This window comes from Enterococcus silesiacus (assembly GCF_001886225.1).
In the GTDB taxonomy this organism is placed as follows: domain Bacteria; phylum Bacillota; class Bacilli; order Lactobacillales; family Enterococcaceae; genus Enterococcus_L; species Enterococcus_L silesiacus.
Map to the genome: position 1 here is coordinate 1 of NZ_JXLC01000020.1, position 57,671 is coordinate 57,671.

Genomic DNA, 57,671 nt, shown 5'->3' on the forward strand with positions numbered 1-57,671 from the left:
ATTTCCACCAACACAATATATTATAGAACCAAGATTTTTTAAGAAATAGTTGAGTGAACACTGGATAAACGGTGATTGCCATACACTTCGATCACATCAATTTCCAAGTGCTAAAACACTAAGATTTGAAGGCTTTGGAAATTAAAAACTTTTGCCCCAACCTCATTGTTTACTTAAAATTAGAAACAAATTGGCTGAATTTTTCTCCAGCGCCTGCTAAAAATTCTTTTGTGCCATCATTATTTGGTTCAAGATTTTCATTAAATAATTTATCAGATTGACCAATATATAACTCAGGTTGTTGCATAGTTGGCATATCTAAAAATACCAATGATTGACGTAGTACATGATTCGCTAAGACCCCTGAAATACCAGAAATCGATTGAGATGCAACTAATGCAGGTTTACCTGCCCAGACATTTTCACCCCAAGGACGAGATGCAACATCTAATGCATTTTTTAATGCTGCTGAAATGCTTCTATTGTGTTCAGGTGTAACAAAAATGAAAGCGTCTTGCTCTGCAACGGCTTTTCTAAAAGTCGTATATTCCTCTGGAGAATTCGCATCATAATCCTGATTGTACAACGGTAAATCTTTAATGTTTAAAAACGTTACATCTGAATCTGCTGGTAAACCTTTTACAATTGCTTTTGCAACCGCTTCTGAATAAGAATTTTTTCTTGTAGATCCTACAATTACACCATATTTTGTCATAAGTATATACTCCCTTCCACTTACTTTTAGTAAGTTAATATGAATTTATCTTACCACACGTAATCAGATAAAGCAACTAAAAAAATACGTGTGAACATTAAACACTATCAAATCCAGTCTATCACTTATGTAAAAATTGTATAAGTGAGCTTCTCTATTCACAAAAGTGAAGGCAATTAAAAATCCTCAGTGCAAAAAAACAACCGCTTCCCACAATTAGCATGTAGAAACCAGTTGGAAGTGAATTATTTTTTTATTATACATGATGGTGTGGCGGCACAATGACTGATTAGGTTTGCCTCCTATACTACACTTTCAAATAGCTCATAGACAGGTATACCTCGTACAGAATTAACATTAGCAACTAATTCACTAATTTTCCCTTTAAATAAGCAATTACTAGCTTCCAAATTTGCATAATCTATTGGTCGTATTAACTCTGCTGGTTTTGGTAACACAACTGCCTGGCTCTTTTCTAATATTTCTGCTACAAATTGAGAGCAAAAATAATAGTTTTCACGTTGATACTGAATGGAGAATTTACAGCAAACTAATCCGATGATATTGTATCGATACTGCTGCTTTTCCATTACCATCTGCTGCACTTCAGACATTGCTTGTGCAAAGACCGATTTCGATACTTTCAGCTCATATAAGGCACAAGGCATCTCTTTATGATAGTCAAAAAAACAATTGGTCAAGCTCTCTTGAATAAGTCCTGCTGGTAAAGGAAAATGTGGATGTTTACGTCCAAAGCTATAAAATTGTGACAACGTCCCATCAAAAGCAATGGAAACATGTGTATAATCATCTGCCGTAGCCATTTGAATCAATTTTGAAATATATGTTTTAGAACGAGTTAAAAGAATATAAATACTTTTCATTATAACTTACCTCCCTTATTAGTTAATCATTTACCTGCTGTACCACTCATCTGATACAGAGGTGATATTCTTATTTTATTAAATAGAATTGTTTTATGTTATACCATGGATATAACGTGCAGAAGCAGTAATGTGTTTACAGTGACAAATATAGTAAAGCACATGTCTCTCATAACACTCTCCTTAATAAGAACTGAATTCATATAACAGTTGATTTCTTTCTCGAATATAACGATCAACTAACTGATTAACAGCAGTTCTGACCCCTACTTGTTTTAAATTTTTTAGTTCATTCACATACGCCTTAAATTCAAATTTAGTTCGATTGGTTGCTTACAAATGAACCCTGTTCTCAGAGAATTCTTTTGTTAAAGATAAAGTAAAAAGACAGCACTTTTTTGTAGTTCATTCCCCTTTTTTTACCCCCTTTTGTATTAAAAAAAGGTTATTTTGTACTCATTGATTTTTTTTGCAAAACAAACAAAAAAATAAAACCCCTTGAAAATCAAGGGGTTCATTGTTAATCAATAACAAGTTTTTAACGACGGATTTCTTTAATACGAGCTGCTTTACCATGTAATGCACGTAAGTAATAAAGTTTCGCACGACGAACTTTACCATAGCGTACTACTTCGATTTGAGCAACACGTGGTGTGTGTAATGGGAATGTACGTTCCACACCAACACCGTTAGAAATTTTACGTACTGTATAAGTTTCGCTGATACCAGTGCCGCGGCGTCCGATAACAACTCCTTCAAATAATTGGATACGTTCGCGCGTTCCTTCAACTACTTTCGCATGAACGCGAACAGTGTCTCCAGGACGAAACGCAGGAATATCCGTACGTAATTGTTCTTGTGTTAATTCTTGAATTAATGGATTCATTCTTTTTTCTCCTCATTCCAAACATTCATATGACTTTTGTCACAGCGGAATATCGTAATAGTTGAGCGCTTTGCACTCACTGAAATAGTTTAACATAGCTCTTCTAAGCTGTAAAGGGATTTTTCTTTAAAGATCGTTCAGTTTCTATTTACTTGCGGACTTTTCTTCTTCAATAATCTCGGCCAATAATTTTTTCATTTCATCATCCAGCTCAAGAGTTTCCAGCATATCTGGACGTCTTAAATAGGTTCTACGTAGGGATTCTTTCAACTGCCATTCAGCTATCAATTTATGATTGCCATTCGTTAAGACTTCCGGTACATTCATCCCATTAAATTCAGCTGGGCGCGTATATTGCGGATGTTCCAACAACCCCGTTGAATGAGAATCCGTTTGCGCAGATAGTTTATTTCCTAACACATCAGGTAGCAGACGAACCGTGGCATCGATCATAACCATTGCACCTAATTCGCCGCCAGTCATAACGTAATCTCCTAGTGAAACTTCATCCGTAACCAAAGAGCGAATCCGCTCATCATAGCCTTCATAATGACCACAGATAAAAACTAGATGCTCTTCTGCAGAAAATTCTTCCGCCATTTTTTGATCAAACTGTTTACCAGCCGGATCTAGCAAGATCACACGTTTTTTAGTTTCCGGTGATGCTTCTTCAATTTTTCGTAAATTATCATAGATTGGCTGAACTTTTAAAAGCATCCCAGCGCCACCACCATAAGGATAATCATCAACTGACTGATGCTTATTATCTGAATGATCACGAAAATTAGAAACATTGATTTCCAGTAAATTTTTCTCTACAGCTTTTCCAATGATCGATTCTCCCATTGGCCCTTCAAACATTCTTGGGAAAAGCGTCAACACATCAATTTTCATCGTCGATCAAACCTTCTGGAATCTCTACACGAACAATGCCTGCTTCTAAATCAATCGACTTAACAACAGACTCGATATAAGGAATCAAGGCATCTTTTTTCTTAGGTCTTTGAACAACCCAGACATCATTTGCTCCTGGCGAAAGAATCTCTTTGATCTTACCAAGTTCTTCATTATTTTCATCGATGACCGTCAAGCCAATGATTTCATGATAATAAAATTCATCTCCTGGTAAATCCTTTAAGCCATCTTTTGATACTTTCAAAATGCCATCACGGTATTTTTCAACATCATTGATTGAAAAATGATCTTCAAACGTGACAATATCAAAATTTTTATGTTTGCGATGCGTTTTAATCGTTAATTCGATTGGCGTTTTTTTTTCTTGAAATAATGTCAAAACTGATCCTTTTTTATAGCGTAGCTCTGGAAAATCTGTTTGAGAAATTATTCGTACTTCGCCTTTTAAGCCTTGAGTATTGACGATTTTTCCAACATTTAAATATTCAGTCACTTAAAACCCTCATTTCAAAATTTTAGTCTTTTTCATTCTACCATTTCTATAGATTGAATTCTATATATACATAAAAAGAAAGCCATTCAATGAAGAATCGCTTTCTTTTTAACTTTCTACGCGTTAACACCAGTTAATGTGCCGTAAATCAAGAATAAATTCAACGCCGTCAAGACAATTGCGATGATCCAAGCTAGAACTTTTACCCACATTGGATTAGCAAATTTGCCCATGATTTTTTTATCACTCGTATACATCGTCAACGGAATAATTGAAATTGGCAAGGCAATACTTAAGAATACTTGCGTGTATAGTAGCAAATCTTCAACTGCTGATTCTCTGCCGCCGTAAATAATCACACAAATGATTACTGGAACGATCGCAATCAGACGCGTTACGACCCTACGCATCCATAGCGGCATTTTCAAATGAATAAACCCTTCCATAACAATTTGTCCTGAAAGTGTTCCGGTGATCGTTGAGTTCTGTCCAGAAGCAAGTAATGCAACAGCAAATAAAATACTTAGCACTGGGCTAGCAATATTTCCTACAATATCAGGATTTTTCAATGCATCAAACAAATCAACAAACTTCCCTAAATCACTATTCGTTCCATAAAATAGAGCACCACCCAAAATCAACAATAAACAATTCACGATAAAAGCCACCGTTAATTGAATATTTGAATCCCAAATTGTAAAACGAATCGCTTTAGCCTTTTCTTTGTCATCATTACGATCGAACTTTCTTGCTTGAGCAATAGAGGAATGTAAATATAAATTATGAGGCATAACAGTAGCACCCACAATCCCTAACGCTAAAAACAACATTGATTTATCGCTAGCAATCCGGGTATCTGGAATGAAGCCTCGCAATACTTCTCCAATATTTGGATCAGCAAGAGCAACCTCGTAAGCAAAAACAAAAAAGATAACAGCAATCAAACAAGCTACGATCGCTTCGATTTTCCTAAAGCCTAATTTTGTCAACAACAACAATAATAAAACATCAAATGTTGTAATCAACACACCAAGCAATAATGGAAAGCCAAACAGTAATTGCAAAGCCACGGCCCCACCAATCACTTCAGCAATATCGGTTGCCATGATCGCAAGCTCTGTAATGATCCATAAAACAAAACCCGTTTTTTTACTTGTATGCTCTCTAGTTGCTTGAGCTAAATCTCTACCTGTCACGATCCCTAATTTGGCTGCCATACTTTGAAGCAGCATTGCAATCAAGCTTGATAATAAGATGACACTCAACAATGCATACTTATATTCTGCACCACCTGCAATCGATGTAATCCAATTACCAGGATCCATATAGCCAACTGCTACAAGTGCCCCTGGTCCACTATAGGCCATCAGTGTTCGCCAGAAACTAGCATTTTTAGGGACATCAACGGTATTGTTGATTTCTTCTAAACTAGGACCATTTGCATACTCCAACAACTTTTCTGCTTCATTTTTCTCTTCTTTCATGTTTATCCTTCTTCCAACTATAAATCATCAGGTTTATATTATTATATTTTTAGGCACCCCTTAATCCTTAAAACAATTATAATCCTCTCATTGTTGCTTGTAAATAGGAAACACTCGGTTATTTTTTTCATTTAGGGCTAAAGTAGGATGTTTTTAACGATTCTTCTTTGTATAATACTTGTATCAGGTTCGTTCTTACAACTTTGTTCGTAAAAAATGATAAATAACAATGGTAAAATAATAAGAAGACTTTTATACTAAGAGTAGTTACTTTAAGGAGATGATACACATGAGCATCGCGCTTTCAAGAAAAATTATTAACTGCATTTCAATCATAGGAATTATCGCAACGATTGCTGTAACGATCTATTTTATGCGATTAGGTGTTTTTAAGGATGTAGACGCTTTGAGAGGGTTAGTCGGTGACTCGGTCATCTTAGGGCCTGTGCTGTTTATCTTAGTACAGATCGTTCAAGTTGTTATTCCAATCATTCCAGGAGGCATCAGTTGTGCTGCAGGTGTTTTGATTTTTGGACCTTTGGCTGGATTCATTTATAATTATGTTGGTATTGCGATTGGTTCTGTAATCATATTCCTGTTAGGACGTCAATATGGTAAACCATTTATCTTAAGTTTAGTCAGTGATAAGACGTATAATAAATACATTAGTTGGTTAGATAACGAAAAACGCTTTGAGCGCCTATTCGCCTTAGCAATTTTCCTTCCGATAGCACCAGACGATGCGCTATGTTTAATGGCTGGCTTAACCAAGATGTCACTAAAGAAATTTACTTTGATCATCATTTTAGCAAAACCTGCTTCAATTTTCTTATATAGTTTAGCCTTGATCTATGGCGGAACCTATTTAAACGGTTTGCTAGGATTTTAAAATAAAACATTATATAATAAAGACTTGAATAGGATGCAATCGTGTCCTATTTTCTTTTGTTAATTTACATAAGGGTGGAATAATTCATGAAATACTTGAAAAATAGTGTTAAAAATATGATTGATTTTTTTGCAGGCACCTCAGCCTATCTTCGGGATGTCTTATTGATGCATGGCTTTATGCTTTTTGTTTTGCTTCCGCTGCTAGCTAGCTCTACCCGTTTTATTTTAAAGCAGGGAAAGATCAATTATCTATCGTATGATACACTGCCAATAATTTTTGCAAAACATCCTGGAGTGCTGATTGCATTGATCATCGTTTTGGTGGCAATTGTGATCTGTGTATTCTTTGAATTTACTTTTTTATTATTAAGTATTTTTTTCATAAAAAAAAGGCAGTCTATTTCTCTAACAAATCTGCTAAGAGGAACGTTGCTTCAGCTTAAAAAAATCCGTTTTAGCACAATCTTATTCTTCTTATTTTATTTTTTCTTGGTTTTGCCACTTAGTGGTCTAGGATTTAATTCAGATTTACTTGCAAAAATAAAAATTCCAGCTTTTATTATGGATTTCATTTTTGCTAATCGCGTAACCATTATTGCTTTAGTTGCTTTAAGCTACTTGCTCTTTTTCTACCTTTCTATTCGATTAATTTTTGCATTGCCCGAAATGATTTTAAGAGATGTTCCCTTTCGCCAAGCGGTCAAAGAAAGTTGGCGCTCAACCAAAAATCACTTCTTCAGGATTCTTGGGCAGTTTATTGTGATTGGTGGCAGTATTCTTCTATTTTTTATTTTTAGCACCACGGTGATTCTTAGTGCTCAAGCAATTATTGAAACAACATTTCCTAACTATGCTCTAGCCAGTGCAGTAATCGGAATGACACTGTTACAATTTATTTTGCTTCTTAATATTGTCTTTTCCACTGTAGGGATTTTCTATATTACGATCGATTATATGGACGATGAGGGCTTTTTACCTGACTTGCCTCAATGGTTTTTCGATCAGCCTAAACAGCAGAAAAAAGAATGGACTGCTTTAAAGGTTAGCGGATTTGCTTTCGTTGCAGTGATTTTTGGAATCGGTGTCGGTACTTACAATACTGAATTTTTAAGTAAGCCTTCTGTGACAGAACCACTAACTCTGTCTCACAGAGGTGTTGATGCAAATAACGGTGTACAAAACACATTGCCAGCTCTTGTAAAAACTAGCTTAGAGCATCCTAATTATATAGAAATGGATGTTCAAGAAACCAAAGATAAGCAATTTGTAGTCATGCACGATTTTAATTTGAAAAAGCTTACTGGTGTAGATAAAAGACCTAATCAATTGACCCTAGCTGAATTGACCAAATTAACTGCCAAAGAAAATGGTATGGAGGCAAAAGTTTGCTCTTTTGATGAATATTTAGCCAAAGCCAAAGAGTTAAAGCAAAAATTATTGATTGAGATCAAAACCACGCCGCAAGATAGCCCTGATTTAGTTGATCATTTCATCGATAAATATCGTTCGATCATTTTATCTGAAAAGCATATTATTCAAACCCTAACGTTTAACACCGCGACAGAACTCAAAGAAAAAGAGCCTGACTTTTACGTCGGCTATATCCTTCCCTTTAATATTGTAGGCCCGCCTGTTTCAAATGTGGACTTCTTTACGATGGAGTATACAACTTTAAATCAAAATTTTATCAGTGCAGCACATAACGATGGTAAAAAAGTGTATGCTTGGACGATTAATGATGAGGATACAATGACACGGATGATGTTTTATGGTGTAGATGGTATTGTTACAGATGAGTTAAAATTGCTCAATGAAACAATCAAAACTGATTTAGATGAACTGATTTATTCAGATAAATTGATCCATTTTGTTATAGGGATCGGTTAAAAATAGTAATAGAGTGACGTAAACTATAAATTGTCTACGTCACTCTATTTATTTTGCATTCATTCGTGTTTTACCTTCTTGACACATATAAAGAAGTGGACAGATATCACATTTAGGACTTCGAGCTAAACAGTGATAACGCCCGAAAAAAATCATTGTATGATGAGTTTTCACCCATAATTCTTTAGGAATTTTTCGCATCAACGTTTGTTCAACTTCCATGACACTGGCATCTAATTTGCAGATTCGTAACCGTTTTGACACCCGTTCAACGTGAGTATCAACTGCAATAGCTGGTTCGCCAAAAGCATCTCCCATCACCACATTAGCCGTTTTACGACCAACACCTGGTAAAGAAACTAGTTCTTCTCGAGTTTCAGGGACTTTTCCATCAAACTGATCGATTAATTGTGCCGCACATGCTTTAATATTCTTGGCTTTATTTCGATACAAGCCAATCGTTTTGATTTTTTGAATGATATCCTCTATGGGAGCCGCCGCAAGTGCCTCAGGAGTTGAGTATGCAGCAAATAATGCAGGTGTTGCTTTGTTCACAGAAACATCCGTTGCTTGAGCACTTAAAATAACAGCAATCAATAGTTGAAATGGACTTTTATGCGTAAGTTCACATGCAGCTTCCGGGAACATATCATACATAATTTCTATCGCTTCCATTGTCTTTTCTTTGGAAAGCATTTACCTACCTCCTACTCACTATCTTCTGGATTAAGCCAATTGTGAAGAGTAACTTTGGGAATTGGCTCATTTTGGACACCTTGTTGTTCGATTTCTTTTTGGATCAGCGCCTGTTTTCGACGTTTTTGATCTTCCGCTACTTGCTCTTTTGTCGTAATATTTTTACGCTCCCAAGCAAGCAAGATTCGATCGATATATTTTAAGCTATAGGCTTGATTTAACACAGCTTCTCTTAAGGCCAATCGAATAAGTTCAGGTTGATAATGATCAGTTTCTAACCACTGACCGATCATCTCAAGCTCGATTGGAGATAATTGGCGACCAAACTCTTTTTCAAACCCTTGATAAAGCTGTTTGATTGTTTCCTCTGATGTCACTTCTTTTTGTTTTTCTGTCAGCTTTTGTTGTAACAGATCAATTTTTTCAAAAATTGGTAATAGATCATACGTATCCATCATTTGACCTTGTTCATTTTGTTTTGTTTCAATGACCAAAAAGCCACGTGAAACGAGCTGATTCATCAATTTATAGATAACATCGATTGGTTTTCCCATCATTTGGCTGATTTCAGCTAAATCTGGAAATAAATCACCTTTTGCTTGGGAACGGAACAACTGTAGCCAAAATAAAAATTCTTCGTCTGTTAACCCAATTTTTTGATAGTTCTCAATGACCAAATTGGAGACAGTCGTTTCACCAGCTTTCAGGTATTCATTGATTGATAACATAACTGCTCCCTCATTTCTGTTGCTAGATAAAAATTATTATTCTTTGATTTTGTAGACATCATAATAAATAGATTTCATATAATCAATCAAATATTGCGGATTCAACGCTTCACCTGTTGCATCTAAGATCAATTGATTTGGTTTTCTTGATGCCCCATATTGGTGGATATGATCCGTTAACCAGTTTTTGATTGAGGAATAATCATCACCTGCTAAAACTGCATCTACATCGATTTCTTTGCCCATTGCATGACGTAATTGAGCCGCATACATGTAGCCCAAAGCATAAGAAGGGAAATAACCGAAGCTTCCGCCAGACCAATGAACATCTTGGACGATTCCTTCCAAATCATTCTCTGGTCGAACCCCTAAATATTCCTCGTACTTATCATTCCAAATTTGAGGTAGTTCATCGATCGAAACGTTCTCGTTAAAAATCATTTTTTCAATCTCGTAGCGAATAATGATATGCAGTGGATACGTTAAACTATCGGCTTCAATTCGTACCAAACTCGCTTTTGTTTCTTTTAATGAATCATAAAAAGTATCAAACTCAATATCGTCAAAGGTACCTTCTGTGCATTCTTTAAAAAATGGGAATTGTTTTTGCCAAAACTGTTTATTACTGCCAATAATAATTTCATTAAATAACGACTGAGACTCATGGATCCCCATAGAAGCACCTGTTGAAAGCGGCGTATAATCATATTTAGGATCAATACTTTGCTCATAGATTCCGTGACCTGCTTCATGAATGACGCCAAACGTTGCCATCGAAAAATTCGTTTCATCCCAACGGGTTGTGATTCGTGCATCATTCCGATTTAAATCCAACATAAACGGATGAACTGTATCGTCTAAACGACCTCTGGAAAAATCATAGCCTAGTTGTTCTGCAACACCTGTTACAAATTTTCTTTGTTGCTCTTTCGTTACACGTCTAGATAAAAAGTCTGTACGAGGGACTGTCCCTTTTTCAGCAATTGTTTCTCTGATTGCCATGATTCCTGTTTTTACTTGATCAAAAATCTGATCTAATTTTTCAACCGTCAAGCCAGGTTCATATTGGTTAAGCAACACATCGTAATTTGTCGCTTCCTCTTTTTTCCAGTAAGGAATAAATTCCTTTAAGAAATCGATGATCGTTTGGATTTCGTTTTTCATTTTAGCGAAATCTTTCGCTTTTCTCGCTTGCAGCCATGCGGTATGAGCATTTGTCAATGCAGTGTTATACACCTGCATCCGCTCAGCAGGAATGCTATGATTTAACTCGTATTCTTCTTTAATTTTCTTATAAATAGCTAAACCGACTTCTGATAGCTCACTAGTATGCGTGTCAAAATAAGCAAGAGCTTCTTGAACTTTGGGTCCTACGCTACGCTCAAATGACATTCCTGACAAATAGCCAACTGCTTCGCCTCGAAATCCACTGCTGGCTTCTGGCATACCTGTTTGGCTATCCCATTCTAATAAACCTAAAGCTTGGTTTAACAACTCGATCTCTTTGATTTCTTGTAAAAATTCTTGTTCTTTCATATTTTTACACCTACTCTTCTCTTGGTTTTCTCGGCGGTCTTTCTCCCCAATATTGGAACAAGTCAGTACGTAATGCACCATTGTATAATTTTCTCTTTTTCGTAGCTCTTGCACCATAATATTGTTCAAACGTTAAATCACTCGTTAAAATATATTTGCTCCAGGTTTTCAGAGGACGGAAAACTTCGCCCATTTCTTTATATAATTTACGCACAGATTCTTCCTCACCTAAACGTTCTCCGTAAGGTGGATTTGCAACCATCACGCCATATTCCTTTTCAGTAGTAAAGTCACGCAACGCCAATTGTTTGAATGTGATAGAATCACCTAAACCAATTTCTTCTGCATTTGCTTTAGCGATTTCGATCATTTTTCCGTTGATATCAGATCCCATAATGTCTAATTTGATATCATAATCTGCTTTCTCATCTGCTTCTTTGCGAACTTTTTCAAAAACAGCTGAATCAAACCAATCCCACGTTTCACAGACAAACTCACGGTTAAAACCTGGTGCAATATTATGACCGATCAAAGCGGCTTCAATACAAATCGTTCCAGACCCACACACTGGATCATAAAACGGACGGTCTTTACGCCAATTTGTCAACGCTACTAATGCCGCTGCCATATTTTCTTTTAATGGCGCTCCACCTTTTTCAATACGATAGCCGCGTTTAAATAGACTAGGGCCAGTCGTATCGATCGTTACCGTCACATGGTCTTTTAAAAGAGCAACTTCCAATTGGAAAAATGCACCTGTTTCAGCTAGAGGCACCGTCGCTGGGCGATGATAGACTTCTCTTAAGCGGTTGACGATGGCTTTTTTAGTAATCGATTGACAGTCCGGTGTGCTGTATAATTTGGATTTGATTGATTTTCCAGCTACCGGAAATTCTGCATCCATCGGCAAATAATCTTCCCAAGGCAACGCTTTAACTTTTTCAAATAACTCGTCAAAACTAAAGGCATCAAATTCACCAACAATAATCTTGATACGATCCGCTGTACGTAACCATAAGTTGGCTGTAGCAATTGTTTCCATAGTCCCTTCAAATAATGCTTTCCCATTCTCTACTTCGCAAGAAATCCCTAAATCACGTAATTCTTTTCCCACTAATGCTTCTAAACCGCTCGCTGCGGTAGCAACAAGTTTAAATGTTTTTTCTTTTGTCATTATATCTCCTCTTGTTCTTGTTATCGTTAAGAACTGCTCATTACTCTATCTATAATAAAACTTTGTTTATCCCTTACTTTAAAAAAAGCCTTCACAACAAAGTTGGAAGGTCTTCCTGAATACTTGTAATTTTCTGTAAGCCATGTTCTGTATCGAATGCCTCTCAGGGAAAGACACTCGACGGTCATCATCTATCTGCAGAAATAATTCTGCCTCTTCTACTCGTTCATTTCCTTTAGAAGAGCGCCCCTACCATTGTTTGGGTTGCTCGCTCGAGGGGTTTACCGCGTTCCACCAATTCCGTTTCCAAAATTGCTTCGTCACTGTGGCACTTTCAAGGGTACTTTGACATAGCCGAAACCTTAGTCATTTTTCCTGCCGTTACTTTTTCAAGCACCTTAGCTTATGATTTCGCTAAGCACGAACACTACAGACATCTCAGTCTGTGCGAGCATGGACTTTCCTCAGCCTGAATAAATTCAAACCGCGATCACCCGAAAATTACAAAATAATTGTTTCGATCAATTAAAATTGACGTGTTTCTGAATTGTCTATCTCACGTTCATATGGATTGTGCAAGTTACTTTCATATGGATTAGAATGGCTCATACCTGAAATTGGATTCGAAGCAGGCGTGTCATCTAATTTTTTGCCAAAGACTTCGCGTTCTAAATTAGACAAACGTTTTAGAATATCGAAGTTTGTAACGGCTGCACTTTTAGGCATTTCTTGTCCGCCGCGTGGTGGCATTGCTTGTTGCACTTTAGAAGCTTGATCAAGTTTTGCTAACAAACGGTTATTTTCTTCTTGTAAAGTTAAAAGTTCTTTGTTGTACGCTTCATAATCTTTGATTACGTTATCTAAAAACTCATCAACTTCAACTGGATCATAACCGCGCATTTTTGTTTTAAATTCTTTTTGTAAAATATCTTTGGGACTGTATACTAAATTTGCCATACTTACACCTCATTATTTTCTTTGATTAGGATAAAAGTTCATAGTTCAACAGCATTATTGTATCGGAAAATCGACAGAAAATCAAACAGATTATCACGAATCCATCGAGTTTTGTAAATCATCCATCGTAATTAGGCGGATTTCATAAGGAAATTTTTCGGAAAAAAGCTCCGCTTCCTTTAGAAAATACTGCGTCTTTCCTGGATATTCCTTATCATAAACAAGTAAACTTGCCCCAGAATGTTCCAATAAAAAGCGCGTATGCATTTTTAATTGTGCTGGCGATTTATACGGTTGATGACTCACTGCGTCCACGAAATCTGCTAACACTTCAATTTTTTCCAAATTCCCACGATTTTTTTCATTCCAATTATTTCCAAAATCTTTAAAAGGATAAATAATTCCTAATTTCAATTCTGGATAATCATTCTTCAATTCTGCTACTACTTCTGCTGCCCAAATTTCTGTTCCAAGATTGCCTGAAACCAAAACCCACTCCAATCCGGTGTCTAAATAGCCCATAATTTCCTTTTTTAATACATTTTTAATAACTGTAATTTTAGGGTCATTGTCTTGAAAAGCCCCGATTTCAAAGCTTTTATAACCAGTCACATAAAGTGTTTTTACGTTTTCCATAGACATTCCTTTTCTTTCATAAAGATTTTTTGTTATAATGTTGGCTAGGAGTGTGATAGAAATGGCTTTTCATTATCCTAATGGTACTCCCTATAATAATCATGAAGCACCCAAATCAAAAAAACAAGTAAAAAAACAAAAATCAATTCAATTTGGTAAACGAGGCATGGATTTTGAAGAAGAAATCAACAAAAGCAATGCTTATTATCTGATGCACAGCAAAGCTGTCGTTCATAAAAAGCCCACTCCCGTTCAAATTGTCAAAGTTGATTATCCCAGCCGTAGTGCCGCTGTCATCAAAGAAGCTTACTTTAGACAAGCTTCCACTACTGATTACAATGGCGTCTATAAAGGATATTATCTGGATTTTGAAGCAAAGGAAACCAAGAACAAAACCTCTTTTCCTTTTAAAAACTTTCATCAACACCAGATCGACCATATCCAGCAATGTTTGGCGCAAAATGGAATTTGCTTTGTTCTATTGTGGTTCTCTTCATTGAATAGATGTTTCTTTTTTAGCGGAGAAGAATTAGTAACTTGTTGGTCAAAACAAGAAAAAACTGGAAAAAAATCGTTGCCTTTATCTATTATTGAAAAAAATGGAATAGAGATCCAAATTGGAATTGCACCTCGAGTTCCCTACTTGGATGCAGTTGAGCAACATATTCAATCAAACAAAGGAGTTGCGATTAATGACAACTGATGAAATAAGTTCACGTGCAGCTAGACACGGACATACTACTACTTCTAACGGTACTGTCAATATGCCGTCAAATGGTGGTAAAAAACCAAAGAAAAAACGAATCTTTCTAAAAGTATTTATAGGATTGGTTATTCTTGGAATCGTCGGTCTTCTGGCAGGTGTCGGTCTTTTCTGGTCCTATGCTAAAGATGCCCCTAAAATAGAAGACGACAAACTAAGTGCTACAGTCTCTTCAAAATTATACGATGCAAATAATGAAGTTTTTGAAGAACTTGGTGCTGAAAAACGAGAAATGATCAAACCAACTGATGTACCTCAATTGCTTAAAGATGCAGTCGTATCGGTTGAAGACAAGCGTTTTTACAAGCATAGCGGTGTTGATCCGATCCGAATATTAGGTTCTGCTTTCTCAAACTTTAGAACAGGCGGCCTACAAGGTGGTAGTACACTGACGCAACAATTGATCAAACTTTCTTATTTTTCTACCAAAGAAAAAGATCAAAACCTTAAACGAAAAGCCCAAGAAGCTTGGATGGCCATACAGCTTGAAAAAGAAAAATCAAAAGAAGAGATTCTAACGTATTATATCAATAAAGTCTATATGGCAAATGGTTTATACGGTATGGAAACTGCTGCTCAATCCTATTTTGGAAAACCATTAGCTGAGCTGTCGCTTCCTCAAACCGCGCTTTTAGCTGGAATGCCGCAAGCACCCAACGACTATGATCCATATGTAAAACCTGATATGGCGAAAGAACGTCGTGACGTTGTTTTATTCACAATGAAAGAAAATGATAAGATCACACAAAAAGAATATGATGACGCAAAAGCAACACCTATCGATGATGGTTTACAGCCGTTAAAACAGTCAAATGAAAATCGTAAAATCGTCGATAACTACATCAGAGAAGTTATCGCTGAGGTAGAAAGTATGGGTAAAAATCCTTATACAGATGGTTTGGATATTCATACAAACCTTGATATGGACGCACAAAAACGTCTATATGATATTATCAACAGCGACACCTATGTAGAATACCCTGATCCAGATTTTCAAGTTGCTTCAACTGTGATCGATGTCAAAACAGGTCAAGTCAAAGCACAAATTGGCGGTCGGCATATTCCTGATGATGTCCAATTAGGTACAAATACAGCAATCGAAACTGATCGAGATGTTGGTTCAACTATGAAACCAATCGCAGATTATGGTCCTGCTATTGAAAACTTAAACTATTCAACAGGCCGTATTATGATGGATCAACCGACCACGTATGAAGGAACCAATATTCCTGTTACGAATGCAGATATGCAATATTATGGCGCTCTTACAATGCGTAAAGCGATTATGTATTCTCGTAACACAACAGCGATTCGAACTTTTGATGCTGTGGGTAGTGATAAATCAGCTGCATTTCTTAAAGATTTGGGCATTGAGTTTAAAAATATCGTTGCTGCAAATGCAATCTCTAGTAATACTAGTGAATTAGGCGGCAACAAATACGGCGTCTCTTCCCTAAAATTAGCAGCGGCCTATGCTGCGTTTGCTAATATGGGTGTATACAATAAGCCTTACTACGTTAACAAAGTTGTCTATCAAGACGGCTCAGAAGATGTAACTGAAACTGAAAGTAAACGTGCGATGAAAGATTCAACCGCTTATATGATGACTGATATGCTTAAAGACGTTATTACTGGCGGTACAGCCTTTAATGCTGGGGTTCCTGGGTTAATTCAAGCCGGCAAAACTGGAACGGCCAATTATACTGATGATGATCTTGCTAAAATGGGTGCCTCTGAGTCGTCCAGTATTGCTCCTGACAGCACGTTTGTCGGCTATACACCTCATTATGCAGTTTCTGTATGGACGGGCTATAAACAACGTTTAACGCCTATTCCTTATGAATATTGGGGAACTGCTTCCGATGTTTATCGAGAAATGATGACTTACCTATCTGAGGGAGTGTCCAATGATGATTGGATCATGCCTGATAGTGTTATTCGTTCAGGTAGTGAACTATATGTAAAAGGTGCTTATGAAGAACAACTCTTACCTTCAAACACTGGCTATGAGTCCTCTGCTTCTTGGGAAAATCCAATTAGTTCTGAACCAGCAACAACAAGTAGTTCTACTGCTGCTTCACAAACAGAACCGTCATCAACACAAGCTAGTATTCCGGCAGTTTCTTCTACTCAACAGACAGAACAACCGACATCAACAGCTCCAACAGAGCCACCGACAAGCAGTGATCCACCAGAACAACCATCGAGCACGCCTCCTGAACAAAATAATGCAGCTGGAGGATGATCATTTTCCAGCTAATGTATCAGCTAAAAAGGTACGATGTCCTATACAGACATCGTACCTTTTTATTATTGATTATTTAAAGCTGCCTCAACAAATCCTTTAAACAAATGTTGCGGTCTATTTGGTCTAGAAATCAATTCTGGATGGAATTGGCAACCCACAAAGAATTTTTTCTCAGGTAATTCAACGATTTCAACTAAGCGATTGTCTGGTGAAACGCCAGAGAATACTAAGCCGTTTTCTTCAAATAATTGACGGTATTTATTATTGAACTCATAGCGATGACGATGACGTTCTTGAACCACTTCTTGTCCTTCATACGCTGCAGCTGTAACACTACCTTTTTTAAGTTTACATGGGTATAAACCTAACCGTAATGTTCCACCAAGATTTTCAACATTTTCTTGATCTGCCATCAAATCAATGATGTTATTAAGAATCTCTGGATTATTTTCAGCAGAACCCGCATCTTCTAATTTTACAACATTGCGAGCAAATTCAACACAGGCCATTTGCATTCCTAAACAAATCCCTAAAAACGGCACGTCCTTTTCACGGGCAAAACGAATCGCTTCGATCTTGCCTTCTACACCACGATCGCCAAATCCACCTGGTACTAAGATTCCGTCAGCATCTTTTAACGTCTCTGCAACGTTTTCTTCCGTCAGCTCTTGTGAATCGATCCAATCGATTACAATATCAGAGTCAAAAGCAAAACCAGCATGTTTTAAGGCTTCTACTACTGAAAGATAGGCATCAGGGAGTTCCACATACTTACCAACTAAAGCAATTCTAGTTGTTTTCTTTAAGCCTAATACTTTTTCTTCCAATGCACGCCATTCAGTCATGTCTGCTGCTGGCACATCTAGTTTTAAATGATCACAAACAATTTGATCCATGTTTTGAGCTTGTAGCGCTAACGGTATTGAGTATAGCGTTTCAACATCACGTGATTCGATAACAGCTTCCGGCGCTACGTCACAAAATTGAGCTAATTTATTTTTTGTTCCTTGAGAAACTGGTAATTCGGTACGAACGACTAAAATATTCGGTTGAATCCCTAAACTGCGTAATTCTTTTACACTATGTTGTGTTGGCTTAGTTTTCATTTCGCCGGCCGCTTTAAGGTATGGAATCAGCGTTGTGTGGATATACATCACATTATCGCTACCAACGTCTGCTTTCATTTGACGTAATGCTTCTAAAAACGGTAATGATTCAATATCACCAACTGTTCCGCCAACCTCTGTAATAATGATATCCGCATCGGTCATAGTGGCTGCGCGCATGATTTTATCTTTGATTTCATTTGTGATATGAGGAATAACTTGCACAGTTGCCCCTAAATATTCACCCTTACGTTCTTTTCTCAATACCTCCGAATAAATCTTACCCGTGGTCACATTTGAATATTTATTTAAGTTGATATCAATAAAACGTTCATAGTGACCTAAGTCTAAGTCTGTTTCGGCACCATCATCTGTGACAAAAACTTCTCCATGTTGGTAAGGACTCATTGTTCCTGGATCCACGTTGATATATGGATCAAATTTTTGAATCGTTACTTTCAAGCCGCGATTTTTTAATAAACGCCCTAAAGATGCTGCGACAATTCCCTTCCCAATTGAAGAAACTACGCCGCCTGTAACAAAGATATATTTTGTCATAATTATAAAAAACCCTTTCTGAAAATAGATTTGTAGAGATAAGCAAACAACAAATTACTTTTTTACTCATGATAAAAGCAAAAGCTCCCTATCCAAAATGAATAGGGAGCTGAAATTTGTTGTAAACTTCTGACCTTCTCAAAGGTGCCCAAGTAGTATATTACAAGCAAATTAGTTTGAGGTCAAGTTTTTCTATTGGATGATTTTTGTTTTTTTAGTAAAGTTTTAACGCTTTGTTCATTTATTCTTTAATGTAAGCATTTTTATATGTGCTGGTTGCGCCAAAGTTATGATATTCGATTCCTTCAACTCCTGAGCGGACTAGCTGTCCTCTAGCTTGTTGATACAACGGAATCAGCGCTACATCTTCTTCTACTAAGACTTTTTCAGCTTCAATCAATGCTTTCCAACGTTTTTCTGGTTCATTAGCATATTTATTTGATGCGTCATCGATCAGCTGATCGTATTTTTCACTGCGGTAGCTTGTTTTATTTTTCGTACTAACCGAACTTTCTAAGAAGGTCATCGGATCTTGGTAATCTGGACCCCACATACTGACAGAAAGTTCATAGTCACCTTTTTTCATTAGCTCGATCGAATTATTCAATGGAACAGTTTTGACATTGACTTTTAAACCTGGCAAGGTTTTTTCGAGTTGCCCTTGAATGAATTCAGCAACTTTTTTGTCGCCATCACCATCTTTAGAGAGTAATTCGATTGTTACATCACCGTTCAATTCTTTTTTCGCTTTGTCTAGATACTCATTTGCTCGTTTTTCATCTGTTTTAACTAAGTCCCCTGCTTCTTTTCTGAAATCTTCTCCTGTTTCAGGATTGGCAACGAAATCTTTAGGGATATAGCCATAAATGTCTTTAGAACCATCGGCTAAGATATTTTCTACTAAACTTTTCTTGTCAAGTGCGTACGCAACGGCTTTACGTACATTTTCGTTGGCAAAAATTGATGGTTTGTCATTTCTTTTTTGGTTCATTCTTAATGAATAGACTTTTGAGCGTTGAATCGCTTCGTAATCAGGATTGTCTTTATTTTGTTTTGCAAAATCTCCTGTTAAAATAGCTACATCCAGCTCACCAGATTCATAAAGATTAAACACAGTATTCGTTTCTTTTAACACTTCAAAATGGATTTTTTCTGATTTCACTTTGTCTACATCATAATAGTTTGGATTGGCAATTAAGTCCCAAGACATTGATGCCTGATCCCAATTTTCCATTAAGAATGGTCCATTAGAAACGATATTTTCACTAGATGTGCCGTATTCTTTGCCCTTTTCCGTCACAAATTTTTCATTTTGCGGGAAGAATGGTGAAAATGCCAGTAATGAGGTGAAATAAGTGACGGGTTTAGCCATTTTGATTTCCAGCGTATAATCATCCAATGCTTTTACGCCTAATTCGTCAGCTGATTTTTCTTCATTTACGATCTCTGTCCCGTTAAGAATCGTACCATCCATCAAGAAAAAGTAATTCGCTTGATTTTTAGGATCGGCCATTTTTTTCCAAGCAAAAACAAAATCATTCGCTGTTACTTTGTCTCCATTTGACCATTTTGCATCTTCTCTTAATTTTATTTTGTAGGTTTTACCATCTTCAGAGATTTCTGGCATGTCTTTGGCTACTGCTGGAACAACGTTATCTTTTTCGTCTAATTGATAAAGCCCTTCAAAAACATTTGATTGCGCATTAACGCTTGGCTCATCTTGCGTAAAAATCGTGTCCATCGAGCCCACTTCAGAGGCTTCCATTAAATTTAATACTTTCGCTGATTTTTCACCCGTTGTTGTTTTGTCTGTACTATCTGCTGATTTATCGCTCGTATTGCCCCCGCAAGCTGAAAGTAGCAGTAGAGTTGTGATCAATGTGATACTTTGTTTTAACCCCTTTTTCATACGTTCCCACCTATTCCTTCTCTTTTTTATTTATTACACAAGTTCCTCCATTGCTATCAATTCTTGTTTTACATCTAAGTATGCATAAGGAAGTCCTTGGTCTTCATATTCAAATTCTCCCCGCTGATTGTCGATCGGATCAGCTCGTAAAAACTGTTTTGGCGGATTGAAGTCTGTTTGGATCTCACTATTTGCAGGCATTCTGAAGATATCTAAATTTCCAAAATAATAATTCCAACGATCTAAATCACCATTTCTACGTGCACCACCGCCAAAAGATAGATCAGCGAATACCCAGCCATAAGGTGCTACATAAAATTGTGTCCAATCATGACAGCCAGTATAGTATTGCGACACATATAGCCCTGACTGCCATTTTGCCGGGATTTTAGCCATGCGGCACAATGTTATAAACAAGATTGCTTGGACGCCGCAGTCTCCCTTTAAATTAACTGCAGCATACTCTGAGATGTTATCGATCGTAAAATATTCCCGCATAAATGAATAGTTGACTTTTGTCGTGATAAAATCATAGATCTTTCGGGCTTTTCTAATTGGATTGGTCTCCCCAGCCAAAATCTCAGCGAGTAACAGTTCCAAATAGGGTGTAAAACGAATATGAGGTAACGCTTCATTCAAGTCAAATTCTGGTTGAAGCTCAGACGCTTTTTCTGGATCTAGCTCAACATAATCGACTTGATTGATATAACTATATTCCACTGAAAATACTTGATCTTTTTCCAAAGTCGTTTCAAAATAAACGGTACGTTGGTCTTCACTCTCAGGTGCAATAAAGGTCGCTTCAGGTATCGTCTTCAAAATCTGAATATCAGACACTTGTTTACATTCCTTAGGCAAAGGCAGATATACTTTGACTATTTCTCCTGGGCGTTCGTATTCTTTTTTCACTTGAATACTGGTTTTTAAATGGATTTTTACTTTTCTTCTCCCATGTTCTTTCATCAATTGAACATTTTGGGTCAACTCTTGTTTTCGCAAACGATCAACTTCGTTATCTTCTTTTACGATCAATCTCGCTTCATAATCTGCTTGCGTTTTAATCAAATTCAACAAAAAGCGACGTTGGAAATGACTCTTTCCGTCAATATAAAGCCAATCTACTTTCCCAGTTTCTTTCAAAATAGTTAGTTCATGCTCTTGATATTCTTTGAACGTTTCTTTCATCATTTCGTTAGCTTTAGCAAAATCAAATGGATATTCGTTAATACCGACAATCCGAATAATATCTTGTTCAATTTCTAGACGTTTTCGCAATGCTTCTGGTATATCATTAGCGAGTAGGTGTTGGATCAACTTATCTGCACCTTCAAAATCACCGTAGTTTTTTAGTTTAATCACGTCTTCTGGTAAAGGTACACTCATATAGTTTAAATCATAGTACATTTGATACTCACTCTCCTTATTTGCTCAAGCCTAAACCGGCTTTATCCGATAATGTGATCAAACTAGTCGGCACAAGTCCAACGCCCCCTGGAATTGCTACCTCATTCAGTCCGAACGTTGCATCTAAATCAGCTCTTGTGATATTTTTCGTTGCTGCAGCAAGATGGGCTGCGGCTGTCACACCAATGTTAGTCTCTTCAACCATACATCCAATCATGCATTCAACACCTGCGGCTTCACAAATATTGTTGATTTTCAGCGCTTCATGGATGCCACCGCATTTCATCAGCTTGATATTCACAAAATCAACAGCATGTGCCTTGATCAAACGTAAGGCATCTTTGGAGTCAAAACAACTTTCATCTGACATGATCGGTGTCGCCACATTTGCCGTAACGAATGCTAAACCTTCGATATCATAATAAGCCACAGGCTGTTCCACTAATTCAATACCATATTCCGCTAAGTGATTGATCGTGTTTACTGCTTCTTTAGGTTTCCAGCCTTGATTGGCATCTAAACGCAAGTTTATTTGGCTGCCAACTGCTTCTCTGATGGTTTTGATCCTAGCAACATCAGCAGCAAAACCTGTTCCAACTTTGATTTTCAAGGTATCAAATCCTTGCGAAACCGCTAGTCTTGCTTTTTCAGCCATCACCTCAGGTAGATCAATCCCAATCGTCATATCTGTTTTAACTTTTGAATCAAAACCGCCTAGAAGTTTGTAAACTGGTAAATTTGCCTTTTTTCCAAATAAATCATAGCAAGCAATATCAATCGCAGTTTTTGCTGATGGTGCTTTGGCTGCAGTAGAATTCATAATACTGTGGATTTTTTCAAGGTCTAGAGGATCAACACCCACTAGTTGTTTTTCAAATAATTGAATACATTCAGTTGTGCCTTTTAATGTTTCACCTGTGATCAAGATGCCCGGTGAGCCTTCACCATAACCAATAATTCCTTCATCAGTTTCAATTTCAACGACTGCACTCATTGAATGCTCAATTGTTCCTAATGAAATCGTGATTGGTTCTTTTAATCTAACTGCTTTTGGTGCGACATTAATTTTGGTTATTTTCACTTCATTTCCCCCAATAATCTGCGTTTTAAAAGAATCAATTCCATACTTCACACACGAATGTAAATATAGCTAAATGATACAATAAACATGCTTTTTTTAATTTTGAATTAAATTATTATATTTTTTTGAATTATTAGTTACAATTTTAAGTTTACTCTATGGAAATGTCAACATATTAATGAGATTTTGATGTGTTTTTCTTCATAAAAATTCAAGTGCTTGTAATTTTGTAACGAATTCGAGATAATATGAATGAAAAAAGGACTCTAAACAAAGGACGGCTGCAAATGGAATTTAGAAAAATCAAGACCTTAAGGAAAGAAAAGAAAATCACTTTAACTGAACTTGGAGAAAAAACTGGCTATTCTGCTAGTTTCCTATCACAAATCGAACGTGGTACTAACCGCCCTTCACTTGAGGCACTAAGAAAAATCGCTGACTCACTTGGCGTCACCGTAGCGTACTTATTAGCTAATGAAGCACCACAAGTGATACAAGATGATGAAACCACAGAAAATGGTTATAAAGTAATTCGTAACTCTTCAGGAACGGTTTATAATCCTTGGCAGACAAACTCTACCTACTATGATACGCTGTTTAATTTACCTGTACATACAAATAATATGGTGATTTCTAAAATTTATATCGATGCTCAATCTTCATCTAGCGGGCGAAAAATTGCTCATAATCTTTGTGAAATTAATTACGTTTTAAAAGGTGAAGCAACGATTGAGCTAAAAGACGAAATACTTGTCTTACAAGAAGGTGATGCGATTTTTTTAGAAGCTTTTACCCCACATAATATTCTGAATGCTACTGAAAACGAGCTGATGCTCTTTACTCTGCAGTTTTAGTTTGACCATTGAACATCGTTTTTTTCTGTTTTCAACACAGCTTCATTGAAAAAGATTCTCATTTACAAAGTATTTAAAAAAAGGTATCATATGGAAAGAACGAACTGTAAAGGAGTGGATACAATGACTGAAACAAATCAAGAATGGTCTGCTGAAGAGATTGAAGATATCAAGGAACAAATTTTAACTGCTCTAGAAACTGTGATTGATCCTGAACTTGGCATAGATATCGTAAATCTAGGATTAATCTATGAAGTTGAATTTGCACAAAATGGTGACACCGTCATCAAAATGACCCTAACAACAATGGGCTGCCCATTAGCTGATGTTTTAACTGAGCAAATCCATGAAGCCTTAAAAGAAATTCCTGAAGTAAAAAATCCAGAAGTGAAACTTGTCTGGTATCCAGCTTGGACGACTGATAAAATGTCACGGTATGCTCGAATTGCTTTAGGTATCAGATAAAACTACTGCAAGAACGATTCTACCTCTGAGTTATCATTCATATCAACAAAATCGAATAGGTCTCCTAACTGTTTCAATTATGACGGTTAGGGGGCTTTTTCTTTTGTGGATGTCTTCAATACCTGTTTTTCATCCCTATGCAGATCAAAAAACTACTATCTTCACCTATACTGCACCTAAAATATTACTATTCGCTTAAAGTTAATTATACACAACATTAAATAGTAAGTAAATTCCATTTATTAAAATTAAAATAACAGCTAGTTCTTAAGAAAAAAAAGTGTTCACTTAAAGCAAACACTTTTTTAAACCAAACAATGTAAGTATTTCAAAAAAATCAGATGTCTTTGATACTTGTCATTCACCATTTTTATCTGCTTTCGCTGATTCTACGCACCAGGTTCCATCTGTTTTAATTGCTATGAGATAGTTATCTGCGTCTTTAGGAATTTGGGCAACAACTTTTCCAGAATAGCTTCCTACTTTATCCACTAAAGTTGCTACCGTCTTGCCATCGCTATCCAGAAGTTTAACTATAAAGGCGTCATTTCCTGCATGTGTGAGTGCAATAATCACTGGACCTTTTTTAAACGCTAAATTCGTGATCACTTCATCACCAGTCCCCGTTTTTGAAAGTCGTGTACCGCTGGTTTTATCATCACCGCTACTAGCACTACTATAGCTACTACTAGCACCTACACCATAGTTATCATCTCTGGCACTTTGGGGACTATTGTATTCTATTTTACAACCTGTCAACATAAATAAGCAAAAAAGCAATAACAGTATACTTCTTTTCATATCCTTCCCTCCTCACATTCGTACAATGACACATCCTGATAAAAGTACGAGCATCAGGACCAAAAAGAACACGCATTTCACAGTTTTATTCATACTATCGCCTCCCTCATAGTTACGCTTTTTGTTTATTATATAAGATTATCTTCAATGCCAACGTTCAAAAATCACCCAACTTTCTTGTCTACGCAAAAAAAGCATTATTGTAAGTATTCATACAAGAACACTTACAATAATGCTTCATTGACTTTACTTATTTTTCTTTGCTTTCAGTACTGCATTTAGCATAATGATTCCGGTAATAATCGTTGTTACAGCCTGTATCAATTTGATTTTATCGAGCTTTTTTGATTTGTCAGACATCGTAATCCCTCCTGGTAGTTATGCCTCTATCATACAACTAGAATTAGTTCATTACCACTAACAAGCACGTGTTGTTGTCAGACTTTTTAAGACTAATTAAACTCGCCAAATATTTTACTGACTAATAATAAATACACCGACGATGATCAAGATGACTGCCAAAACTTTTCTAATGCTCAACTTTTCTTTAAAGATAAAATATGAAATAATCACTGTCCAAACATATGTTAAAGAAGTCATTGGAAATGCGATAGAATAGTCTAAAAATTTTAATAAAACAATGTTGGTTATTGCACTTAAAATATATAAAAACGAACCTAAATAAATCCAACCATTTGTCAGAACAAGCTTCAGACTTAATCGTGGAAGATCATTCATCCCTTTTTTTAATGCCAATGCTCCTGCACTTCCAGAAAACGTCGTAATGACTAGAATCGTCAAAATTGCTGCATAGTTGATCATACGGTTTCCTCATTTCCTTCGATCCCTAAAAGAATTGATCCTGCGATAATAAATCCTGTGCCTAATAGCTTATACCAGGTAATATTCTCATTTAAAAATAACGCTCCTAAAACAATCGACAATGCAAAACCTAAACTCATCATCGGCTGCAAAATAGAAACTTCTCCATAGCGAAAGGCTGCCATCATAAAAAACATCCCAGCCCCTGCCGCTATAAAACCCACTGCATATAAAATAATTGCATAACTACCGGTCCCATCTGCACCAAATTTCCATGCCAATTGGCCTAAACTACTTAGTACTGCAGCAATCAAGATCAATAAAATACCTAAGCTTAGCTTTTGTTGCTTATTTTTTGCGTCCATAGTAGTTCTCCTTTCTTAACAATAACGAGCAATGAATTCAAAAACTGTCTCAAAATAATGCGCTGGTTCATAGATAAACGAAGATAAGTGAGGTGCCTTTTCAATGATCAAACTTTCCTTCACCCCATTGGTTGCCTCCATGTTTTCATAAAGCATTTGATGGGGAACAAATTTATCACCTGTACCATGTATAAACAACGTAGGTAGTTCATTTTTGGCTAATTGAGCGACTGAAGAAGCTTCTTTAAGAGAATAACCAACTTTCTTTTTGGCCCAACGATTAGCAATAGTCAAGATGGGAAATCCTGGTAATTTGAAAGCCGAACGTAGCATTGCACCAAACTCACTGTAAACAGAGGAGTAACCACAATCAACAATCAATCCCTTCACATTCTTAGGCAATGTTTCGCCACTTACCATCATCACTGTCGCAGCTCCCATTGAGCCACCAAACAAAACAATTTCAGCTTGTGGTTCAATTGCTAGGACTTCATCGATCCATTGTAATAAATCCAAACGATCTAGCCAGCCCATGCCAATAATATTCCCAGTACTTTGACCATGGGCTCTTAGGTCAGGGATCAACATATTATACTGTTGCTCAGAAAACTTAGTGGCTACGAAAGCCATATCACGCTGACCAAATGAACGATAACCGTGAACACAGATTACCCATTTTTTACTTTCAGGATGTGGGATGATCAAACGACTATAAAGCTTTTCTCCTCCAATCTTTAGCCAATGATCTTGAGCAAACGACTCCTGCCAAAAAGCAGCCCCCAGTTTATTTTGTTCTTCTTCAACAAGATCATATTGAGATTTTCCTTTATTAAAATTATCAGGATTCATCATTTTATGACCTGTTTGGTCATACCATTTATTGTTTCTAAAAAGTGCTACATTCAAGAAAAAATTTGCTGCATAAACTGAAACAGCAATCAGTACAATAACTAAAATAACCAACACTACTACCAGCCACTTCAAAAACAACACCTCACCTCTAAGATTTAAGTCCTAATTCAAGTATACTCCTATTTAGGGAAAAAAGTATGGCTGGACTCAAACAATCAATTTTTGAAAGTAAAAGAGCATGAGTAAAACTAAAAAATAGTTTCAACTCACACTCAAATTTTAAATACATAAAAAAGTAGTTACTGCACTTTGTTACTAGTCACAATCCAATGAAATCAAATCTTCATAGGTCTCACGGCGGATTGCTAGCTTATCTTGCCCATTTTCTACAAAAACAACAGCGGGTTTAGGGTTTCGATTATAGTTATTAGCCATTGAATAACCATATGCACCTGTACTTGTAATAGCCAATAAATCTCCTGCTTCCATAGGGGGTAACTCGATATTTTTGATCAAAACATCTCCAGATTCGCAATATTTACCCACAATTCTCAGCTCTTCTGGCAATTCCGAGCTAATCCGATTAGCTAAAAAGCCATCATATACTGCATCATATAAAGCTGGACGAATATTATCTCCCATACCACCATCTACCGAAACGTAGTGACGAACTTCTGGAATCACCTTTTGTGAGCCTACCGTATAAATCGTCGTTCCGGCTTCAGCAATAATACTGCGGCCAGGTTCTATCCAAATTTCCGGAAATGCATAATCAAGCAATTCACATTGACCTTTTACACCATTTACGATTGCCTTGACAAAGGCTTCAGGTTCTAGCGGATCATCCGCTTCGGTATATTGTACGCCAAAGCCACCGCCCATATTTAAAATATCCACTGTATACCCCATTGTTTGTTTCCACTCGTTTAAAATCAACAGCATCTTCTCAACAGCCGCTAAAAAACCTTCGGCAGAAAAAATTTGTGACCCAATATGACAATGTGCTCCTTTTAAAACAAAGTGCTCATTAGCCAAAAGCTTTTCTAACGCTTGTGTCGCTTGCCCACTATTTACATCAAAGCCAAATTTAGAATCTACTTGTCCAGTTAAAATATACTCATGGGTTTCAGCGTCTACTCCTGGTGTAATTCGAAACATGACATTTTGCTTTTTGCCTTTTTCTTTTAAAACAGCACTTAATAACTCGATCTCATAAAAATTATCGATAATAATCGTGCCTACACCTTGCTCGACAGCATAGGCCAATTCTTCTTTGGTTTTATTGTTTCCATGAAATTCGATATTCTCAGGTGACATACCACCTTTGATTGCTGTATAAATTTCTCCTGCTGAAACCACGTCACAGCCTAACTCTTCTTCTTCTAAAAGCTTATACATCGCTAAACAGCAGAATGCTTTGCTCGCATAGATCACCTTATTTTTTACTCCTAAAGAGTTGAACGTTTGTTTAAATCCTCTGGCACGCTCTCGAATATGAGCAACATCATAAACAAATAATGGTGTTCCATATTTTTCAGCTAATTGCACCGTATCGCAACCACCGATCGTTAAATGCTCTTGTTCGTTAAATTCTGCAGTTCCAAATAATAGTGGCATCTCTTCACCTTCTTCAATTGATTTATTAAAAATAATAGCATAAAAATGAAAAACTTCCTATCTATTTTTCATCAGTTTCACAAACAGTCACTCAGATTTTTAGTAATTGATCATATAGTCTCTCACTCAACGCCTGCATCCCGTCATTAGTCGGTTGATTCGCAAAAAGAATCACTAAATTTTGATTATCTTGCCCACCATAAATGACAGTATCATATCCGCCTAAAGTGCCTTCTGAGTATTTCAACTCATCAAAATAAACCATTCCTGCCTGATACCCTCCCTTTTTCACATCTGCAAGTTGCTCATACTCCGCTTGCTCAAACAGCTTTCCATCAGCTAAGCTTTTAATAAACAGCCAGAAATCCTCAGTCGACATATACATATTCCCAGCGCCTAACAAACTGGAAAACAGCTTTTCACTTGCTGGAAACGGATCTGCTTGATAGTCTTCACCTATATAAAAATATGGCTTTGGAATTGTTTCACCTTTAGGTAAATCATCCCAAAAATAAGTGTTGGTCAATGCTAACTTATTGATCACTCTTTCTTTAATAACTTCTTCGTAAGGTTGACCTGTTAGCTTCGAGATAATCCCTGCTAGTAGCGTATAATTACTATTCGTATAATTAAAGTCCTTATTTGCTACAACCGCTACAGTCTTTAAGACATTATCTAGCTGGCTTTCCTGATTTGTCAAAAGCTGGTCTGGCTCTTCTTCGGCCATCAAGATACCAGAACTATGGTTAAGCAATTCTTGGATTGTAATTGTCTTGCTAAATTTGATATCTGGATAAAAAATATCTAACGTTGTGTCTGATGTCAGTTTCTTTTCTTTAATTAGTTCAAAAATAATCGCACTCGTGATCATTTTTTGTAAAGAGGCAATTGGAAAAATGCCATTTACTTTATTTAGCCGCTTGTTTTTCTCATCGGCATAACCATAACTGTGATGATAAAAAATCTGATCTGCATGAATCAACAATGCGTCTCCTTGAAAGTGACTATCTTTGATCTGCTGATCGATCGTGTCCTTCACACCTGATTCGGTACTGATCTGCTGGTTTTGTTTTTTTCCTGACACTGGTTCTATCACTAGTTCGTTTCCTTTATTGAAAAACCAATTGCTGAACAACAAAGACAGTATACAGACAGCACCTATCCAAACAAGCCATTTCCAGCGCTTATTCATTTAGTTCACTTCTTTCTTAAAATCCTTCTGTCATAGATTATACCATTTATGAAACGAAAAACAGACTACTAAGAAAAAGATAGACTAACACAGTGCCTTACAAAGGCCTGCATTAGTCTATCACTTGTTTATCCCTCTTGAGCAATTGTTAAAATTGCCGCTGGAATGCGATATGGCGAGCATGAGATGTAATCTACACCGATTTTTTTCAAGAAACGAATAGACTGTGGATCGCCTCCAACTTCACCGCATACGCCAATTTTGATCGACGGATCGAAATTTCTTATTTGATCCACAGCAATTTTCATCAAAGTACCGACCCCTTCCTCATCAATATGCTGAAATGGATCTTCTTTTAATAATTTTTTGTCCTGATAAGCTCCAATAAATTTTCCAGAATCATCTCGTGAAAAACCATACGTCAACTGCGTTAAATCGTTTGTTCCAAAACTAAAAAAGTCGGCAACTTCTGCGATTTTTTCAGCAGTCAAACAAGCTCTAGGAATTTCCAGCATTGTTCCTATTTTGTATGGGATTTCTTGGCCAGTGTTATCAAAAACTTTTTGAATTGACTGTACTAAGCGTTCTCTTAACCACTGCATCTCTTCTTGACTCCCAATCAAAGGAATCATGATTTCGGGAACATTCGTATTAGCAGTATCTTTTTGAGCAACTTCTATCGCACTTTCAATTATAGCCGCTACCTGCATTTCGTAAATTTGTGGTGTTGTAACGGCTAGTCGGCAGCCACGATGCCCAAGCATGGGGTTTTGCTCATGTAGCTCTTCAATACGATACTTGATCTCAGCAGGAGTTCGCTGTGTTTCCTTTGCAAGATGAGTGATTTCTTCTTCTGTTTGCGGTAAAAACTCATGCAGCGGCGGATCTAGCAAACGAATAGTACAAGGCTTTCCCTTTAATAAAGTAAACATCGTTCGAAAATCTTCTTTTTGAAACTCTTTTAATTTATTCAAAGGAATCATTAAGGCTTCCTCATGTTGGGCAAGAATCATTTTGCGCATTTCAACTATTCTCTCCTCACCGAAAAACATATGCTCGGTTCTAGCTAAGCCAATTCCTTGTGCACCTAGTTTCAGTGCAGTTTTAATATCTGCAGGCGTTTCAGCGTTCGCTTTAACACCAATGCTGGCTTCTTCTTTAGCCCAGTCTGTGATTGTTTCCAGTAGTTGCCATTCATCCCCTTCAACATAAGGAATACTTCCTCTATAAATGGTTCCCGTTGTCCCGTCTACAGAAATTGTTTCCCCCTGGTGTAACGTAACATTGCCCGCTGTTGCCTGCTCCAAAAATTCATCCACATAAATTTCTTCACAACCCGCAACACAACAAACGCCCATTCCTCTGGCAACAACAGCCGCATGAGAGGTCATCCCACCTCTAGATGTGACAATCGCTTCGCTTACTACCATACCTTCAATGTCTTCTGGCGAGGTTTCTTGACGAATCAAAATAACCTTTTCTCCCTGTTCGCTCGCTTTTTTTGCTCGTTCAGCCGTAAAATAGATATTTCCGTTGGCGGCACCTGGACTCGCCGGTAACCCTGTGGCAAAAACTTGAGCATTTTTTAAGTGGTCGGGTTCGAAAACCGGATGTAGCAATTGTGTCACCATTGTTGGATTGATCCGTTGAATGGCTTCTTTCTTTGAAATAATTCCTTCTTCAACCAATTGGATGCACACTTTAAAAGCAGATTTTGCTGTTCGTTTGCCATCCCTAGTTTGCAAAAGATATAGTTTGCCATTTTCTATTGTAAATTCAATATCCTGCATGTCTCGATAATGGCTTTCCAGCAGAGAACTCAGTGTCAAAAACTCCTGATAAACCTGTGGTAGTAATAACTTAAGCTCACTGATTGGTTGAGGCGTCCGAATGCCTGCGACGACATCTTCTCCCTGAGCATTCAATAAGAATTCACCGAAGATCCCCTTCTCACCTGTTGCCGGATTTCTTGTAAAGGCTACACCAGTTCCGCTAGCCGTGCCAAAGTTTCCGAAAACCATTTCTTGGATATTGACTGCCGTGCCTAATGAATCTGGAATGTCATGTAACCGACGGTAGGTAATCGCTCTACGATTATTCCATGAATGAAAGACAGCTTCCACCGCTAAGGTTAACTGTTCATAAGGGTCTTGAGGAAACGGTCGATGAGTCACTTCTAGAAAAATGTCTTTATAAACCGCTACCAATTCTTGCCAATCTTCCGCCTGCATTTCAATATCTGAACAATATTTTTTCTTTGATTTATAAAAATCCAACTGTTCTTCAAAGCGGTTCTTATCAATGCCACAAACGACGTCACCAAACATTTGCAGCAGTCTTCTATAACAATCATATGCAAACCGAGCGTCGTCCGTTTTTTGAATTAAACCAATAACAGTTTCGTCATTTAAACCTAAATTTAAAATTGTATCCATCATTCCAGGCATTGAAAATTTCGAGCCGCTTCTAACTGAAACTAAAAGTGGATCAGAAGTAGCACCAAAGCGTTTTTTTGTTCTACGTTCCATACTTTCAATATGTTGTCGAATCTCTGTGTCAAGTTCAGCAGAAATCTCATCTTTCTTTTCCAAATAGTCTAAACACGCCTCTGTTGTAATCGTAAATCCAGTAGGTACAGGTAGCTTCAATTTTGTCATTTCAGCCAAATTTGCCCCTTTTCCACCTAGTAAATCTTTCTGTTCTTTACTTCCTTTTGAAAAATCAATCACATATTTCACGAGCAAACTCTCCTTCTCTTTCGAATAGTGTATCACATTAACTCAATTACGATTATATTGTGTATCACATTGGTTGTCAACAAGAATTAGTGTATCTTATTTTTATTGTTGCTTTATTTTTATAAGAAATATATAATTATTAGTGTGTCACATTTAGAAAGTAGGTTGATAAAATGAAACTTACCTCAAGACAATTAGAAATCATCAAAATCGTCAAGGAAAATGAGCCGATCAGCGGTGAGAGTATCGCAAAAATACTTGGTTTAAGCCGCGCAACCTTGCGAAGTGATTTAGCTATTTTGACGATGACTGGTTTACTTGATGCAAGACCAAAAGTTGGCTACTTTTATACAGGTCAAACGATTGAACCTTTGCTCTATGAAAAACTGTATAAAAAAACGGTCAAAGATATCATGCTGCCGCCCATCCTTATTCATCAAAGTACGACAGTTTATGATGCTGTAACCAATTTGTTTATGTACGATGTTGGTTCTTTATATGTAAAAAATGATCATGATGAATTAAATGGTGTCTTATCTCGTAAGGATCTGTTACGGGCAGCTATTAGTAACCCAAATACTGAGAAAACGCCGGTTGCTATGATTATGAGTCGTATGCCAAACATTGTCACAATCACTAGCGATCGAACAATTTTGGAAGCTGGCGGATTATTGTTACAACATAGCATCGACACATTACCCGTTGTTGAAGTCGATCAACCGAAAAAAGTGATCGGTAAAGTAACAAAAACTCGTCTGATGGCTTATTTTATCAATGCTGGTAATGATATTGAAAAAGAAAATTACTAGACAATTAGATCCTTAAAACGATTGGCTAGCATAGTACAACAAAATTGATTCTGTGACGAGTAACCACGGAAAAAGGAGAGTATCTTCATGCAAACAGACAAAATCAAAATTTATTTAGTATCAGATTCAGTTGGGGAAACAGCCCAAAAAATCATTTCAGCCGTTTCAGCTCAATACCCAAGTATCGATATGAGCGATATTCAACGCTTCCCTTTTATTACAGATGAAGAATTACTTCAACCTATTTTAAGAGATGCTTTACATGACAAGGCGATCGTTGTGACAACATTGGTAAATAAAAAACTGGTTGCCATGGTCAAAGATTTCGCCAACCGAACTAGCTTACAGTATGTCGATTATATGAGTCCTTTAAGCGACATCATTGAGGGAACATTTGGCGTTCAGCCCTTACAGGAGCCTGGTGCGATCCATAAATTGAATGAACAATACTTTAGTCGCGTTTCTGCTATTGAATTCGCGGTTAGATATGATGATGGAAAAGATTCAAAAGGCTTCCTAGAGGCCGATTATGTATTATTAGGAGTCTCCCGCACATCAAAAACACCTTTGAGCATGTATATGGCCAATAGAAATCATAAGGTTGCTAATCTGCCTTTAATTCCAGAGGTCTCTTTACCTGCTGAATTAGATCAAATCGATCCTAAAAAAATCATTGGCCTAACAGCTAGCATTGACAGTTTAATGGATATTCGTAAATCTCGCTTACATTCTTTGGGATTGAAAGAAGATTCCGCTTATACAAATGCAGACCGTATTCAAGAAGAATTAGTTTATGCTAATAGTGTGTTTGAAAAATATAATGCACTTGTCATCAATGTAGATAAAAAATCTATTGAAGAAACCTCAACGATCATCGAAGACTTAGTTCAAAACAAACAGTAAGGGGTTCTTTAGATGAGTAACTTTCAATCCAATGAGCTGATTGCCGAAATCATAAATTTAGAAGCGATTTTAAATTTACCTAAAGGGACTGAACATTTTATCAGCGATCTCCACGGAGAATTTGATGCGTTCAACCATATTTTAAGAAACGGTTCAGGTAGCATTCGCGACAAGGTCTATACCTTATTCAACCAAGAGCTTTCTGCACAACAGATGAACGAACTTTGTTTTTTAATTTATTATCCTGAAGAAAAGCTCCATTCGTTAAAAAAACAGCAATCGTTAACTCAAAATTGGTGGTTTGAAACAATCGAACATTTATTGATCATTGTACGCTTCTCATCAAGTAAGTACACTCGCTCTAAAGTTCGTAAGGCACTGCCTAAAACTTACTCCTATATTCTAGAAGAATTGATTTATCAATATGATGAAACAACCGATAAAAAAGCCTATTACCACCAAATAATCAACGTAATTATTGAACTTGGTGAGGCAGAACGTTTTATAGAGGATCTTGCTTACTTAATCCAACGCTTTGTGATCGATCATCTACATGTAATTGGGGATATATACGATCGAGGACCACATCCTGATAAAATAATGGATTCCTTGATCAACTATCACTCCCTCGATATCCAATGGGGAAATCACGACATCATATGGTTAGGTGCTGTTAGTGGATCGAAAGCTTGCTTAGCTAATGTCTTGCGGATTTGTGCTCGTTATGGAAATCTTGACCTTTTAGAAGATGCTTATGGAATTGATTTAAGTCTACTGAAAGCATATAGCCGTAATATATATCATGATAACCAGCAATTTTTACCTAAGAAAAATCCTTATAGAAAGCTTACGCAAACAGAAATAACAGATGCTATGAAGATTCAGCAAGCTATGGCCATCATTCAAGAAAAGCTTGAAGGTCAACTCATCAAGCGTCGACCTGACTTTCAAATGGATCATCGTTTATTGTTAGATAAAATTTATGAGAATCAGCTTGTGATCAACGATCAGCCCTACAAATTGGTCAACACCTGTTTTCAAACCATTGATTGGCATGATCCTTATCGATTATCACCTGAGGAAGATTCAATCATCACTGATTTGTTGGCTCAATTTCAGCATTCGGAAAAATTGAACCAACACATGGCTTTTCTAATACAAAAAGGCTCTCTTTATCTGTCTTATAATCATAATTTATTGATTCACGGCTGCATTCCTCTTAATATGGATGGTTCTTTTCAGTCTATATCCTTTAATGGGAATACTTATGCAGGTAAAAAATTACTTGATTTCTTTGAAACAACTATTAAACAAGCCTTTGCTAAGCCCTGGCAAACTGAAGATTTTTCAACGGACATCGTCTGGTATCTTTGGTGTGGCGAAAGCTCTTCTCTTTTCGGAAAAAAAGCAATGAAAACCTTTGAACGTTACTTTATCAATGAAAGTGGCACTCATGTAGAGGAAAAAAATGCTTATTATGCGTTAAGAAATAGCGCTAGTATCTGTAAACAGATCCTAAATGCATTTGGTCTTAGTGAAGTGGATGCTCATATTATCAATGGGCACACACCTGTAAAACTGATCAAAGGAGAATCACCAATTAAAGCGGACGGTAAGATGATCGTCATTGATGGCGGTTTTTCACGCGCTTATCAAAAAGTAACTGGAATCGGTGGTTACACGCTTTTGTACAATTCTTTTGGTATGCAGTTAGCAGCACATAAACCTTTTTCCGATAAGAACACTGCAATCGAAAAAAATGATGATATTATTTCTACACGTCAAATTGTGGATCGACAAATAAAACGCTTAAAAGTCAAAGATACTACCATTGGCTCGGCGTTAATCAAAGATACAGAACAGTTAAAACAACAATTAAAGCAGAACAACTAATTTGATAATTGTAACCAACGCCAAAAAGAGGCTAAGATAAAACTCGCAGAGGGACATCTTAGCCTTTTCTTAGGTTTTATTTGATCACATCAACCATTTTTTTAATTCATAGACTTTATCGCATACATTGGCTACTTCTTGCTCATGAGTCACAACAAAAATACATTTTTACTGTTCATGCGCTACCTTCTGAAAAAGTTGAACAATTTCTTTTGAGGTATTTTCATCTAAATTTCCTGTCGGCTCATCAGCTATGATCAGTTCAGGGGCGCAACATAGTGCACTTATGAGTGTAACACGCTGCTGTCACCTCTCGAACCACCTTGCTTTTGCTCTCCCCTATCTTTTTCTGGAGATTGCTCTCGATTATTCTCTGTTTGCTGAACAATTTCGATTTGTTGATTGATCATTCTTTAAGTATCGCTTGGATTACACTTAAGCCCAGTGTTTATGAACAAGCATCACTTTAGTCCATCTACCTTAAATCGGAACCTGTGTTTTTTCTGACCTTGCAAATCCATCGGAAAAATGATTAAATAGTTGTGTTCGTATTTTTAGTTGAATTGTACTATTAATTTTTGTTATGATTGTAATAACCTATTTTTGAAAGGAACGAAAGTTGTTTGGAAAAAAAGAAAATGACTCTATATGGGATGATTTTCTCTATTTGTTTCTTTTTGATTGTGTCGTTCTTTTTTTCACCTCATACAGTAGACTACGCAAATGAAACAGAATCGAGTGAAAAAATTCGTATTCCAGTTAAAAAAACGGCTGCCTCTGTCGTTGAGAATACAAAGGCTCCTGAACAAGAATCTCCTGAAATGACAGCTTTTTACCATAAAGTCGAGCAAACGATGACCAATGGTGCTAAGAGTTTTAATGGAGACGTCGGGATGACATACGTAGATTTAGCAACAGGCAAACAAATTTCAGTCAATGGCACGACAGAATTTTACAGCGCCAGTACAATCAAGGTTCCCTTAGCTATGATGATTGCTGACAAAGTACAGTCTGGTAGTTTAAAATGGGATGATCAGCTTATTTTTAACGAAAAAGAAGACTATGAAGATGGCACTGGAATTATCATTAATGACATTCAGCCAAAGTATTCACTAAGAACATTGCAAGAATACAGCATCACTTATTCTGACAATATTGCTAAAAATATGTTGTATGATACATTTGGCGGAGATGTTGAAGCGAAAAAAGCGCTCTATGCTCATTTCTTGCAAAAAGAAACAGAGTGGGACGATGCCAAATTTACTTCTGAAGATGCAGCCAAAATCCTCAAGATCCTCTATAAAGAGAAAGCAACTAATCCAGAGTATCAAACAATTTATGACTACATGAAAAATACAGTCTTTCATGAACGAATGGATACACCAACAACTTCAGGTAAAGTTGCACACAAGATTGGTTCATATGCAGGTTTTCTACATGATATCGGCATTTTGGAAACGGAACAGCCTTTTATTTTAACCGTCTTTACCAATGGACAAACGGACGCTGGTATTCCATTTATTGCTTCAGTTACAGATCAATTGTGGAGCGTTCAAAGTAACGACTATCCAAAAAAATAAAGCTACGATATGGATCATTCCATTATCGTAGCTTTATTTTTTTATCAGGCATTGCTGCCCATATTTTTGATTTTAATCAAGCGGGTGATCTCACTACGCTCATTTTCTTCCAACTTCATTTGAATATAATAAATTGTTTCTTCTAATTGAGGAATCGTCATGTATTCTAAGGCATTTACACGTCGCCGTGTCTTCTCGATTTCTTTCGACATCAACTGACAAGTCTTCTCCACTTCAGCCAGTTCCAATAATTTCGGCAAAATAGTTGAAATTTTATCAAAAACGCCATCCAGCTCTGCATTTGAGTTTAGATAACCGTAATTCAATGGCGCTTCTGTCACCGCCTCATTATAGTGAAAGTTCATGATTGGTACGGTCACGCTCATAATATTTTTTTCAATCACATCCAGCGTGATATCATCAGCTGGTACAGCTACCAATTCTTCGATAAAGGCTTCGTTCAGTGTTGCATTAGCTAATACAAAATTAGACAAGGCTGTTGTCAATTCATGCTCTACATCGATCCGTAGCTGGTTATTTTTTTTGACGAGTAAAATAAAACGGCGCATCAATTCATCTTGTTTATCTTTTAATAGTTTGTGCCCTCGACTTGCTGTGCCAAGTTGTTTTTTTAAGCGAGAGAGTTCCATTCTTGTAGGATTCACATTTAACCGAGCCACTTTTGATCACTCTCCTTCAGTCAAATATTCGTCCAACATATCGTCTTTGATTCGTTTTAATTCGGTTCTTGGCAACATTGACAATAACTCCCAGCCCAGATCCAACGTTTCATCGATCGAGCGATTCGTATAAAACCCTTGATTTACGTATTCTTTTTCGAATCGATCCGCAAATTTTGCATAGATTTTATCAACATCAGACAAGGCAGACTCTCCAAGTACAACAGCTAACTCTTTGGCTTGTTTTCCTTGAGCATAGGCTGCAAACAGCTGATTCATGGTCGGAGCATGATCGATCCGAGTCTTCCCTTCCCCAGTTCCTTTATCTTTTAAGCGGGATAATGAAGGCAACACATCGATCGGCGGCTGGATGCCACTCTTATATAAGTCTCTAGATAAAATGATTTGCCCTTCAGTAATATAGCCAGTTAAATCAGGAATTGGATGCGTCTTATCATCTTCTGGCATCGTTAGAATCGGAATCTGAGTTACAGACCCTTTTAAGCCGCGAATACGGCCTGCACGTTCATAAAGTGTTGCTAAATTGGTGTAAAGATAGCCTGGATAGCCACGTCGACCTGGCACTTCGCGACGAGCAGCAGAGATCTCTCGTAATGCTTCACAGTAATTAGTCATGTCAGTCATGATCACAAGAACATGCATCCCTTTTTCATAGGCTAAATATTCCGCTGCGGTTAGTGCCATTCTTGGTGTAGCGATTCGTTCGATGGCAGGATCATTGGCTAGATTCATAAACATCACCGAGCGATCGATGGCTCCTGTTTGGCGAAAGTCTTCCATGAAAAATTCAGCTTCTTCAAAGGTGATTCCGATTGCCGCAAAGACAACCGCAAACTCTTCATCGCTATTTAGGACATTTGCTTGACGAGCAATTTGCGCTGCGAGTTCTTTATGTGGTAAACCTGAACCTGAAAATACTGGTAATTTTTGCCCACGAACTAGCGTATTTAAATGATCAATTGCTGAAATTCCTGTTTGAATAAACTCATCCGGGTAATCTCTGGCGACAGGATTGATGACTTCACCATTGATATCAAGCATTTTTTCAGGTAAAATTTCAGGTCCATTATCTTTGGGACGACCTAATCCGTCAAAAATTCGACCTACCATATCTTCTGAAACACCTAATTCTAGAGGATGACCTAAAAAACGAACTTTTGAATCACGAAGATTGATACCGCTGGTTCCTTCAAAAATCTGAACCATCGCTTTGTCACCATTGATCTCAAGCACTTGTCCACGTCGGATTTCGCCGTTTTGCATCCGTACCTCAATCAATTCTTCATATTTTACGCCTTCGACTTTTTCAACAATCATCAAGGGACCAACAACTTCATTAATCGTACGATATTCTTTAATCATTCGTCATCCCTCCATCTGCAACAATTTGTTTCAATCTTTGCTTAATGTCATCTACTAGTCCATCTAATTGATCAATATTTTCTTCTGGTAAGTATTTACTTCTGGCAATTTGATCTCTTATACTAACTGTTCCAGTCATGATCTCTGATAAGTAAGCACCTAAAGTCAAAGCCGTTTGCCCTTCTTTGTAGAAAGTTAAAATCAAATGCAACATTTTATATTGTTTTTCTCTTGAAGTAAATGTATCCACCTCATCAAAAGCATTTTGCTGTAAATAATCTTCACGAATCGATTTTGCAACTTCTAAAGTCAAACGATCTTTATCCGACAATGAATCGATCCCGACTAAACGAACAATTTCATCTAACTGGGATTCTTCTTGTAAAATGCGCATACCTTCTTGAACCATTTCAGACCAACCTACCTGTAACTGCTGATCCAAATATTTACCGACTTCTGAGTCATATAAAGAATAGCTTTGTAACCAATTGATCGATGGAAAATGCCGTTTTTGTGCTAGAGTAGCATCCAACCCCCAAAAAACTTTTACTACACGCAACGTATTTTGAGTAACAGGCTCAGAAATGTCCCCGCCAGAAGGAGAAACAGCACTAATTGCGGTAATGCTTCCTTCACGATGATCCTGACCTAAGGCAACAACTTGTCCAGCCCGTTCATAATATTCAGCTAAACGGCTACCTAAATACGCAGGATAGCCCTCATCACCAGGCATTTCTTCTAGGCGTCCGCTCATTTCACGTAAGGCTTCAGCCCAACGTGAAGTCGAATCTGCCATGATCGCCACAGAATAGCCCATATCACGGAAGTATTCGGCAATAGTGATTCCTGTGTAAATGGACGCTTCACGAGCCGCTACTGGCATATTAGATGTGTTTGCAATCAAGACAGTTCGCTCCATTACAGACTCGCCTGTACTTGGATCGATCAACTCAGGAAATTCGTTCAATACATCCGTCATTTCGTTACCACGTTCACCACAGCCAACATAGACAACTAAATCAACATCCGCCCATTTCGCAATTTGATGTTGAACAACTGTTTTCCCTGCACCAAATGGACCTGGGACAGCGGCTGCTCCTCCTTTAGTTACTGGAAAAAAGGTGTCGATGACCCGTTGACCTGTAAGAAGTGGTACATCTGGATTTAGCTTTTCTAAGATTGGACGACTGCGACGAACTGGCCATTTTTGCATCATTGTAAATTCTTGTTCACCAGCCACAGTTTCAATAACATAGACAGTTTCTTCGATCGTAAACTCACCTTGTCTGACTTCTTTTACGATTCCACTGATCCCAAATGGAACCATGATTTTATGCGGAATTACTTTTGTTTCTTGAACAAATCCAATAATATCTCCTGTAGTAACCTCGTCTCCTATAGAAACTGTTGGTTCAAATAACCATTTTTTGCTTCTGTCTAACGCTGGAATTTGCACACCTCTACTTAAAAAGTTACTTTTAGTTACTTCTGCAAAGGTATCCAACGGACGTTGAATCCCGTCAAACATTTCCGAAATCAAGCCTGGCGCTAGTTCAACTGACAAAGCTTCACCAGTTGTTACAACTGGTTCACCAGGCCCAATTCCTGTAGTTTCTTCATATACTTGAATAGATGCGACATCTCCCCGCATCTCAATAATTTCTCCAATAACACCCAAATCTCCTACATGACAAATATCCTGAATACTTGCATCAGACATATTCTCCGCCATGACTAAAGGTCCGGATACTTTAACAATTCTACCAGTTTGCAAAATCATTCCTCCTATTCAGTAAAGCTGAGCAGGCTCATTCAGCCTTGACAGGAAAATAGGAAAATATGACTGAGGTGCTCTTTGCCTCTTTCATATTTTATCTTTTTCCCGAAAGGCTAGCCTGTAAAGCTAGATCAAAAGTAAAGCTGAGCAAGCCGTTTAGCTTTCGAGCAAATTAGGAAAATGATTTAATGATGTTTTTTATCATTGAAGCATTTTATCTATTTGTTGAAGAAGCTGGCTTGCAAAACCGGGACACATATGGTTGAACAAAACGCTCCAACCTTCTACAAAATATTCTGACCAACAGCTCTTTCAACATTATCCTGAATTTCCTTCAAGCCAATGCCTTTGGTTCCATTGTGACTTGGAATCAGTATGATTGCCGGCGTGACCTCACTTTTATAGCGTTGAATCGTTTCAGCTGCTAATTCAGAAGCATCTTCTGTCACAAAGATCACACCAAAATTATTCTTCGCCATTGATTCGATCGTCTCCCTAACCTGATTTGATGAAACTGCATAAACAACCTCAAAGCCAAAAAGTTTAAAGGGCATTACAGAATCTCTATCACCGATTACACCGATTTTATGCACCATCTGTTACACGCATCCTTTCTCTAATGACTTCGATTGGAAAGTTACTTCGTTTACTAACTAAAATCAACCGTAGATTTTTCCATTCCACTTCCTTAGCATTTAAAAAAGCCAGCAGTGGCAACGGACCAAACGCCATGATCTTTGCTCTATCATACAAACTTGTCAAATAATTGTCTTTAACTTTTTCAAATGCAACCAAATCTAATTCTTTTGTTTCAACAGAAACAATCGGCGCTAACAAGTCGCCATAACGCGTCCCTAAAACGAATTCTGTGAACGCACTTAACGTTTGTTCTGTAAATTCTAAAAAACGCTCTTTTGGAATATTGCCTGAGCTAGATAAAACGGTCGATAAGAAATTTTCATGCTGCCCTTGAATGATCCCTCTAGCCATTGTAGAAATATTCGTCAAATCAATAAAAGCTGTAACTTCCGCAAGGATGTCTTGATCACCTATTTTTTCTGCTAATTGACGTTGAAACGTTAAAAAATTTCGATCGTAAATAATATCGATTGCCTGTAACGTAGACGATTCTTGAAAATAATCCAATACTTCAAGAATGGCGGTCATCAAAGCTTCTGGTAATTCTGTAGATAGACGTGTGCGGATTGCACTTTTTAAGGTCTCAATAGAATAACGTCCATCATCGATAAACAGGTAATCCAACTCTTTTCCCGTTAGTTCAGCTTTGGTCAAAACTTTTAAATTATGAAACGTGATTCTGGAAGTATAGATTGTTATAACCTCTGGTTCTGGCGCCATTTCGTACAGCCATTCATATAATTTGCCCTTCTCTTTTGAATAAATATATTCAAATCTTTCAGCAAAGTCAGCCGCCATGTATGCGCCATACACAGTATTTCTTAAAACATCCTTTAGTTCTTCTGTATTTTTGGCATTCAATAATTGTTCATATTGAGCATTACTCAATAATTCTGTTTCTTTAAGACGAATCAAAGGATTGATTTGATTATATGCAGTCTCTTTCATCATGATCCTCCTAAACTTAAAACTGAAAACAGGAAATTATGACTGAAACGCTCTTTGCCTCATTCAAAAATTCACCTTTTTTCGAGATATTCACCAAGTAGCTAGTGCTTCAAAATAATCCATGGAGCTCTTGTTCTTGAGCATTTGAAACCAAGGGGTACTATTGAAACAACCGTTCTGCTATTTTAAAACTGTCGATTTTCTTGATTTCCTGAACAAGAGTAGCAAATAAAAAGTTATATTCGATCCCATCTTTGGCAATGATAAATCCACCAACAGCCGGAATTACTTCGCTTTCTAATCTCAAAGTCAATTGATCCGTAGAATGCGCTAGTAACCATTCATCTGACAGCTTTCCTTTTGAGAACGCACCTAATTGTACTAAACATTCACCTTCAATCGGCATTTGAGCCAAAATTTGTTCAGCAAATGTTTGAAATTCACTTTCTGACCACTGATTCATTCGCTCGACTGATTCTGTAAATAGTTGCTCCAAGTAACCTTGTTTTTGATTCAATGTTGCTTGTTTGATTTCCAACTGTTGTCGGTTTTGTTTTTGCTTAAATGCTTTTTTGGTTTGTTCTTCATTTTTTTCGATTATTTTACTTTCTTGTAAGCTCAAAGCTTCTTCTTGTTCTTGATATTCTCGGTCGATCCGCTTCATTTCTGTTGCTTTCAATTCTGACACTTCGGTTTGACCTTTTTCTAGAATTTGCTCGACGATCTTTTCGATTGCATCCATGTTTTTCCTCCTGTTACTTCACATTTAGTACAAGTAAGAATGAGATAACAAACCCAAGAATGGCATATGTTTCAACCATGGCCGCGTAAATGATCCCTTTTGTTGCATGCTCAGGTTTCTTCGCTAAAATTTGAATACCTGCTGCAGCAACACGGCCTTGCGCAATCCCAGAAAATAAGCCGGCAAAGGCAATCGGCAATGATGCTACAAAATAGTCTAAGCCTTGAACCATTGTCATATCATTGTTTAAATTAATAAAAATCAAGAAAGCAATAACAAACCCATATAATCCTTGCGTACCTGGCAAGAGTTGTAAAATCAAGGCCTGCCCAAATTTTTCTGGTTGCTCTGTTGTCAACGCTGCTGCCGCTTCACCAGTAAAACCAACGCCTTTAGCCGAACCAATTCCTGCAAAAATCGTTGCCATTGCCATTCCTAAAACTGCAAAAAGAATGCCACCGTTGTTATTAATTAAGTAATCTATCATATTATTATTCCTCCACTATTCTTTGACTTTTGATTTTTTTTCAATGTTCATATATTTTTCTTCTGTTTTTAACGGCTTAAAGGCACGGCCACCGCCGGCATAAAACTTCCCGAAAAACTCTACATATTGTAATCGCGCACCATGTACATAGGCACTTAATAAGCTTAAAAAGAGATTCAATGCATGTAACGCGATGATCAATAATATCCCGACTGTAAATCTTGCTATAGGCGGCATAAATTCAACCAACATATTAAACGCCGCAGCGATACTACCACCAGAAATTCCTAAAGCCATCAATCGAGTGTAACTGACTAGATCACCAATATAACCGGTCAAGCCATACAAACCATACAAACCTTTAGCTAAGCCTTTGACTTTTGATTTTGTTTGAATGATCGGCACAATCACAATGGATAAAGCGGAGATAACCGCCACAACAATTCCTGCTGTCACTAACCCATCATTACTGAATATCAGCATCCCTAACACAATAATCAAAATACCTACGAGTAACCCTTGCCATGCAAAACTTTCGCTGATGCTATCCAAATATCGTTTACGCTTGGTCAGTTCGATCCCATTAACCATTAACCCAGTCAATAACTGAATAAACCCGAAAATAACCGATAAAATCAAAATCGTATTTACATCTTCTGTCGTCGATAAAATTGGAAATGGCAGTTGAAGGCCAAACAATACTTTCGGCAAAGCCACACCAAAAAATGACCCATAAATAAAACCCCAGATAATTGTTGGAAACGATAATATTAAGAAGAAATCAGCAAATCGCTTCATCCCTCGAGGTAAAACTAGCAACTTCAGTGCAAATAATGCACCAAAAAGCATTATCAAACCATAGCCGATATCTGCCACCATCATTCCAAAAAATACCATATAAAATGGGGTCATGATCGGTGTTGGATCGATTTCATCATATTTTGGTAAGCTGTACATTTCTGTAAGCATCTCAAACGGCGCTACGAGAGAATTATTTTTTAGCTTTACTGGGATGTCTGTTTGAATTTCCATATCTGTCGGCTGATCAAATGTAATATACACCTCATCTTTTGGTAACGCATCTTGTAATGCAGTGGTTAATTCTCGTTTTTCATCTACAGGAATCCAACCTTGCATAATAAAAAAATAAGTTGTATTCAGCAGATGCTTTTTCGCTTCTTCACGATGAATATACGCATAAGTCATCTCTTCAGCAAGGTACAATTCCTCCAAATGAGCTCGATAGGAAGACAAGCTATTCTTCAGATGCTTCTCCTGCTCAACTAACAGTGCTAATTGTTCCTTATTCTGCTGGTAGGCTTCTTTAGGTAACATATCATATGGGTAATTAAATTCATTAAAGCTATAACGCTCAGTGATTTTTGCTACCTCTGCTAATTGACTCTTTAAGTAAACCAAGCTGTAATAGACATGATTTTGACTATGATAAATTTCTTCAACATAAACTGAGCTGAGACTTTCTATATCTGCTAAAAATAACGCATGATTCGCTGAACTGATTGATCCTAGTATAATATCTGTATTTTCAAATGAATTTTTTTGAGGCACAATATCTAAATATTGCCAGCGAGCAAGCCATTTTTCCTTGGTCAATAACTCTTTTCTCGTAGAATCAATTCTTGCCAATTCTCTCTTTAGCTCAGCTATCTCCTTTAAATAACCACTGATTTTTTTATCATCGAAACTCTCCTCCAAAGAAATCAGTGTCCGAACTTGTCTTTTTAATGGTTTCTTTTTTGATGAATTTTCTGAAAAACGTTCGATAAAGGTTAGTGAATCTTGAATGTCCGTCAGCATTGTTTGAAAACGTTTCTTTTGACTATCGTCTTCTGTCAACAATGTCGAGGCGAAGTTTTTTTCTATATAAGAACTATCTACACTTGAATGAAAAAAATCTTTGATTTCGATTGCCTGCATACCTTGAATTGCTTGAAGAATTGCTTCTTCTCTTTCGGAGGCAGCGATGATCGTCATTTTTTCCATTTTATTGACTGCCATAGATTTTTTTCACCCTTTCTATTACATAATCAATAATAGATGCTTTATTCTTTTCGTATTTTTCTCTAAAATCTTGATTTTGTTCTTTCGCTTCACTAAGCAAAATATCTTTTTCTTTCTGAAGCTCCGCATTTTTTTGTGTCTCTAATTCCTGAAGTAATACGGTGATTTTCTCCTGACTTGCTACTTGTTTTTGCTTAAATTTCTCTGCCTTTTTTTGCTCATACAAACTCAGTTCTGTCTTGACCGTTTGTCTCATTCTTTCAACATCTGCTTCTGCTTCACGAATTCTATCTAGTGCTTCTAAAACCATTTTTTCACCCCTAGCATCGGATTATTTTGTCTTCATCCTTATTATTAAATGTCTGCCCTTTTTTTACAATCAAAAAGAGAATAACTCTTGCCTTTATTTAAACGCAAAACGTATTCCCTTAAAAATTTTGATTGAAAAATAAAAAAAGGGCGTAAGTTCAAAAAACCATTCTTCTCACCCCTTGAAGAACCTGATCCTTGAAGCTTGCGCCCAACCATTTTTATTCATATGACTGTATCTTAGCAAAAAATAACTAAAAATACAACTAATTTTCGTGTAAACTTTATTTAACTTATTAAAAAGAGCCCACCTTCATTTGAAGATGGACAAGGAGTCTTACTCATGAGAGTAAATGAAAAAAAGTTTATTGTTAGGATAAATTTATCTTACTATCATGCCAATGTTTTTACAAATAATATGCACAGCAATTTCTATCTCTAAAAAAAGAACACTTCTAAAGCATACGGCGAACGACTAACTCGCTCAATAATGGTTTCTTTCCAGACATCGGTAAACCAATCATACTGCATTTGATTGATAATACTTTTTTTCAATTCACTCATTAATGTTTCCTCATTGATATCATCTTCATAAAATGAGCCCATCAAGGTCATCAGTTTCGTGTTATTATGTTGCTGGAATCGATAAATACGTCCTTTTTCTATGTAATAAAACCAATGATTAATAATGATTGCAAAACGATCTTCTCTATTTTCCAACAAGATACTAAACTGTTCAAGTGTGATTTTTTTCATAACTGTACTCCTTTTATTCTTCACTACTATTGGTTAACAAGAATTACTTTAGCTTAAATAAGCAAACAAAAATAGGAAGGCCTATTTTCTAGCCTTAACTTTTGTTGAGCTAACGCTCTGACAAAATCCTCGTTTATCATATCAAATATTTAAAATATAGACAATCTTAGATAGAAAAAATCCTCTTTTGTACTTTTCAGATTACGATAATTTGATTCAATTCTTAAAAAAATAAATAGAAAGTTCTAAGTTAATTGATTTTATTTTGCTTTTTTATCCAAAATTACGTGCTATTTGATATAATAAAAGAAAGAATATGTATTACAGTAACGGGAGGAGAAACAATGGAACAAAATTTGATCAAGATTACAACAACTTTCCATAATACTTGGTTAGTCTCTCAGAAAAAAGATACTTTTTCTGAAGAAAATGATATTCTTTTTGGCGATACATTGCGACTTTCTATTTCTAAAAATGATTCTTACTTTTTTTCAGAAGCAATTGCTTTAACCTATAATAAGGAAATTCTATCCAGAGAAATGCCAACTGATAGTGAAATTGAATTTTTTGATTATATGAAAATGGCTGAAGAAAAAATGTTTTCAAAAAGTCTAGCCGCTAAGTATGGTGTACAAGCCTATGTCACTCCTGGACCTACAGCGGACTAACTAAGATAAGATGATTAAAGACAAATCAAATAATAGCCTCTGATTTACTTCATTCAACAGGAAAAGTAAATCAGAAGCTACTATTTTGCACTTTTTTTGTTACGCACTTTTTATTTATACATTTAGTTTTTTTAGTTAAATTCTTTGTTTACAAAAATTTTTTTTGATTACTTTAAACAAGATATAGTTTAATACGTTTTAGACTCCTCCTGTAATTACATATACAGAAATAACACTTGCTACAGCAGCTATTAATGAAATCATCAACACACCTCCTACTCATTTTTTAGAAATCAACGTTTGCAAACAAATAATTTTCCTTAGGTAAAGAATAGCAAACAAGTCAAAAAAAATAAAGTATTAAATTCAAAAAGTGCGAAATTGGCATAAAAATCAAATAAAATATTCACTTTTTTATTAAAAATAGGAATTTCCTAATCATTTCATGCTATAATCGCATAAGAAGGGAGAGAAACTCTTGAATATCATAGAAACATTACGTTTTTTTAGACTTAAATTGAAGTTACCTCAAAGAGAAATGATGTCCGAATTCACTGATCCGTCCACCTATTCAAAAATTGAAAGTGGTAAACGCGCTCTTAAGGTAAATGAATTAGAAGAAATATTGAACCAAACATCTATTAGCGTTGACGAATTCTTTAGTTTTACAACATTCGATAAACAGCAACAAGATTTCAGAGAAACTTTTTATTACTGCGGTGCGCATTTAGAAAATAAGAGTACAAAACAAAAACTACTGAACTATTATTATTCATTGAAAGATAAAGATAAAAAGACATTACGAGAATTATCAAATTATATTGGCATTAAAAATTTTTTCAATGCTCATTGGGAGGAAGTTGATCCAGTGACTTTTGAAGAAATAACCGATATTTTTCAAGATTTAATGAATAAATCTTTCTATATTCAATATGACTACATTATTACCGCAAATTTAACTCGGTTTTTTAATACAAAGCAAGCGGATTTAGTACTTGCAAGAATGTTTCCAATAAAATATGAAGAACAACGTGATTTTACGACTAAAAAATTTGCGTATAATATACTTATCAATTTAATTTCGAAACGATTGTATGAAAAGGATTATGAAAGTGCCAAAAAATATATAAAACTTGCTAAAAAACAAGATAAGCAAAATGAAAACTACAGTTTTAAGTTAAACCTTCAATATCTAACCAATCTGCTGAACTATATTATTGAAGGCGAACTTGTTTATATAGAGCGTGTCTATGATTTTATACATTTGTTAGAAAACACTGGTGATACTTTACAAGCAGAACAGGTAAAAAAAGAAGTAAAGATCTTAATCCACGAAAAAGATAGCGAAAAAATGCTACAAAGTTATGCAGTTGGTTTATTAAAAGAATCTTAGTTTAGCTTAAAACCAAGAATATCCCACCTCTTTCAAGGTGGGATAAGGAGTATTACTCGGATTGAGTAAAATGAAAATACTGTTAGGGTACATTTATAATACTACATTGTGTTACAAATATCAACCCTTTGGTTAATAAATATTTTTTATTTGTCATTTTACTGTTTTTCCATTTTAAATACTCTAAATTAATTTTTCAAAAGCTGATTTATTCATTATTCTGATCTGCTTTTTTAACTTCGAAAATTAGTAACACATTCATATCACCAAGATAATACTCTCCCTTAATAGTAATTATTTTATATTTTTATTCATTATTCTGTTAAAATAAAGAAAATTAGATAAAGCAGGCGAACACATTTGAATATAAAATATAACAAAGCAAACATTATCATTTTATTACTTTTATTATGGATCAGTATTCTTTCGATCTTTCCCTATTTTTTTAATAACTACATTTTTAGTCAAGACGATCTAATCTTCCACAGAACAAGATTAGAAAGCTATTCTCAAGCCGTCAGACACTTTGATTTTTTCCCTCGCGTTTTCCCAACAATGGGCTTAAATTTTGGTTATGGTGCCGATCTATTCTATCCTTCTATCTTATTATTGCCTTTTGCTCTTTTTAGAATAATCGGACTCTCTTTTGTCCCCTCCTACTATTTATATCAACTATTGATCAGTTTTGTTACTGCGATTACTTCTTATTATTTTCTATATTCTATAAAAAAAGCAAAAAAACAAGCACTTTTGTTTGCTTGCTTTTATACACTTTCTACCTATCGACTAATTGATCAATCAGTCCGTGCAGCGCTTGGAGAAACTTTAGCTTTTGCCTTCTTGCCATTGTTTGTTCTCGGAGTCTATTCAATTTTTTACAGCGATAAACATCGATGGCAATTATTGGGCATTGGAATGAGTTTATTGATTGCCAGTCATTTGATTACTGCTTTCTATTCTTTTGTCCTATTGTTGATCTTCCTATTGATCAATTGGAAAAAATGTAAGCAACCGCAAATCAAAAGCCTGATTCAATCTGGTTTATTATCGCTTGGATTATCTGCATGGTTTTTATTTCCTTATCTTGAACAAATAGATCATTTAACGTTTAACTTTAGCAACACAACACTTTGGACAAGCGGTTTAAATTTTAGTTTAGGTAAGTTGTTTATAAATAGTCTTTCCAATTTGAGTGCGCCATTCACTGAATTAAAACCTAATATTGGTCTATTGCTCTTAGGTGCTATAATTGTTGCTGCTATTCGCTTTCGAACACTAACGCCTACAAATAAACGCCTTGCATTAGCGGCTATTTTTACGCTCTTATTAGCTACAAATATCTTCCCATGGGGTCTTTTTAAAGTCTCTGTTTTAGCAACAATTCAGTTTCCCTGGAGATTATTATTATTTGCATCCTTCTTTACAAGTTTGCTTGCGGTTTGTTTGATTGACCAATTTCAGTTTCTTTCCAACAAAAATATAATTTTATTTATTGCTCTATGTAGCTTTTTAACACTCAGCTTTAACGTGAACAACCTAATGCAGAGTAGCATTCAAAATAACGTGACTGTGACCAATGAAAACTATACTAACTTTTATGAATCTGAAATTGGTCATGGAAAAGAGTATCTCATCAAAGATACTGATTTCAAAAGTTATTTTGCTGCTCCGGGTCTAATCATCGATGGCATTCCTTATGCTAATTCGTCTAACCAAATGAGTAACAAATACAGCTATAGTAGCTATACGTTTCAAACAAATGGCATTCAAGAAGTTCAACTGCCTAAATTTTATTACAAAGGCTATGAGGTAATGGATGGTTCTAAAGTAGTCAAATCCTATAATAAAGCTGGTTTAGTCACAGTCAAACTTGATTCAGGCGATCACAAACTTACGGTCTCATATAAAAAAACGATTATACAAAAAGTGTCAGTTACTCTTTCTATTGTAGTGATTGGCATGATGCTTTTGTTCAAGAAAAAAACCGCTATTCGATGATAATGCAGTATTGTGGACCACAAAAAACTATCATTTTAACACTTTTTATTCAAATATAGAACCCATAAGTAGTTTGGAACTTTTCCATGTAATTTATTAGAACATTCCCATTTCTATAGATAAAAAAAGGGAGAATCCAAGTACAAATGTTTTAAAAACAATTAATACCCATACCAGATTCAATATAACATAACTTATTATTTCGATTGATTTTACTTTGACATTTCGTTCATCAAATTTCCAAAAATAGTTTATGGGTATAATTAATAACAATAATATCACTAGGATATAAATAGTTGTCTGCACAATAGATGTATCGGAAAATCTGAATCCAACAGCTAACTGTATACATACAAAAATACCCGCGGTTAACAAGCAAAATACTCTTGAATGAAATTTTTTTATTCCGAAGAATAAAGCTAAGAACAAAGTCACTAGCGGAAATATTGGAAATAATAATACGGACATTCTTTCACCTACTACTATTTTTTTTAATTTAATCGTTTGTTGTAAAACTCAGCTGTAACGTTATCTTTTTCGAATTATTTTTGTTATAAACTTATTTTCTGTCAGACTTTATACTAGTAATGACACAAAAAAGAAGAATCATTACTCCTACTCCTAAACACCAATATACTGTAGAATTCTATAAAATCAATACAAATAATAGATAGCAATATATTCATATAAATCCTTTGATAGTTATCATACTCCCCTAATCCATACTGTTCAAAATAGTATTTAAAAGTATTAAAGGTTCCATCTTTGTTCAACGTTACTTGTAGTCACCCATATCACCACTTCTTCAATGTTCCCATTATTGATAATTATAGCTAAACTAAAAATGAGCATTCCATTAAAAAAATTGACAGTATAAAAGTTGATGTACAGAGGTTTGTACATTATCTTTTATACTGTCTGCCTCCATAGGCGGAATGAACTTGAACAACGAAATAGAGTTTATAAATCTCTATATACATCATTACCTTAAATTAAACTGAATTTGTTTAGCATTTTACCCTATTTGAAAATAAATCATGGTAAATAACTAACATTTGTATCTATTCTAAATTACTTTTTTTATTATCTTATAAACCTAACACTTACTTCCCCACATTCAAATTTTTACTAGAAAGATTTTCCCCATTTGTCTCAATTACCTGCTGATACCAATAAAAAGATTTCTTTTTAGAACGCTCTAAGGTTCCGTTTCCTTCGTCATCACGATCCACATAAATAAACCCATAACGCTTACTCATTTGTCCTGTACTAGCAGCAACTAAATCAATACAGCCCCAAGTTGTATATCCAAGTAATTCTACGCCATCAATTTCTACGGCATCTTTAAATGCTTGAATATGTTTTCGTAAATAATCAATGCGGTACTCATCTTCTACATACCCATTATCATCTGGCCTATCAATTGCCCCCAAGCCATTTTCAACAATAAATAAAGGCTTTTGATAGCGATCATATAGTTGATTTAAGGAGTTTCTTAAACCTAATGGATCAATCTGCCAACCCCATTCAGTTGAAGGTAAGTTTTTATTTTTTATTGAAGCAAAAATATTGCCAGTTGATTGCTCATAATCTTCTGAATGTGCACTAACCGTTCGTGAACAATAATAAGAAAAGGTCACAAAATCAACTGGTGATGCTGCAAGGATTTCCTCATCTCCTGCTTCCATTACAATATTTAAACCTTCTCGTGCTAATTTTTTTAAGGCATAATTTGGGTATTTTCCCCGTGCCTGGACATCAATAAAGAAATAGCCTTCGCGATCACGATTAATTGCTTCTTGATAGTCTTCTGGGCGACACGTATAGGGGTAATGGCTACCACCTGCCAACATACAACCAACCTGATTTTTTGAATCAACTTCATGGGCAATTTTAGTTGCTAAAGCACTTGCTACTAGTTGATGATGCGCAGCTTGATATTTAATTTCTTCTTGATTTTCACCTTCTTTAAAGATAATGCCTCCACCAACAAAAGGCTGATGTAGTAGGATGTTGATTTCATTAATTGTTAACCAATACTTAACTAAGCCTTTATACCGTTTTAAAACTGTTTCAGCATACCGTGTATAAAATTCAATCAACTGACGGTTCTTCCAACCACCATAAGCTTTAATCAAATGAATGGGTACGTCAAAGTGAGCAATCGTTACTAATGGTTCAATTTGATGCTTTCTTAATTCTTTAAAAATACCTTCATAGAATGCAAGACCTTCCTCATTTGGTTCAGCATCATCTCCATTAGGGAAAATACGAGACCATGACAATGACATTCGATAAACTTTAAACCCCATTTCCGCAAATAATTGAATATCTTCCATATAACGATGGTACATATCAATTGCCTCTTTTGCAGGGTAATAATAGCCGTCCTGCCAATCTAACATTTCCAACTCACCTAAAGCTACTTTCTTACGATCTTCACCACATGGTAATACATCAATATTAGAAAGCTTTCTGCCACTTTCTAATACACCGCCTTCTGCTTGGTTTGCAGCTGTTGCCCCACCCCACAAGAAATTTTTATCTAAAGTCATATTCTACAGCTCCTATTCTTTTTTTCAAAACTATCAATCTTAATTATTATCCATTTAGATGGTCATTCTATTATCTTTACACTTTAACGATTAATACTTCTTCGTTATTTGCTAATTGTCCTTTAGTTGTTAGTTCAATTGAAGAATATTGAGGGGTATTGGTTATCACAACTGGCACTTGCATTTCATAGCCAGCTTCTCTTATTTTTTCCAAATCAAAGTTTAGGATTACCTGTCCTTTTTTTACTGTTTGCCCCGACTCTACTAAGGTATCAAAATATTGACCTTTTAACTCTACAGTATTTAAACCTACATGAATTAACAGTTCTATTCCTGTATCCGACACAAGTCCAATCGCATGTTTTGTTGGAAAAATAGCTTCAATTTTTCCATTAAATGGTGCAATCACTTTTCCTTCTATTGGCTCAATAGCAAATCCTTTACCAAGAGCCCCTGATGCAAAAGCACCATCTTGTACTTCACTCAAAGGAATAACATTCCCTTTAATAGGATTAGTTACTGTTGTATCTTCTAAAATAACTTCTTTAACTGATGGGATTTCCACTTCTTTTTCAAATTTAAAACTTAAAATATAGGTTAATACGGCTGATACGACTGCTGAAATGATCAAAGCAATCACAATATTCCAGAAAAAAGCCATCGAATTATCACCAATATAAAGTAAAATTGCAGGCAAACCTGATGATCCAGTTGCAAAGCGGTGTGTATTCGTTAATCCAGCATATAAACCACCAGCTCCACCACCAATCATAGCAGCAATCAACGGATATTTTTTAGGTAAATTCACACCATATAATGTTGGTTCAGTAATCCCCATGTATGCAGTAATTGAACCCGATACTGCTAGTTGCTTCAATTTTTTATCTTTTGTTCTGAACGCAACTACTGCAGAAGCAGTGGCTTGAGCGATATTTGAACAAACACAACCAGGACCAAAAATACTATCATAACCAAGTTCTGCCATTTGCATCACACCTAAAGGAGCCACACCATTATGCAGGCCAAACATCACCATAATTGGTAAAAAACCACCGATTAAAACAGCTGGTACCCAACTTGCGTTCACACTTAAAAATGTAAAGAATGCTGCCAGATAACCACCAATAATACTACCAATCGGACCTAATACTGAAAACGCCAAAGTTCCCATAATTAGGAAAGTCAACATTGGTACAAAAACCAATTCAACTGATTTTGGTATCACACGATTGAGGAATTTCTCCACATAAGATTGAACCAAAATAATTAAAAGAATCGGAATAACAGATCCAGTATAAGTAGCTAAGTTAAAAGGAATAATATCAAAAAATTTAACTGGCTCCCCAGCTGTAACTAATGCACCCCAATTTGGATGCATCATCATTGCTGCAACAGATGCTGCCAAGATAGGATTACATCTCAACTTTTGAGCAACTGTAAAGGCTAACATCATCGGTAGGAAGAAAAATACACCATCTGCAAATAAGTTCAATAAATAATACGTTTGTGATTCAACAGAAACAACCTTAAAAACAACTAACAAGGCTAGAACAGCCTTCACCATTCCAGCTCCAGATAAGGCAGGAATAATTGGCTGGAATGTACCAGTTACAAATTCAATAATGACATTAAATATGCTTTTTTTCTCTGTTGGTGGCTCATTTTTTGCAGTCACATCAACTTTTTTATCAATTTCCTCAAAGACATCTTTCACATGTGTCCCTATAACAACCTGATGAACACCTGCATTTACCAAGTAAGTCGCTATTCCCTCTAGCTCACCAAGGCCTTCCTTATCTACTTTTTGCTCATCTACTAATTTAAAACGAAGACGTGTTTGACAATGATAGGCATCTGTTATATTTTCTTTTCCACCTAACTTCTCAACAATGTCTTGAGCCAACTTTTCATACTTTTTACTCATGGATTTCTCCCTTCAATATAACAAGATCCTATTTTGAATGAACCGGTTATTCAACTCTTGTTTCTAATCGAACTTTACCACTTATTGATAGCGTTACCAATAGTTTCAAAACATCTCGAAACATATTCCGAAAAAAACAAAAACAAGCCGCTGTTAATGAAATTCATTTTATGATTTTGCCTATTTAAGCATGTAATTTACAGAAAAAAGAGCATTCAGAAGAATTTACTCTTCTAAATGCTTTAAATTCCTAAAATTTTTCAGATAACTCTTTAAAGGTAGCTTGTCTTTTAGACTCTAATAACTTTGAATTTGAAATTTTGTTCTTTTTATTGACTTCATAATCAAGTGAAAATATTTTTGCAAATAGAGTATCGAGAATAAATAGAATGGATTCCTGTGTCGCAAAATTGGCTATCTTGGAATATAATTTTTCTTTACTAGAAATATTAAGTACCACATCTGAATAATCCCTTAAATAGTTTTCGCCGCCACTTGTAATACTAATAATTGGTACAGAATTTTTCATTAATGATTTTACATTACTGGTTGGATTGTCGTCAAAGCTACTCCCTGAATAAGAAATCATAATTGCACAATCTTTATTATTCAATGTTTGTGTGATGATACCACTTTCACCAGAATTAGCCATGATTGCTTTCTTTTGAATCGATAACAAATTTCTTTTGATGAGTTCACCGTAATAATAATTTGGACTCGTCCCATAAATCACAACACTATTAGCATGGTAAATAAGTGCTGCTGCTTTATTAAGATCCTCTGTCGAAATCAAAGAAACAGTATCTTTGATACTCTGAATTTTTAAAGTCGCAATACTTCCGATGATTTCTAACGTATCGTGTTGAGCTAAAAATGGAAAGTTAGGATCAACATCTACGTAAGCATTATCGTCATGATAAGCCACTTCATGAGTAAAAGCATACATAAATTCTTTCCAACCAGAATAGCCAAAATATTTCGCAAATCGAACTAAGGTTGGCTTAGACGTAAAGGTTTTCTTGGCAATCTCTTCCATCGAGTAAGATTTTAGTTGGTCACGATTTTCAAGAATAAATTCACCAATCATTCGTCGGGCATCATTTTGCTTAAAGACTGCTTCTTCAATTCTTTGAAAAAGATACATTTTCATTTCCCTCCAGTTTAAACTAGCCTAGTTCTTTTTCTGTAATTATTTCTTCCTCATATTTTTTTATTTTAACATCATAATTCGCGATTTTTTTTCTAATTTAGCAACAGTTCCATTAATTAATGCCTGTTTCTTTAAAAGTTTTTGATATTCATCCACCAAAATTTCTTTTCTTTCCATTAGTGTTTGATCACCAATTTGATATAACTCTGAATATTTTGAAAGAGAATGAATAGACAATCCTGAATCTCTCATACATTTAATGAATTCAACCCAATTTAAATCCTCTTCTTGAAAATCTCTAGTTCCTGATTGGTTACGAGTAATAGTAGGTATTAACCCTTGACTTTCATAGTAGCGTATCGTAGCAGGTGTCATATCATATTTTGCTGCAACTTCTG

General features: G+C 36.1%; 49 protein-coding genes, 1 other RNA gene, 2 pseudogenes and 1 other annotated feature (1 of these 53 running past the window's edge). Of the genes and pseudogenes, 13 read left to right on the top strand and 39 right to left on the bottom strand.

Features of this window, described 5'->3' with window-relative positions:
- Positions 1–169: 169 nt before the first annotated feature.
- From RV15_RS12930 to RV15_RS12955, 6 genes are all read right to left on the bottom strand, one after another.
- Positions 170–715, bottom strand: coding sequence for an NADPH-dependent FMN reductase (locus RV15_RS12930; RefSeq protein ID WP_071878446.1), 546 nt, complete (start codon positions 713–715; stop codon positions 170–172).
- A 302-nt stretch (positions 716–1,017) separates the two neighbouring features.
- A complete protein-coding gene (locus RV15_RS12935) occupies positions 1,018–1,599 on the bottom strand; it encodes a hypothetical protein (RefSeq protein WP_071878447.1) in 582 nt (193 codons plus the stop codon).
- A gap of 538 nt (positions 1,600–2,137) precedes the next feature.
- Positions 2,138–2,485 carry a 50S ribosomal protein L19 gene (gene rplS / locus RV15_RS12940; RefSeq protein WP_010772344.1) on the bottom strand — a complete coding sequence of 116 codons (348 nt, stop codon included), beginning with the start codon at positions 2,483–2,485 and terminating at the stop codon, positions 2,138–2,140.
- A 144-nt stretch (positions 2,486–2,629) separates the two neighbouring features.
- The gene (trmD, locus tag RV15_RS12945) at positions 2,630–3,379 is read right to left on the bottom strand and encodes a tRNA (guanosine(37)-N1)-methyltransferase TrmD (protein WP_071878448.1); all 750 of its coding nucleotides are present in this window, start codon (positions 3,377–3,379) and stop codon (positions 2,630–2,632) included.
- The gene (rimM, locus tag RV15_RS12950; protein ID WP_071878449.1) at positions 3,369–3,893 is read right to left on the bottom strand and encodes a ribosome maturation factor RimM; all 525 of its coding nucleotides are present in this window, start codon (positions 3,891–3,893) and stop codon (positions 3,369–3,371) included. The genes trmD and rimM overlap by 11 nt, the downstream gene beginning before the upstream one ends.
- A 116-nt stretch (positions 3,894–4,009) precedes the next feature.
- A complete protein-coding gene (locus tag RV15_RS12955; RefSeq protein WP_071878450.1) occupies positions 4,010–5,377 on the bottom strand; it encodes an Nramp family divalent metal transporter in 1,368 nt (455 codons plus the stop codon).
- 289 nt (positions 5,378–5,666) lie between these two features.
- Between RV15_RS12955 and RV15_RS12960 the strand changes: the two genes are divergently transcribed.
- Both RV15_RS12960 and RV15_RS12965 read left to right on the top strand, forming a co-directional pair.
- Positions 5,667–6,266 carry a TVP38/TMEM64 family protein gene (locus tag RV15_RS12960; protein ID WP_071878451.1) on the top strand — a complete coding sequence of 200 codons (600 nt, stop codon included), beginning with the start codon at positions 5,667–5,669 and terminating at the stop codon, positions 6,264–6,266.
- An 86-nt stretch (positions 6,267–6,352) separates the two neighbouring features.
- Positions 6,353–8,155, top strand: a complete 1,803-nt coding sequence (locus RV15_RS12965) for a glycerophosphoryl diester phosphodiesterase membrane domain-containing protein (protein ID WP_071878452.1) — start codon at positions 6,353–6,355, stop codon at positions 8,153–8,155.
- Between the two features lie 48 nt (positions 8,156–8,203).
- Here RV15_RS12965 and nth read toward each other — a convergent pair whose 3' ends face one another.
- The 7 genes from nth to RV15_RS13000 all read right to left on the bottom strand — a co-directional run bounded on the left by nth (position 8,204) and on the right by RV15_RS13000 (position 13,882).
- Positions 8,204–8,851 carry an endonuclease III gene (gene nth, locus RV15_RS12970; RefSeq protein ID WP_071878453.1) on the bottom strand — a complete coding sequence of 216 codons (648 nt, stop codon included), beginning with the start codon at positions 8,849–8,851 and terminating at the stop codon, positions 8,204–8,206.
- Positions 8,852–8,862: 11 nt separating this feature from the next.
- Positions 8,863–9,579, bottom strand: coding sequence for a DnaD domain protein (locus tag RV15_RS12975; RefSeq protein ID WP_071878454.1), 717 nt, complete (start codon positions 9,577–9,579; stop codon positions 8,863–8,865).
- A 36-nt stretch (positions 9,580–9,615) separates the two neighbouring features.
- Positions 9,616–11,115: a carboxypeptidase M32 gene (locus RV15_RS12980; protein WP_071878455.1), complete on the bottom strand. Its 1,500-nt coding sequence runs from the start codon at positions 11,113–11,115 to the stop codon at positions 9,616–9,618.
- Positions 11,116–11,125: 10 nt separating this feature from the next.
- Positions 11,126–12,289 (bottom strand): THUMP domain-containing class I SAM-dependent RNA methyltransferase, encoded by a 1,164-nt coding sequence (locus RV15_RS12985; protein ID WP_071878456.1) that lies wholly within the window; start codon positions 12,287–12,289, stop codon positions 11,126–11,128.
- A gap of 131 nt (positions 12,290–12,420) precedes the next feature.
- Positions 12,421–12,791: RNase P RNA component class B (rnpB, locus tag RV15_RS12990), an RNA gene on the bottom strand.
- A gap of 23 nt (positions 12,792–12,814) precedes the next feature.
- Positions 12,815–13,246 (bottom strand): cell division regulator GpsB, encoded by a 432-nt coding sequence (gene gpsB, locus RV15_RS12995; protein ID WP_071878457.1) that lies wholly within the window; start codon positions 13,244–13,246, stop codon positions 12,815–12,817.
- A gap of 93 nt (positions 13,247–13,339) precedes the next feature.
- Positions 13,340–13,882 (bottom strand): SLOG family protein, encoded by a 543-nt coding sequence (locus RV15_RS13000; RefSeq protein WP_071878458.1) that lies wholly within the window; start codon positions 13,880–13,882, stop codon positions 13,340–13,342.
- Positions 13,883–13,943: 61 nt separating this feature from the next.
- Between RV15_RS13000 and recU the strand changes: the two genes are divergently transcribed.
- Both recU and RV15_RS13010 read left to right on the top strand, forming a co-directional pair.
- Entirely contained in the window at positions 13,944–14,585 is a 642-nt protein-coding gene (gene recU, locus RV15_RS13005; RefSeq protein ID WP_071878459.1) for a Holliday junction resolvase RecU, read from the top strand.
- On the top strand, positions 14,575–16,890 hold the full coding sequence (locus RV15_RS13010; RefSeq protein ID WP_071878460.1) for a PBP1A family penicillin-binding protein: 2,316 nt from the start codon (positions 14,575–14,577) through the stop codon (positions 16,888–16,890). Before recU ends, RV15_RS13010 begins: the two co-directional genes overlap by 11 nt.
- A gap of 65 nt (positions 16,891–16,955) precedes the next feature.
- Here the strand turns inward: RV15_RS13010 and RV15_RS13015 are convergent, their stop codons facing one another.
- The 4 genes from RV15_RS13015 to RV15_RS13030 all read right to left on the bottom strand — a co-directional run bounded on the left by RV15_RS13015 (position 16,956) and on the right by RV15_RS13030 (position 22,951).
- On the bottom strand, positions 16,956–18,557 hold the full coding sequence (locus RV15_RS13015; protein ID WP_071878461.1) for a CTP synthase: 1,602 nt from the start codon (positions 18,555–18,557) through the stop codon (positions 16,956–16,958).
- 241 nt (positions 18,558–18,798) lie between these two features.
- Entirely contained in the window at positions 18,799–20,466 is a 1,668-nt protein-coding gene (locus RV15_RS13020; RefSeq protein ID WP_071878462.1) for a peptide ABC transporter substrate-binding protein, read from the bottom strand.
- Positions 20,467–20,499: 33 nt separating this feature from the next.
- Positions 20,500–21,870 carry a transglutaminase-like domain-containing protein gene (locus tag RV15_RS13025; RefSeq protein WP_071878463.1) on the bottom strand — a complete coding sequence of 457 codons (1,371 nt, stop codon included), beginning with the start codon at positions 21,868–21,870 and terminating at the stop codon, positions 20,500–20,502.
- Between the two features lie 16 nt (positions 21,871–21,886).
- A complete protein-coding gene (locus RV15_RS13030) occupies positions 21,887–22,951 on the bottom strand; it encodes a dipeptide epimerase (RefSeq protein WP_071878464.1) in 1,065 nt (354 codons plus the stop codon).
- Positions 22,952–23,238: 287 nt separating this feature from the next.
- On the opposite strand from RV15_RS13030, the gene RV15_RS13035 reads away from it, so the two are divergent.
- Positions 23,239–23,805, top strand: coding sequence for a helix-turn-helix domain-containing protein (locus RV15_RS13035; RefSeq protein ID WP_071878465.1), 567 nt, complete (start codon positions 23,239–23,241; stop codon positions 23,803–23,805).
- Between the two features lie 123 nt (positions 23,806–23,928).
- The gene (locus tag RV15_RS13040) at positions 23,929–24,270 is read left to right on the top strand and encodes a metal-sulfur cluster assembly factor (protein WP_069644547.1); all 342 of its coding nucleotides are present in this window, start codon (positions 23,929–23,931) and stop codon (positions 24,268–24,270) included.
- 357 nt (positions 24,271–24,627) lie between these two features.
- Here the strand turns inward: RV15_RS13040 and RV15_RS13045 are convergent, their stop codons facing one another.
- The 7 genes from RV15_RS13045 to ppdK form a co-directional block, all read right to left on the bottom strand.
- Complete coding sequence (locus RV15_RS13045; RefSeq protein WP_071878466.1) at positions 24,628–25,071, bottom strand: hypothetical protein; 444 nt, start codon at positions 25,069–25,071, stop codon at positions 24,628–24,630.
- 474 nt (positions 25,072–25,545) lie between these two features.
- Complete coding sequence (locus tag RV15_RS13050) at positions 25,546–25,893, bottom strand: EamA family transporter (protein WP_071878467.1); 348 nt, start codon at positions 25,891–25,893, stop codon at positions 25,546–25,548.
- The gene (locus RV15_RS13055; RefSeq protein WP_071878468.1) at positions 25,890–26,258 is read right to left on the bottom strand and encodes an EamA family transporter; all 369 of its coding nucleotides are present in this window, start codon (positions 26,256–26,258) and stop codon (positions 25,890–25,892) included. The genes RV15_RS13050 and RV15_RS13055 overlap by 4 nt, the downstream gene beginning before the upstream one ends.
- A 15-nt stretch (positions 26,259–26,273) precedes the next feature.
- Positions 26,274–27,242, bottom strand: coding sequence for an alpha/beta hydrolase (locus RV15_RS13060; RefSeq protein WP_071878508.1), 969 nt, complete (start codon positions 27,240–27,242; stop codon positions 26,274–26,276).
- A gap of 183 nt (positions 27,243–27,425) precedes the next feature.
- Positions 27,426–28,727 (bottom strand): diaminopimelate decarboxylase, encoded by a 1,302-nt coding sequence (gene lysA / locus RV15_RS13065; protein ID WP_071878469.1) that lies wholly within the window; start codon positions 28,725–28,727, stop codon positions 27,426–27,428.
- Between the two features lie 91 nt (positions 28,728–28,818).
- Entirely contained in the window at positions 28,819–29,919 is a 1,101-nt protein-coding gene (locus RV15_RS13070; protein WP_071878470.1) for a serine hydrolase domain-containing protein, read from the bottom strand.
- A 128-nt stretch (positions 29,920–30,047) separates the two neighbouring features.
- Complete coding sequence (ppdK, locus tag RV15_RS13075) at positions 30,048–32,657, bottom strand: pyruvate, phosphate dikinase (protein WP_083429182.1); 2,610 nt, start codon at positions 32,655–32,657, stop codon at positions 30,048–30,050.
- 173 nt (positions 32,658–32,830) lie between these two features.
- Between ppdK and ccpN the strand changes: the two genes are divergently transcribed.
- The 3 genes from ccpN to RV15_RS13090 all read left to right on the top strand — a co-directional run bounded on the left by ccpN (position 32,831) and on the right by RV15_RS13090 (position 36,262).
- Positions 32,831–33,466: a transcriptional regulator CcpN gene (gene ccpN, locus RV15_RS13080; protein WP_071878472.1), complete on the top strand. Its 636-nt coding sequence runs from the start codon at positions 32,831–32,833 to the stop codon at positions 33,464–33,466.
- An 87-nt stretch (positions 33,467–33,553) separates the two neighbouring features.
- Positions 33,554–34,369, top strand: coding sequence for a pyruvate, water dikinase regulatory protein (locus tag RV15_RS13085; protein WP_071878473.1), 816 nt, complete (start codon positions 33,554–33,556; stop codon positions 34,367–34,369).
- Positions 34,370–34,381: 12 nt separating this feature from the next.
- The gene (locus tag RV15_RS13090; protein ID WP_071878474.1) at positions 34,382–36,262 is read left to right on the top strand and encodes a fructose-1,6-bisphosphatase; all 1,881 of its coding nucleotides are present in this window, start codon (positions 34,382–34,384) and stop codon (positions 36,260–36,262) included.
- A gap of 84 nt (positions 36,263–36,346) precedes the next feature.
- On the opposite strand, the pseudogene RV15_RS18985 reads toward RV15_RS13090, so the two are convergent.
- Positions 36,347–36,568 (bottom strand): annotated as a pseudogene (locus RV15_RS18985) (ABC transporter ATP-binding protein); the annotation flags it as partial.
- Between the two features lie 317 nt (positions 36,569–36,885).
- On the opposite strand from RV15_RS18985, the gene RV15_RS13100 reads away from it, so the two are divergent.
- Positions 36,886–37,842: a serine hydrolase gene (locus tag RV15_RS13100; protein WP_167364105.1), complete on the top strand. Its 957-nt coding sequence runs from the start codon at positions 36,886–36,888 to the stop codon at positions 37,840–37,842.
- Positions 37,843–37,886: 44 nt separating this feature from the next.
- Here the strand turns inward: RV15_RS13100 and RV15_RS13105 are convergent, their stop codons facing one another.
- The 10 genes from RV15_RS13105 to RV15_RS13150 form a co-directional block, all read right to left on the bottom strand.
- Positions 37,887–38,522: a V-type ATP synthase subunit D gene (locus RV15_RS13105; protein ID WP_071878475.1), complete on the bottom strand. Its 636-nt coding sequence runs from the start codon at positions 38,520–38,522 to the stop codon at positions 37,887–37,889.
- 6 nt (positions 38,523–38,528) lie between these two features.
- Positions 38,529–39,905, bottom strand: a complete 1,377-nt coding sequence (locus RV15_RS13110) for a V-type ATP synthase subunit B (RefSeq protein ID WP_025869136.1) — start codon at positions 39,903–39,905, stop codon at positions 38,529–38,531.
- Complete coding sequence (locus tag RV15_RS13115; RefSeq protein WP_071878476.1) at positions 39,898–41,679, bottom strand: V-type ATP synthase subunit A; 1,782 nt, start codon at positions 41,677–41,679, stop codon at positions 39,898–39,900. The genes RV15_RS13110 and RV15_RS13115 overlap by 8 nt, the downstream gene beginning before the upstream one ends.
- Before the next feature lie 287 nt (positions 41,680–41,966).
- A complete protein-coding gene (locus RV15_RS13120) occupies positions 41,967–42,278 on the bottom strand; it encodes a V-type ATP synthase subunit F (protein ID WP_071878477.1) in 312 nt (103 codons plus the stop codon).
- Complete coding sequence (locus tag RV15_RS13125; protein ID WP_071878478.1) at positions 42,268–43,269, bottom strand: V-type ATPase subunit; 1,002 nt, start codon at positions 43,267–43,269, stop codon at positions 42,268–42,270. Before RV15_RS13125 ends, RV15_RS13120 begins: the two co-directional genes overlap by 11 nt.
- A 160-nt stretch (positions 43,270–43,429) precedes the next feature.
- Complete coding sequence (locus RV15_RS13130; protein ID WP_071878479.1) at positions 43,430–44,011, bottom strand: V-type ATP synthase subunit E family protein; 582 nt, start codon at positions 44,009–44,011, stop codon at positions 43,430–43,432.
- 13 nt (positions 44,012–44,024) lie between these two features.
- A complete protein-coding gene (locus RV15_RS13135) occupies positions 44,025–44,498 on the bottom strand; it encodes a V-type ATP synthase subunit K (RefSeq protein ID WP_071878480.1) in 474 nt (157 codons plus the stop codon).
- Between the two features lie 15 nt (positions 44,499–44,513).
- The gene (locus RV15_RS13140; protein WP_071878481.1) at positions 44,514–46,517 is read right to left on the bottom strand and encodes a V-type ATP synthase subunit I; all 2,004 of its coding nucleotides are present in this window, start codon (positions 46,515–46,517) and stop codon (positions 44,514–44,516) included.
- Positions 46,504–46,830, bottom strand: a complete 327-nt coding sequence (locus tag RV15_RS13145; RefSeq protein ID WP_071878482.1) for a hypothetical protein — start codon at positions 46,828–46,830, stop codon at positions 46,504–46,506. The genes RV15_RS13140 and RV15_RS13145 overlap by 14 nt, the downstream gene beginning before the upstream one ends.
- Positions 46,831–46,998: 168 nt before the next feature.
- Positions 46,999–47,046, bottom strand: a sequence feature (sodium ion sensor (DUF1646 type); this cis-regulatory element may regulate processes involved in with the transportation of sodium ions).
- 221 nt (positions 47,047–47,267) lie between these two features.
- The gene (locus RV15_RS13150; RefSeq protein ID WP_071878483.1) at positions 47,268–47,585 is read right to left on the bottom strand and encodes a hypothetical protein; all 318 of its coding nucleotides are present in this window, start codon (positions 47,583–47,585) and stop codon (positions 47,268–47,270) included.
- A gap of 344 nt (positions 47,586–47,929) precedes the next feature.
- Here RV15_RS13150 and RV15_RS13155 point away from each other — a divergent pair, with 344 nt between their 5' ends.
- The 3 genes from RV15_RS13155 to RV15_RS13165 all read left to right on the top strand — a co-directional run bounded on the left by RV15_RS13155 (position 47,930) and on the right by RV15_RS13165 (position 51,644).
- Positions 47,930–48,253, top strand: coding sequence for a hypothetical protein (locus RV15_RS13155; RefSeq protein WP_071878484.1), 324 nt, complete (start codon positions 47,930–47,932; stop codon positions 48,251–48,253).
- A gap of 478 nt (positions 48,254–48,731) precedes the next feature.
- Entirely contained in the window at positions 48,732–49,646 is a 915-nt protein-coding gene (locus RV15_RS13160) for a helix-turn-helix domain-containing protein (protein WP_071878485.1), read from the top strand.
- A 555-nt stretch (positions 49,647–50,201) separates the two neighbouring features.
- The gene (locus RV15_RS13165) at positions 50,202–51,644 is read left to right on the top strand and encodes a glycosyltransferase family protein (RefSeq protein WP_245791368.1); all 1,443 of its coding nucleotides are present in this window, start codon (positions 50,202–50,204) and stop codon (positions 51,642–51,644) included.
- 1,103 nt (positions 51,645–52,747) lie between these two features.
- On the opposite strand, the gene RV15_RS13175 is transcribed toward RV15_RS13165, so the two are convergent.
- From RV15_RS13175 to RV15_RS13190, 4 genes and pseudogenes are all read right to left on the bottom strand, one after another.
- Positions 52,748–54,199 carry a 6-phospho-beta-glucosidase gene (locus RV15_RS13175; RefSeq protein WP_071878488.1) on the bottom strand — a complete coding sequence of 484 codons (1,452 nt, stop codon included), beginning with the start codon at positions 54,197–54,199 and terminating at the stop codon, positions 52,748–52,750.
- Between the two features lie 76 nt (positions 54,200–54,275).
- Positions 54,276–56,123: a beta-glucoside-specific PTS transporter subunit IIABC gene (locus tag RV15_RS13180; protein WP_071878489.1), complete on the bottom strand. Its 1,848-nt coding sequence runs from the start codon at positions 56,121–56,123 to the stop codon at positions 54,276–54,278.
- 250 nt (positions 56,124–56,373) lie between these two features.
- Positions 56,374–57,267: a MurR/RpiR family transcriptional regulator gene (locus RV15_RS13185; protein WP_071878490.1), complete on the bottom strand. Its 894-nt coding sequence runs from the start codon at positions 57,265–57,267 to the stop codon at positions 56,374–56,376.
- A 22-nt stretch (positions 57,268–57,289) separates the two neighbouring features.
- Positions 57,290–57,671: pseudogene (locus RV15_RS13190) on the bottom strand (MerR family transcriptional regulator); it runs 10 nt beyond the window's last position.

What these genes read in the sequence shown, in the direction of transcription:
- lysA (WP_071878469.1), bottom strand. Translation starts at nt 28,727, where the DNA reads ATGCCACTATTATTTGGAACTGCAGAATTTAACGAACAAGAGCATTTA.
- RV15_RS13180 (WP_071878489.1), bottom strand. Translation starts at nt 56,123, where the DNA reads ATGAGTAAAAAGTATGAAAAGTTGGCTCAAGACATTGTTGAGAAGTTA.
- RV15_RS13120 (WP_071878477.1), bottom strand. Translation starts at nt 42,278, where the DNA reads ATGGTGCATAAAATCGGTGTAATCGGTGATAGAGATTCTGTAATGCCC.
- RV15_RS13055 (WP_071878468.1), bottom strand. Translation starts at nt 26,258, where the DNA reads ATGGACGCAAAAAATAAGCAACAAAAGCTAAGCTTAGGTATTTTATTG.
- RV15_RS12960 (WP_071878451.1), top strand. Translation starts at nt 5,667, where the DNA reads ATGAGCATCGCGCTTTCAAGAAAAATTATTAACTGCATTTCAATCATA.
- RV15_RS13145 (WP_071878482.1), bottom strand. Translation starts at nt 46,830, where the DNA reads ATGGTTTTAGAAGCACTAGATAGAATTCGTGAAGCAGAAGCAGATGTT.
- RV15_RS13035 (WP_071878465.1), top strand. Translation starts at nt 23,239, where the DNA reads ATGGAATTTAGAAAAATCAAGACCTTAAGGAAAGAAAAGAAAATCACT.
- RV15_RS13025 (WP_071878463.1), bottom strand. Translation starts at nt 21,870, where the DNA reads ATGTACTATGATTTAAACTATATGAGTGTACCTTTACCAGAAGACGTG.
- RV15_RS12955 (WP_071878450.1), bottom strand. Translation starts at nt 5,377, where the DNA reads ATGAAAGAAGAGAAAAATGAAGCAGAAAAGTTGTTGGAGTATGCAAAT.
- RV15_RS12965 (WP_071878452.1), top strand. Translation starts at nt 6,353, where the DNA reads ATGAAATACTTGAAAAATAGTGTTAAAAATATGATTGATTTTTTTGCA.
- RV15_RS13130 (WP_071878479.1), bottom strand. Translation starts at nt 44,011, where the DNA reads ATGGATGCAATCGAAAAGATCGTCGAGCAAATTCTAGAAAAAGGTCAA.
- RV15_RS12975 (WP_071878454.1), bottom strand. Translation starts at nt 9,579, where the DNA reads ATGTTATCAATCAATGAATACCTGAAAGCTGGTGAAACGACTGTCTCC.
- RV15_RS13050 (WP_071878467.1), bottom strand. Translation starts at nt 25,893, where the DNA reads ATGATCAACTATGCAGCAATTTTGACGATTCTAGTCATTACGACGTTT.
- gpsB (WP_071878457.1), bottom strand. Translation starts at nt 13,246, where the DNA reads ATGGCAAATTTAGTATACAGTCCCAAAGATATTTTACAAAAAGAATTT.
- RV15_RS13070 (WP_071878470.1), bottom strand. Translation starts at nt 29,919, where the DNA reads ATGAATAAGCGCTGGAAATGGCTTGTTTGGATAGGTGCTGTCTGTATA.
- RV15_RS13090 (WP_071878474.1), top strand. Translation starts at nt 34,382, where the DNA reads ATGAGTAACTTTCAATCCAATGAGCTGATTGCCGAAATCATAAATTTA.
- ccpN (WP_071878472.1), top strand. Translation starts at nt 32,831, where the DNA reads ATGAAACTTACCTCAAGACAATTAGAAATCATCAAAATCGTCAAGGAA.
- RV15_RS13175 (WP_071878488.1), bottom strand. Translation starts at nt 54,199, where the DNA reads ATGACTTTAGATAAAAATTTCTTGTGGGGTGGGGCAACAGCTGCAAAC.
- RV15_RS13135 (WP_071878480.1), bottom strand. Translation starts at nt 44,498, where the DNA reads ATGATAGATTACTTAATTAATAACAACGGTGGCATTCTTTTTGCAGTT.
- RV15_RS13020 (WP_071878462.1), bottom strand. Translation starts at nt 20,466, where the DNA reads ATGAAAAAGGGGTTAAAACAAAGTATCACATTGATCACAACTCTACTG.
- RV15_RS13150 (WP_071878483.1), bottom strand. Translation starts at nt 47,585, where the DNA reads ATGAAAAAAATCACACTTGAACAGTTTAGTATCTTGTTGGAAAATAGA.
- RV15_RS13185 (WP_071878490.1), bottom strand. Translation starts at nt 57,267, where the DNA reads ATGTATCTTTTTCAAAGAATTGAAGAAGCAGTCTTTAAGCAAAATGAT.
- RV15_RS13085 (WP_071878473.1), top strand. Translation starts at nt 33,554, where the DNA reads ATGCAAACAGACAAAATCAAAATTTATTTAGTATCAGATTCAGTTGGG.
- RV15_RS12980 (WP_071878455.1), bottom strand. Translation starts at nt 11,115, where the DNA reads ATGAAAGAACAAGAATTTTTACAAGAAATCAAAGAGATCGAGTTGTTA.
- RV15_RS13125 (WP_071878478.1), bottom strand. Translation starts at nt 43,269, where the DNA reads ATGAAAGAGACTGCATATAATCAAATCAATCCTTTGATTCGTCTTAAA.
- recU (WP_071878459.1), top strand. Translation starts at nt 13,944, where the DNA reads ATGGCTTTTCATTATCCTAATGGTACTCCCTATAATAATCATGAAGCA.
- rplS (WP_010772344.1), bottom strand. Translation starts at nt 2,485, where the DNA reads ATGAATCCATTAATTCAAGAATTAACACAAGAACAATTACGTACGGAT.
- RV15_RS13110 (WP_025869136.1), bottom strand. Translation starts at nt 39,905, where the DNA reads ATGATTAAAGAATATCGTACGATTAATGAAGTTGTTGGTCCCTTGATG.
- RV15_RS13045 (WP_071878466.1), bottom strand. Translation starts at nt 25,071, where the DNA reads ATGAAAAGAAGTATACTGTTATTGCTTTTTTGCTTATTTATGTTGACA.
- RV15_RS13015 (WP_071878461.1), bottom strand. Translation starts at nt 18,557, where the DNA reads ATGACAAAATATATCTTTGTTACAGGCGGCGTAGTTTCTTCAATTGGG.
- nth (WP_071878453.1), bottom strand. Translation starts at nt 8,851, where the DNA reads ATGCTTTCCAAAGAAAAGACAATGGAAGCGATAGAAATTATGTATGAT.
- RV15_RS13155 (WP_071878484.1), top strand. Translation starts at nt 47,930, where the DNA reads ATGGAACAAAATTTGATCAAGATTACAACAACTTTCCATAATACTTGG.
- RV15_RS13010 (WP_071878460.1), top strand. Translation starts at nt 14,575, where the DNA reads ATGACAACTGATGAAATAAGTTCACGTGCAGCTAGACACGGACATACT.
- RV15_RS13040 (WP_069644547.1), top strand. Translation starts at nt 23,929, where the DNA reads ATGACTGAAACAAATCAAGAATGGTCTGCTGAAGAGATTGAAGATATC.
- RV15_RS12930 (WP_071878446.1), bottom strand. Translation starts at nt 715, where the DNA reads ATGACAAAATATGGTGTAATTGTAGGATCTACAAGAAAAAATTCTTAT.
- RV15_RS12985 (WP_071878456.1), bottom strand. Translation starts at nt 12,289, where the DNA reads ATGACAAAAGAAAAAACATTTAAACTTGTTGCTACCGCAGCGAGCGGT.
- RV15_RS13000 (WP_071878458.1), bottom strand. Translation starts at nt 13,882, where the DNA reads ATGGAAAACGTAAAAACACTTTATGTGACTGGTTATAAAAGCTTTGAA.
- RV15_RS12935 (WP_071878447.1), bottom strand. Translation starts at nt 1,599, where the DNA reads ATGAAAAGTATTTATATTCTTTTAACTCGTTCTAAAACATATATTTCA.
- RV15_RS13140 (WP_071878481.1), bottom strand. Translation starts at nt 46,517, where the DNA reads ATGGCAGTCAATAAAATGGAAAAAATGACGATCATCGCTGCCTCCGAA.
- RV15_RS13165 (WP_245791368.1), top strand. Translation starts at nt 50,202, where the DNA reads ATGGGCTTAAATTTTGGTTATGGTGCCGATCTATTCTATCCTTCTATC.
- trmD (WP_071878448.1), bottom strand. Translation starts at nt 3,379, where the DNA reads ATGAAAATTGATGTGTTGACGCTTTTCCCAAGAATGTTTGAAGGGCCA.